The organism is Bradyrhizobium sp. A5 (genome assembly GCF_042076515.1).
Taxonomy (GTDB): domain Bacteria; phylum Pseudomonadota; class Alphaproteobacteria; order Rhizobiales; family Xanthobacteraceae; genus Bradyrhizobium; species Bradyrhizobium cosmicum.
The window spans coordinates 5,929,061-5,986,091 of the sequence record NZ_CP148990.1 but is presented as its reverse complement, the minus strand read 5'-3'; the positions used below and the strand labels follow the sequence as shown (position 1 = coordinate 5,986,091).

Annotated in this window: 50 protein-coding genes and 1 tRNA gene (1 of these 51 only partly in view); 32 read left to right on the top strand and 19 right to left on the bottom strand. The window is 62.9% G+C overall.

What is annotated here, in order from left to right; translation table 11 throughout:
• The first annotated feature begins 42 nt into the window (after window positions 1-42).
• The 6 genes from WHZ77_RS28405 to WHZ77_RS28380 all read left to right on the top strand — a co-directional run bounded on the left by WHZ77_RS28405 (window position 43) and on the right by WHZ77_RS28380 (window position 6,687).
• On the top strand, window positions 43-2,091 hold the full coding sequence (locus tag WHZ77_RS28405; protein ID WP_375310979.1) for an elongation factor G: 2,049 nt from the start codon (window positions 43-45) through the stop codon (window positions 2,089-2,091).
• Between the two features lie 244 nt (window positions 2,092-2,335).
• The gene (locus WHZ77_RS28400) at window positions 2,336-2,608 is read left to right on the top strand and encodes a helix-turn-helix domain-containing protein (protein ID WP_375310978.1); all 273 of its coding nucleotides are present in this window, start codon (window positions 2,336-2,338) and stop codon (window positions 2,606-2,608) included.
• Between the two features lie 110 nt (window positions 2,609-2,718).
• Window positions 2,719-4,476: a SulP family inorganic anion transporter gene (locus tag WHZ77_RS28395; protein ID WP_375310977.1), complete on the top strand. Its 1,758-nt coding sequence runs from the start codon at window positions 2,719-2,721 to the stop codon at window positions 4,474-4,476.
• Window positions 4,477-4,529: 53 nt separating this feature from the next.
• Window positions 4,530-5,369, top strand: coding sequence for a shikimate dehydrogenase (locus WHZ77_RS28390; protein ID WP_375310976.1), 840 nt, complete (start codon window positions 4,530-4,532; stop codon window positions 5,367-5,369).
• Between the two features lie 56 nt (window positions 5,370-5,425).
• Window positions 5,426-6,052 carry a hypothetical protein gene (locus WHZ77_RS28385; RefSeq protein WP_375310975.1) on the top strand — a complete coding sequence of 209 codons (627 nt, stop codon included), beginning with the start codon at window positions 5,426-5,428 and terminating at the stop codon, window positions 6,050-6,052.
• Window positions 6,053-6,066: 14 nt separating this feature from the next.
• Window positions 6,067-6,687, top strand: a complete 621-nt coding sequence (locus WHZ77_RS28380) for a hypothetical protein (RefSeq protein ID WP_375310974.1) — start codon at window positions 6,067-6,069, stop codon at window positions 6,685-6,687.
• Window positions 6,688-6,809: 122 nt separating this feature from the next.
• Here WHZ77_RS28380 and WHZ77_RS28375 read toward each other — a convergent pair whose 3' ends face one another.
• Complete coding sequence (locus WHZ77_RS28375; protein ID WP_375310973.1) at window positions 6,810-7,946, bottom strand: L-lactate dehydrogenase; 1,137 nt, start codon at window positions 7,944-7,946, stop codon at window positions 6,810-6,812.
• A gap of 92 nt (window positions 7,947-8,038) precedes the next feature.
• On the opposite strand from WHZ77_RS28375, the gene WHZ77_RS28370 reads away from it, so the two are divergent.
• The 11 genes from WHZ77_RS28370 (at window position 8,039) to WHZ77_RS28320 (ending at window position 19,167) form a co-directional block, all read left to right on the top strand.
• Entirely contained in the window at window positions 8,039-8,206 is a 168-nt protein-coding gene (locus WHZ77_RS28370; RefSeq protein ID WP_375310972.1) for a hypothetical protein, read from the top strand.
• Between the two features lie 221 nt (window positions 8,207-8,427).
• Entirely contained in the window at window positions 8,428-9,771 is a 1,344-nt protein-coding gene (glmM, locus tag WHZ77_RS28365) for a phosphoglucosamine mutase (RefSeq protein WP_375310971.1), read from the top strand.
• A gap of 137 nt (window positions 9,772-9,908) precedes the next feature.
• Entirely contained in the window at window positions 9,909-11,156 is a 1,248-nt protein-coding gene (locus WHZ77_RS28360; RefSeq protein ID WP_375310970.1) for an MFS transporter, read from the top strand.
• Between the two features lie 228 nt (window positions 11,157-11,384).
• On the top strand, window positions 11,385-12,215 hold the full coding sequence (locus tag WHZ77_RS28355; protein WP_375310969.1) for an outer membrane protein: 831 nt from the start codon (window positions 11,385-11,387) through the stop codon (window positions 12,213-12,215).
• Between the two features lie 204 nt (window positions 12,216-12,419).
• On the top strand, window positions 12,420-13,244 hold the full coding sequence (locus WHZ77_RS28350) for an outer membrane protein (protein WP_375310968.1): 825 nt from the start codon (window positions 12,420-12,422) through the stop codon (window positions 13,242-13,244).
• Window positions 13,245-13,313: 69 nt separating this feature from the next.
• Window positions 13,314-13,904, top strand: coding sequence for a glutathione S-transferase family protein (locus WHZ77_RS28345; protein WP_375310967.1), 591 nt, complete (start codon window positions 13,314-13,316; stop codon window positions 13,902-13,904).
• A gap of 30 nt (window positions 13,905-13,934) precedes the next feature.
• Window positions 13,935-14,399 carry a GNAT family N-acetyltransferase gene (locus WHZ77_RS28340; protein WP_375310966.1) on the top strand — a complete coding sequence of 155 codons (465 nt, stop codon included), beginning with the start codon at window positions 13,935-13,937 and terminating at the stop codon, window positions 14,397-14,399.
• A 174-nt stretch (window positions 14,400-14,573) separates the two neighbouring features.
• Window positions 14,574-14,765: a hypothetical protein gene (locus WHZ77_RS28335; protein ID WP_249128802.1), complete on the top strand. Its 192-nt coding sequence runs from the start codon at window positions 14,574-14,576 to the stop codon at window positions 14,763-14,765.
• Between the two features lie 79 nt (window positions 14,766-14,844).
• Window positions 14,845-16,017 (top strand): phosphoserine transaminase, encoded by a 1,173-nt coding sequence (locus WHZ77_RS28330; protein ID WP_375310965.1) that lies wholly within the window; start codon window positions 14,845-14,847, stop codon window positions 16,015-16,017.
• A 168-nt stretch (window positions 16,018-16,185) separates the two neighbouring features.
• Window positions 16,186-17,775, top strand: a complete 1,590-nt coding sequence (gene serA / locus WHZ77_RS28325) for a phosphoglycerate dehydrogenase (RefSeq protein ID WP_375310964.1) — start codon at window positions 16,186-16,188, stop codon at window positions 17,773-17,775.
• 219 nt (window positions 17,776-17,994) lie between these two features.
• Complete coding sequence (locus tag WHZ77_RS28320) at window positions 17,995-19,167, top strand: thiolase family protein (RefSeq protein ID WP_375310963.1); 1,173 nt, start codon at window positions 17,995-17,997, stop codon at window positions 19,165-19,167.
• Window positions 19,168-19,413: 246 nt separating this feature from the next.
• Here WHZ77_RS28320 and WHZ77_RS28315 read toward each other — a convergent pair whose 3' ends face one another.
• Window positions 19,414-22,821, bottom strand: a complete 3,408-nt coding sequence (locus WHZ77_RS28315) for a PAS domain S-box protein (RefSeq protein WP_375310962.1) — start codon at window positions 22,819-22,821, stop codon at window positions 19,414-19,416.
• 648 nt (window positions 22,822-23,469) lie between these two features.
• On the opposite strand from WHZ77_RS28315, the gene WHZ77_RS28310 reads away from it, so the two are divergent.
• The 4 genes from WHZ77_RS28310 to WHZ77_RS28295 all read left to right on the top strand — a co-directional run bounded on the left by WHZ77_RS28310 (window position 23,470) and on the right by WHZ77_RS28295 (window position 27,307).
• Entirely contained in the window at window positions 23,470-23,904 is a 435-nt protein-coding gene (locus tag WHZ77_RS28310; protein WP_375310961.1) for a phasin, read from the top strand.
• Between the two features lie 191 nt (window positions 23,905-24,095).
• Window positions 24,096-24,172: transfer RNA gene (locus WHZ77_RS28305), tRNA-His, on the top strand.
• Between the two features lie 85 nt (window positions 24,173-24,257).
• On the top strand, window positions 24,258-25,880 hold the full coding sequence (locus WHZ77_RS28300) for a tyrosine-type recombinase/integrase (RefSeq protein WP_375310960.1): 1,623 nt from the start codon (window positions 24,258-24,260) through the stop codon (window positions 25,878-25,880).
• Between the two features lie 5 nt (window positions 25,881-25,885).
• On the top strand, window positions 25,886-27,307 hold the full coding sequence (locus tag WHZ77_RS28295; RefSeq protein WP_375310959.1) for a hypothetical protein: 1,422 nt from the start codon (window positions 25,886-25,888) through the stop codon (window positions 27,305-27,307).
• Between the two features lie 742 nt (window positions 27,308-28,049).
• Here the strand turns inward: WHZ77_RS28295 and WHZ77_RS28290 are convergent.
• Entirely contained in the window at window positions 28,050-28,280 is a 231-nt protein-coding gene (locus WHZ77_RS28290) for a hypothetical protein (RefSeq protein WP_375310958.1), read from the bottom strand.
• Between the two features lie 143 nt (window positions 28,281-28,423).
• Here WHZ77_RS28290 and WHZ77_RS28285 point away from each other — a divergent pair, with 143 nt between their 5' ends.
• A complete protein-coding gene (locus WHZ77_RS28285) occupies window positions 28,424-29,137 on the top strand; it encodes a hypothetical protein (RefSeq protein WP_375310957.1) in 714 nt (237 codons plus the stop codon).
• A gap of 1,160 nt (window positions 29,138-30,297) precedes the next feature.
• On the opposite strand, the gene WHZ77_RS28280 is transcribed toward WHZ77_RS28285, so the two are convergent.
• Complete coding sequence (locus tag WHZ77_RS28280) at window positions 30,298-30,996, bottom strand: recombinase family protein (protein ID WP_375310956.1); 699 nt, start codon at window positions 30,994-30,996, stop codon at window positions 30,298-30,300.
• Between the two features lie 163 nt (window positions 30,997-31,159).
• Here WHZ77_RS28280 and WHZ77_RS28275 point away from each other — a divergent pair, with 163 nt between their 5' ends.
• Complete coding sequence (locus WHZ77_RS28275) at window positions 31,160-32,656, top strand: DUF5677 domain-containing protein (RefSeq protein WP_375310955.1); 1,497 nt, start codon at window positions 31,160-31,162, stop codon at window positions 32,654-32,656.
• Entirely contained in the window at window positions 32,653-33,732 is a 1,080-nt protein-coding gene (locus WHZ77_RS28270; protein WP_375310954.1) for an HNH endonuclease, read from the top strand. Before WHZ77_RS28275 ends, WHZ77_RS28270 begins: the two co-directional genes overlap by 4 nt.
• Before the next feature lie 303 nt (window positions 33,733-34,035).
• On the opposite strand, the gene WHZ77_RS28265 is transcribed toward WHZ77_RS28270, so the two are convergent.
• Window positions 34,036-34,566, bottom strand: coding sequence for a transposase (locus tag WHZ77_RS28265; RefSeq protein ID WP_375314831.1), 531 nt, complete (start codon window positions 34,564-34,566; stop codon window positions 34,036-34,038).
• Between the two features lie 1,149 nt (window positions 34,567-35,715).
• Here WHZ77_RS28265 and WHZ77_RS28260 point away from each other — a divergent pair.
• Together WHZ77_RS28260 and tenA are read left to right on the top strand one after the other, a co-directional pair.
• On the top strand, window positions 35,716-36,213 hold the full coding sequence (locus tag WHZ77_RS28260) for a hypothetical protein (protein ID WP_375310953.1): 498 nt from the start codon (window positions 35,716-35,718) through the stop codon (window positions 36,211-36,213).
• A 377-nt stretch (window positions 36,214-36,590) separates the two neighbouring features.
• Window positions 36,591-37,265: a thiaminase II gene (gene tenA, locus WHZ77_RS28255; RefSeq protein ID WP_375310952.1), complete on the top strand. Its 675-nt coding sequence runs from the start codon at window positions 36,591-36,593 to the stop codon at window positions 37,263-37,265.
• 214 nt (window positions 37,266-37,479) lie between these two features.
• Here tenA and WHZ77_RS28250 read toward each other — a convergent pair whose 3' ends face one another.
• From WHZ77_RS28250 to WHZ77_RS28240, 3 genes are all read right to left on the bottom strand, one after another.
• Entirely contained in the window at window positions 37,480-38,832 is a 1,353-nt protein-coding gene (locus WHZ77_RS28250; protein ID WP_375310951.1) for a ferric reductase-like transmembrane domain-containing protein, read from the bottom strand.
• Window positions 38,833-39,140: 308 nt separating this feature from the next.
• Window positions 39,141-39,437 carry a hypothetical protein gene (locus WHZ77_RS28245; protein WP_375310950.1) on the bottom strand — a complete coding sequence of 99 codons (297 nt, stop codon included), beginning with the start codon at window positions 39,435-39,437 and terminating at the stop codon, window positions 39,141-39,143.
• A 441-nt stretch (window positions 39,438-39,878) separates the two neighbouring features.
• The gene (locus tag WHZ77_RS28240) at window positions 39,879-40,838 is read right to left on the bottom strand and encodes an AEC family transporter (protein WP_375310949.1); all 960 of its coding nucleotides are present in this window, start codon (window positions 40,836-40,838) and stop codon (window positions 39,879-39,881) included.
• Between the two features lie 303 nt (window positions 40,839-41,141).
• Between WHZ77_RS28240 and WHZ77_RS28235 the strand changes: the two genes are divergently transcribed.
• The gene (locus WHZ77_RS28235; RefSeq protein WP_375310948.1) at window positions 41,142-41,492 is read left to right on the top strand and encodes a hypothetical protein; all 351 of its coding nucleotides are present in this window, start codon (window positions 41,142-41,144) and stop codon (window positions 41,490-41,492) included.
• A gap of 435 nt (window positions 41,493-41,927) precedes the next feature.
• Window positions 41,928-42,605, top strand: a complete 678-nt coding sequence (locus tag WHZ77_RS28230) for a ParA family protein (protein WP_015688444.1) — start codon at window positions 41,928-41,930, stop codon at window positions 42,603-42,605.
• Window positions 42,606-42,677: 72 nt separating this feature from the next.
• Here the strand turns inward: WHZ77_RS28230 and WHZ77_RS28225 are convergent, their stop codons facing one another.
• The 5 genes from WHZ77_RS28225 to trxB all read right to left on the bottom strand — a co-directional run bounded on the left by WHZ77_RS28225 (window position 42,678) and on the right by trxB (window position 46,542).
• Window positions 42,678-42,842 (bottom strand): hypothetical protein, encoded by a 165-nt coding sequence (locus WHZ77_RS28225; RefSeq protein WP_375310947.1) that lies wholly within the window; start codon window positions 42,840-42,842, stop codon window positions 42,678-42,680.
• A gap of 131 nt (window positions 42,843-42,973) precedes the next feature.
• A complete protein-coding gene (locus WHZ77_RS28220; RefSeq protein ID WP_375310946.1) occupies window positions 42,974-43,123 on the bottom strand; it encodes a hypothetical protein in 150 nt (49 codons plus the stop codon).
• Window positions 43,124-43,287: 164 nt separating this feature from the next.
• Window positions 43,288-44,196, bottom strand: a complete 909-nt coding sequence (locus tag WHZ77_RS28215) for a 4-hydroxy-tetrahydrodipicolinate synthase family protein (RefSeq protein ID WP_375310945.1) — start codon at window positions 44,194-44,196, stop codon at window positions 43,288-43,290.
• A 451-nt stretch (window positions 44,197-44,647) separates the two neighbouring features.
• On the bottom strand, window positions 44,648-45,571 hold the full coding sequence (locus WHZ77_RS28210) for a LysR family transcriptional regulator (protein WP_041748541.1): 924 nt from the start codon (window positions 45,569-45,571) through the stop codon (window positions 44,648-44,650).
• Between the two features lie 5 nt (window positions 45,572-45,576).
• Window positions 45,577-46,542 (bottom strand): thioredoxin-disulfide reductase, encoded by a 966-nt coding sequence (gene trxB / locus WHZ77_RS28205; protein WP_375310944.1) that lies wholly within the window; start codon window positions 46,540-46,542, stop codon window positions 45,577-45,579.
• A 266-nt stretch (window positions 46,543-46,808) separates the two neighbouring features.
• Between trxB and WHZ77_RS28200 the strand changes: the two genes are divergently transcribed.
• On the top strand, window positions 46,809-47,288 hold the full coding sequence (locus WHZ77_RS28200) for an Lrp/AsnC family transcriptional regulator (protein ID WP_008135853.1): 480 nt from the start codon (window positions 46,809-46,811) through the stop codon (window positions 47,286-47,288).
• Window positions 47,289-47,402: 114 nt separating this feature from the next.
• Here WHZ77_RS28200 and greA read toward each other — a convergent pair whose 3' ends face one another.
• The 3 genes from greA to WHZ77_RS28185 all read right to left on the bottom strand — a co-directional run bounded on the left by greA (window position 47,403) and on the right by WHZ77_RS28185 (window position 52,863).
• Entirely contained in the window at window positions 47,403-47,876 is a 474-nt protein-coding gene (gene greA, locus WHZ77_RS28195) for a transcription elongation factor GreA (RefSeq protein WP_027534300.1), read from the bottom strand.
• Window positions 47,877-48,085: 209 nt separating this feature from the next.
• Complete coding sequence (gene carB, locus WHZ77_RS28190; protein ID WP_375310943.1) at window positions 48,086-51,550, bottom strand: carbamoyl-phosphate synthase large subunit; 3,465 nt, start codon at window positions 51,548-51,550, stop codon at window positions 48,086-48,088.
• A 143-nt stretch (window positions 51,551-51,693) separates the two neighbouring features.
• A complete protein-coding gene (locus WHZ77_RS28185) occupies window positions 51,694-52,863 on the bottom strand; it encodes an MFS transporter (protein WP_375310942.1) in 1,170 nt (389 codons plus the stop codon).
• Window positions 52,864-52,973: 110 nt separating this feature from the next.
• Here WHZ77_RS28185 and WHZ77_RS28180 point away from each other — a divergent pair, with 110 nt between their 5' ends.
• On the top strand, window positions 52,974-53,351 hold the full coding sequence (locus WHZ77_RS28180) for an ArsR/SmtB family transcription factor (protein WP_375310941.1): 378 nt from the start codon (window positions 52,974-52,976) through the stop codon (window positions 53,349-53,351).
• 289 nt (window positions 53,352-53,640) lie between these two features.
• Here WHZ77_RS28180 and WHZ77_RS28175 read toward each other — a convergent pair whose 3' ends face one another.
• Window positions 53,641-54,342: a class I SAM-dependent methyltransferase gene (locus tag WHZ77_RS28175; RefSeq protein WP_375310940.1), complete on the bottom strand. Its 702-nt coding sequence runs from the start codon at window positions 54,340-54,342 to the stop codon at window positions 53,641-53,643.
• Window positions 54,343-54,455: 113 nt separating this feature from the next.
• Between WHZ77_RS28175 and WHZ77_RS28170 the strand changes: the two genes are divergently transcribed.
• Window positions 54,456-54,980 (top strand): Dps family protein, encoded by a 525-nt coding sequence (locus WHZ77_RS28170; RefSeq protein ID WP_375310939.1) that lies wholly within the window; start codon window positions 54,456-54,458, stop codon window positions 54,978-54,980.
• A 217-nt stretch (window positions 54,981-55,197) separates the two neighbouring features.
• Here WHZ77_RS28170 and WHZ77_RS28165 read toward each other — a convergent pair whose 3' ends face one another.
• A complete protein-coding gene (locus tag WHZ77_RS28165) occupies window positions 55,198-55,719 on the bottom strand; it encodes a hypothetical protein (RefSeq protein WP_375310938.1) in 522 nt (173 codons plus the stop codon).
• 145 nt (window positions 55,720-55,864) lie between these two features.
• Between WHZ77_RS28165 and WHZ77_RS28160 the strand changes: the two genes are divergently transcribed.
• Window positions 55,865-56,080, top strand: a complete 216-nt coding sequence (locus tag WHZ77_RS28160) for a hypothetical protein (protein WP_011090107.1) — start codon at window positions 55,865-55,867, stop codon at window positions 56,078-56,080.
• A 39-nt stretch (window positions 56,081-56,119) separates the two neighbouring features.
• Here WHZ77_RS28160 and carA read toward each other — a convergent pair whose 3' ends face one another.
• Window positions 56,120-57,031: the 3' portion of a glutamine-hydrolyzing carbamoyl-phosphate synthase small subunit gene (gene carA / locus WHZ77_RS28155; RefSeq protein ID WP_375310937.1), read on the bottom strand. 279 nt of this gene lie beyond the right edge of the window; only the last 912 of its 1,191 coding nucleotides appear in the window; the start codon falls outside the window, past its right edge; it ends in the stop codon at window positions 56,120-56,122.

The following is a 57,031-nucleotide window of genomic DNA, read 5'->3' as shown; positions in this document are numbered from 1 at the left end:
GACCCAATCATGGGCCGAGCTCCACACCAAGGAGGCGGCGAAATGGGACAAGACGTCAGAAGTCCCCGAGGTCCACGGTGCATCGCGCTGGTGGGCCCTTTCCAAAGCGGTAAAACCACACTTCTCGAAGCGATCCTGGCGCGAACAGGCGCAATCCCCCGCGCCGGCAGCGTCGACGCCGGAACCTCCGTCGGCGACGCAACGCCCGAGGCCCGTCATCACAAGATGACCGTCGGCCTCACGGCCGCCACCACGACTTTCATGGGCGACAGCTACACCTTCCTCGATTGTCCAGGTTCCGTCGAATTCGCCCACGACATGCGCGCCGCGCTGCCCGCGGTCGACGCCGCAATCGTGGTCTGCGAGGCGGACGAGAAGAAGCTGCCGCAGCTTCAGATCATCCTGCGCGAGTTGGAGGAGCTGAAGATCCCGCGTTTCCTGTTTCTCAACAAGATCGACCGCGCCAACAAGCGCATCCGCGAGACGCTCGCGACGCTGCAGCCCGCCTCGCGCGTGCCGCTGGTGCTGCGCCAGATCCCGATCTGGAAGGACGAGCTGATCGAGGGCTTCGTCGATCTCGCGCTGGAGCGCGCCTTCGTCTATCGCGAGCACAAGGCCTCAGAGGTGGTCGCGCTCGAAGGCGGCGATCTCGATCGCGAGAAGGAGGCCCGCTTCTCGATGCTGGAGAAGCTCGCCGATCACGACGACGCGCTGATGGAGCAACTGCTTGAGGACATTCAGCCGCCGCGCGATGCTGTGTTCGACGATCTCGCCCGCGAATTGCGCGAGGGGGTGATCTGCCCCGTGCTGCTGGGCGCTGCCGCGCGCGAAAACGGCGTGCTGCGTCTGATGAAGGCGCTGCGCCACGAGGCGCCTGATATCGAGGAGACCGCGAAGCGTCTCGGTGTGCCCGCCAGCAGGGACGCGCTCGGCTTCGTCTTCAAGACGCTGCATTCGCAGCATGGCGGAAAGCTGTCGCTGACGCGGCTGCTCGCCGGCCATCTCGAAGACGGCGCCACGCTGCAATCATCCTCAGGCGGGATCAGCCGCATCTCCGGCATCCTCGCCGTCAACGGCGCTTACGACACCAAGCGTGCCGCGGCCGAAGCCGGCGACACGGTGGCGCTCGCAAAGCTCGATCCCGTCAAGACCGGCGACACGGTCTCCACCGGCAAGACCCCGCCGGATGCGCTGGCCGCCGCGGAGCCGACGCCGCCGGTGCTGGCGATCTCGATTGCGGCCACCGACCGCAAGGACGACGTCAAGCTCGGCCAGGCGCTGGCGCGGCTGCACGAGGAGGATCCCTCGCTCGTCGTCGTGCAGAACGCCCAGACCCACGACACCGTGCTGTGGGGGCAGGGCGAGATGCACCTGCGCGTCGCGAGCGAGCGGCTCCGCGACCGCTTCGGCATCAAGCTCACCTCGCATCCGCCCGCGATCGGCTATCAGGAGACCATCCGCAAGCCGATCACCCAGCGCGGCCGCCACAAGAAGCAGTCCGGCGGCCACGGCCAGTTCGGCGACGTCGTGCTCGACATCAGGCCGATGCCGCGCGGCGACGGCTTCAAGTTCACCGAGAAGGTGGTCGGCGGCGCGGTGCCGCGCAACTATATCGGCGCGGTGGAGGAGGGCGTCGTCGACGGATTGGCGCGCGGTCCACTCGGTTTCCCCGTCACCGATTTGCAGGTGACGCTGACCGACGGCTCCTATCACAGCGTCGATTCCTCCGACCTTGCCTTCCGCACGGCGGCGCGAGTCGGGCTCAACGAGGGCCTGCCGCTATGCCAGCCGGTGCTGCTGGAGCCGATCCACGTTGTCGAGATCGTCTGCCCGACCGACGCCACCGCCAGGATCAACGCGATCCTGTCAGCGCGGCGCGGCCAGATCCTCGGCTTCGACACCCGCGATGGCTGGAGCGGCTGGGACTGCGTGCGCGCCATGATGCCGGAGGCGGAGATCGGCGAGCTGATCGTCGAGCTGCGTTCGGCCACCGCCGGTGCCGGCAGCTTCACCCGCCAGTTCGACCACATGGCCGAGGTCACGGGCCGCGCCGCCGACCAGATCATCGCCGCGCATCAGCACGCGGCGTGAGCTGGGTGGGACGCACAGCTCTCTCACTCCCTCGCCCCGCTCTCGCCGGGGGGAGGGAGGGGTGAGGGGCTGCCTCCGCGGGCACGACATTTCTTTTAGCCGAGCCTGCGCCGGAAGCTCCGTCGCTGCGCTCGCAACGACGGAGGACGCGCAAAGGGCGCTTGCGCTTGCGGTGAAATGATGTATTTTACATCATTGTACATGCATCAGATATCAATTATAAGCTTTGATACGTGAGGCCAAGGTGATCACGTCATTCCAGATGCGGGCGGCCCGCGCGCTGCTTGGCATTGACCAGAGGACCTTGGCGGAACTCGCAGGCGTGTCGCTGCCGACCATCCAGCGGATGGAGGCGAGCACCGGCAACGTTCGTGGCGTGGTCGAGACCTTGATGAGGGTGGTCGATGCGTTCGAGCGGGCGGGCGTCGAGCTGATCGGCGAACAGGCACGAAGCGACGGCGGCGGACGCGGCGTTCGGCTGAAAGAGCCGGGGCCGCCACGCCGGGTGGGGGCGTGATCCTGCGATGATCATGCTCGGGAGCAAATAGGACCAACGCACCGGGCGCGCCGAAGCACGCGGCCGCACGATGCATCGGAGCATTGTGGGCAGCGGAGCAATTTGCTGAAATGAGCATCACGGGCGAACACGCAGGCAAGCTGCACCAGCTTCGTCGGCCAACCTTTACCGAACTCTATCTGCCAAAGCTCGTGACCGTATGGCGCGAGGGCTATGGCCTTGCCGATCTCCGCGCCGATGTGTTCGCGGGCCTCACGGTCGCGATCGTCGCGCTGCCGCTGTCGATGGCGATCGCGATCGCCTCGGGCGTGACGCCGGACCGCGGCCTCTACACTGCCGTCGTCGGCGGCTTCATCGCATCGCTGCTCGGCGGCAGCCGGTTTCAGGTCGGCGGTCCCGCCGGGGCCTTCATCGTGCTGGTCGCGGCGACCGCCGACCGTCACGGCGTCGACGGCGTGATCCTCGCAACCCTGATGGCGGGACTTTTTCTGGTTGCCGCCGGCTTCCTGCGGATCGGCACCTACATCAAGTTCATTCCCTATCCGGTAACTGTTGGCTTCACCGCCGGCATCGCCGTGATCATCTTCGCCAGCCAGCTTCGCGATCTCGGAGGAATCACGCTCGCCGGGAAAGAGCCGAGCGAGTTCGTTCCGAAACTCCTCGCGCTCGCAGCGGGCCTGCCCACCATCAATCCGTCCGCCGTGGCCGTCGCGATCGTCAGCATCGCCATCATTGCCGGCCTGCGGCGCTGGCGGCCGTCCTGGCCCGGCATCCTGATCGCGGTCGTGCTCGCGGCGGTCGCTTGTACCGTGCTGTCGCTGCCGGTCGAGACCATCGGCTCGCGCTTCGGCGGCATTCCGCGCGAACTGCCGTCGCCGGCCTTGCCAGCGTTCTCGCTGGCGAAGGCGACGGCGGTGCTGCCGGATGCGATTGCGTTCGCGCTGCTGGCCGCGATTGAATCGCTGCTCTCGGCGGTGGTGGCCGACGGCATGACCGGGCGCCGTCACCGCTCCAATTGCGAATTGGTGGCGCAAGGCGCCGCCAATATCGGCTCGGCGCTGTTCGGCGGCATTTGTGTCACTGGTCTGATCGCGCGGACCGCGACCAACATCCGCGCCGGTGCGCGCAGCCCGCTCGCGGGCATGCTGCATTCGGTCTTCCTGCTGCTGTTCATGCTGATCGCGGCACCGCTGGCGAGCTACATTCCGCTGGCCGCGCTCGCCTCCGTGCTCGTTGTCGTCGCCTGGACCATGGCGGAGAAGCACGAATTCGCCACGCTGCTGCGTTCCTCGTGGGGCGACGCCGTCGTCCTGCTCGCCACCTTCCTGCTCACGATCTTCCGCGATCTGACCGAGGGCATCCTGGTTGGTTTCGCGCTCGGCGCGGTGCTGTTCATTCACCGCATGGCGGAGATGACCGGGATCGAGGAGCGCACCCCGCTGGTGGCCGCGGACCGTCCCGATGACGGCAATGGGACGCGCGTTCCTTACGATCCCGCGCTAGCGGTCGATCGCGACGTGCTGGTCTACCGCATCACCGGCGCGTTCTTCTTCGGCGCGGCCTCGGCGATCGGCAGCGTGCTCGACGGCGTCGCCGACGGGCGCAAGGCGATCGTGGTGGATTTCGCGGCGGTGCCGTTCCTGGACTCCACCGCGGCGAACGTGCTGGGGCGCGTCGCCGCCAAGGCCCGGCGCAAGGGCATCCGGCTGTTCATCACCGGGGCCTCGCCCACGGTCCGCCGCGCGCTGCTCACGCACGGTGTGAGCCCGCGACACGCGCGTTATCGTCAGACCATCGAGCGAGCGGTCGCCGATATCAAGGCGGCTCCCGGCGCGAACGGATCGTCGGTGCTGCCGCCGGCTGCTTGACAGGACCGACGGGACGCGAAATGGATCGCCCTCGACCACGCCCCGAGGGAAAGATGACCGCGCCCAAAGCTCCCGCAGCCTGCTTGATCGGATGGCCGGCCGCGCATTCGCGCTCGCCGCTGATCCATCATTACTGGCTGCGCACGCTCGGAATCGAGGGCGGCTATGTCATCGAGGCGGTGCCGCCGGAGAATCTCCGCGACTTCGTGCTGCGGCTGCCGCTGCGCGGCTTCGTCGGCGCCAACGTCACCATCCCGCACAAGGAGGGCGTGCTGGCGCTGTCGACGCCCGATGCGCGCGCCAGGGCGGTAGGCGCCGCCAACACGCTGTGGTTCGCAGGCGGCGAGCTGCACGCGACCAACACCGACGTCGAGGGCTTCATCAACAATCTCGATGCCGGCGCACCCGGCTGGGACAAGGCGGACGAGGCGCTCGTGCTCGGGGCCGGCGGCTCCTCGCGCGCCGTCATATTCGGCCTGCTCGAGCGCGGCATCAGCCGCATCCATCTCGCCAACCGCACCATCGCGCGGGCCGGGACACTGGCAAACCAGTTCGGGCCGAACGTGCATCCGGTGACGTGGGACGCGATCGACGACGTGCTGCCCCGCGCAAAACTTCTCGTGAACACGACCTCGCTCGGCATGCACGGCCAGCCTTCACTCGCTATCGACGTGGCTCGCCTGCCGCAGGCGGCCGTGGTCGCCGATCTCGTCTACGTCCCGCTGGTCACGCCGCTGCTCGCCGCAGCGCAGGCGCGGGGGCTCAGGACCGCCGACGGGCTCGGCATGCTACTGCACCAAGCGGTCCGCGGCTTCGAGCTGTGGTTCGGCCGGAGGCCGGAGGTCACGGCCGAGCTGCGCGCGCTGGTCGAGGCCGATCTCACGAAGACTTGAGAGAATAGTCCGCGCTCCGCGGCGTTCACCATTCGTGGGGACAATCGGAGACCGTCATGACCATCCACCGTGCAAGTTTCACACGTCCGCTGATCGCCGTCGCGATGGTGGCCGCTTCCACCCTCTGTGCAGTCGCGCAAAGGGCGCCGGTGCCGACGCGTGTGCGCGGCACGATCGAGAGCGTCAACGGCGATATCATGCAGGTCAAGTCGCGCAGCGGCGAGGACGTCAAGCTGCATATTGCGCCTGACGTGCGCGTGGCCGGCGTCACCAAGATTTCGCTCGCGGACATCAAGGTCGGCTCCTTCGTCGGGGCCACCACCGTGCCGGGACCTGATGGCGGCGACAACGCCGTCGAGGTTCACGTGTTTCCGGAGAGCATGCGCGGCACCGGAGAAGGCTCGCGGCCCTACGACCTCAGGCCGAATTCCAGCATGACCAATGCCACGGTGTCGGAGAGCGTGGTCGGCAATGACGGCCATACGCTGCTGGTGAAGTACAAGGACGGCGAGAAGAAGGTGTTCGTCGCCGACAACACGCCGGTGGTGACCTTCGTGCCCGGCGACAAGACCGACCTGAGGGCCGGCGCCAAGCTCATCGCCTTCATGAAGCAGCTCCCGGACGGCTCGTTCGAAACCAACCGCGTCAGCGTCGGCCGCGATGGCCAGACGCCGCCGATGTGAGGGAGGGAAAGAGCATGTCGAAAACAACCTGGATGCCACGCTTGCTCGTGGCCGCGTTATCTTCCGTTTTGATCGTCTCTGCCTCGGCGCAACAGGCGCCGACTGTTCGCATCCGGGGTACCATCGAGAGCGTCGACGGCAACACGCTCGCCATCAAGACCCGCGAGGGCACCGACGTGAAGGTGAGGATGACCGACAACGTCGCCGTCTTCGCCGTGGTGAAGACCTCGCTGTCGGAGATCAAGGATGGCTCCTACATCGGCGTCACCGGCATACCCGAGCCCGACGGCACCCAGAAGGCGATCGCGGTGCACATCTTCCCGGAGAATCAGCGAGGCGCCGCCGAGGGCTTCCGTCCGTGGGATGCGCGTGCCAACTCGACCATGACCAACGCCACCGTGGCGCAGACCGTGAAGGGCACCGACGGCCAGAACATCACGGTGAAATACAAGGACGGTGAGAAGAAAGTCGTGGTGCCGCCGGATACACCCATCGTCACCTTCATCGCCAGCGACAAGTCCGAGATCAAGCCGGGCGCCAAGCTGATCATCTTCGGCGCCGCGAAGAAGGACGACGGCTCGCTGGAAGCAAACCGGGTGAATGTCGGGCGGGATGGGATCACGCCGCCGATGTGAAGGACGAGCGCTGAACTCGTAGGGTGGGCAAAGGCGCATTTGCGCCGTGCCCACCACTTTCCTGCGTTTCGCAATTGGTGGGCACGCTTCGCTTTGCCCACCCTACGGCACTGCTGCTGCGATCACACCGCAATGATGTGATCGTCGATCTCGTCGATCCGGTTGACGCCGCACAGGCCCATGGTCGTGAGCAATTCCTTCTGGATGATCTCGATCGCCTTGGCGACGCCGGCCTGGCCGCCGGCACCGAGGCCATAAGCGTAGGCGCGGCCGATCATGCAGGATTTTGCGCCGAGCGCGAGCGCGCGCGTCACGTCCTGGCCGGAGCGGATGCCGCCGTCGAACATGATCTCCACCTTGTCACCGACGGCGTCGACGATCTCGGGTAGCACCTCGATCGATGACGGCGCGCCGTCGAGTTGCCGGCCACCATGGTTGGAGACCACGATCGCCTGGGCACCGGTCTTCGCGGCGAGCTCGGCGTCCTCGACGTCGAGAATGCCCTTCAGGATCAGCTTGCCCGGCCAGATGCTGCGGATCCAGTCGATGTCGCTCCAGTTCAGCGAGGTGTCGAACTGCGAGTTGATCCAGGTCGACAGCGAGGTGATGTCGTCGCTGACCTTCAAATGACCGGCGAGATTGCCGAAGGTGCGGCGCTTGCCCTGCAGCACGCCCGACACCCAGGCCGGCTTGGTGGCGAAATCGATCAGCTTCGACAGCGACCATTCCGGCGGCACCGTCATGCCGTTCTTGATGTCCTGATGGCGCTGTCCGATCACCTGGAGGTCGACGGTCAGCACCAGCGCCGAGCATTTCGCCGCGATCGCGCGTTCGATCAGCGCCTTGATGAAGCCGCGGTCCTTCATCACGTAGAGCTGGAACCAGAACGGCTTCTCGACATTGGCGGCGATGTCCTCGATCGAGCAGATCGACATCGTCGACTGCGTGAACGGGATGCCGGCGGCCTGCGCGGCGCGGCAGGCGTGGATCTCGCCGTCGCCATGCTGCATGCCGAGCAGGCCCACGGGCGCCAGCATCAGCGGCATGGTCGAGGGCTCGCCGAGGATCGTGGTCGAGGTGTCGCGCTTGGAGACGTCGACCAGGATGCGCTGGCGGAACTTGATGTGCTGCATGTCATCGCGATTGGCGCGCAGCGTTTCCTCGGCGTAGGAGCCGCGGTCGCAATAGTCGAAAAACGCCTTCGGCACGCGACGCTGATGCAGGGTGCGAAGGTCGTCGATACAGGTGATGTGCTTCATGGATGTTTTCCCCGGCCCGTCTTGCATCGGAAGATCGAGGGGTCATCTAGCATGGTTGGATGCACAGCCAAATCGTTTGAGAAGAGGGCGCTATGAGCAAACCGCACACCCAGCCCACGCCGGAAGAGATCAAGGAGAAGCAGGATCTCGAGGACGCGCTGGAAGAAGGCCTCGAAGAGACCTTCCCGGGCTCCGATCCCGTCAACGTCACCCAGCCCGCGCCGAGCCGTCAGGACGGCCATGTGAAGCGCTCCAGCTAGGGGCAGGGTTCCGCGCTGCCTGGGCGCATGGGTCGGAAATATAACGTTAACAGTAAGTTACCGGGGCGCCTTTTCCCCCGGTTCCGTAATGATTCATCATATTTTTTGAAGCCAATTTAGCCGCGCAGGCATTATAAGACCCCAGCAAATCAGGGATGCGGGGCCCATTGTGGCACCCGTAGGTTGTCGTGGGGATTCCTGGTTGTTGCGTGGGGGACGATATGAGCCGCAAATATTTCGGGACGGACGGGATTCGGGGCCGCGCCAACGGACTGATCACGCCGGAGCTCGCGCTCAAGGTCGGCCAGGCCGCAGGCCTTGCGTTTCAGCGCGGTGACCACCGCCACCGGGTCGTGATCGGCAAGGACACCCGCCTGTCCGGCTACATGATCGAATACGCAATGGTCGCGGGCTTCACCTCGGTCGGCATGGACGTGCTGCTGGTCGGCCCGATGCCGACGCCGGCGGTCGCGATGCTGACCAAGTCGATGCGCGCCGATCTCGGCGTGATGATCTCGGCCTCGCACAACCTGTTCGAGGACAACGGCATCAAGCTGTTCGGCCCGCAGGGCTTCAAGCTGTCTGACGACGTCGAGAAGCAGATCGAGCTGCTGCTGGACGAGCCGATCGAGAAGAGGCTCGCACAGAGTGCGAGCCTCGGCCGCGCCCGCCGTATCGACGGCGTGCACGACCGCTACATCGAATTCGCCAAGCGCACGCTGCCGCGCGATCTGTCGCTCGACGGCCTGCGCGTCGTGATCGATTGCGCCAATGGCGCCGCCTACAAGGTGGTGCCGGAAGCGCTGTGGGAATTGGGCGCGGACGTGGTGCCGATCGGCGTCGAGCCCGACGGTTTCAACATCAACAAGGATTGCGGTTCGACCTCGCCGGAAGCGCTGTCGCGGAAGGTGCGCGAGATGCGCGCCGACATCGGCATTGCGCTGGACGGCGACGCCGATCGGGTCATCCTTGTCGACGAGCGCGGCCATGTCGTCGACGGCGACCAGCTGCTCGCGGTGATCGCGCAGAGCTGGAAGGAAGACGGACGCCTCTCGCGTCCCGGCATCGTCGCCACCGTGATGTCCAATCTCGGGCTCGAACGTTTCCTCAGGGGCCACGGGCTCGATCTCGTGCGGACGCCGGTCGGCGACCGCTACGTGCTCGAGCAGATGCTGAACGGCGGCTACAATCTCGGCGGCGAGCAGTCCGGCCACATCATCCTGTCCGACTACGCCACCACCGGCGACGGTTTCGTTGCCGCCTTGCAGGTGTTGGCCGTGGTGCAGAAGCTGCGCCGCCCGGTGTCGGAAGTCTGCCACCGTTTCGATCCGCTGCCGCAGATCCTCAAGAACGTCCGCCACAAGGGCGGCAAGCCGCTCGATGATTCCGACGTCAAGTCGGCGATCTCGGACGGCGAGAAGCGCCTCAACGGCCACGGTCGCCTGCTGATCCGCTCCTCGGGCACCGAGCCCGTGATCCGCGTCATGGGCGAGGGCGAGGATCGTATCCTCGTCGAGGACGTCGTCGACACCATCGTCTCGGCACTGGGGCAGGCCGCAGCCTGAGGTCTTTCTTACCTTCCAGGGGCGGGTAAGCGACGAGAGCACCCGCGCATTCCAGCCATCGACGATTGTCGGTGGTTCGGTCGCCGCTATCATCGTACCTAGCGGTTCGCGGCAATCTGCCGCGCCGGGATGCTGCATTGAACAAGCCCGTCGTCGCACCTGCGGAAACGCTGACCGAGCCCGTCGTCCTTGCCGACGTCACGCCCGTCGCCAAGGCCGCGGGGCCGGCCTATGTCGTCCTCGCCGGTATCAGCTTCTCGCACTTTCTCAACGACACCATGCAGTCGCTGATCGCTTCGGTGTATCCGATCCTGAAAGACACCTACGCGCTCGACTTCGCGCAGATCGGCATGATCACGCTGGCGTTCCAGTTCACGGCTTCGCTGCTCCAGCCCGTGGTCGGGCACTACACCGACAAGAAGGCGCAGCCCTACTCGCTGGCGATCGGCATGGCCTCGACCTTCTTCGGCCTGCTGCTGCTCAGCGCCGCGCATCTATATCTCGTCATCCTCGTGGCTGCCGCGCTGGTCGGTCTCGGCTCGGCGGTGTTTCATCCGGAGTCCGCGCGCATCGCGCGGCTTGCGTCCGGCGGCCGCTACGGCTTTGCGCAATCGGTGTTTCAGCTCGGCGGCAGTTTCGGCACCTCGATGGGACCGGTGCTGGCCGCGCTGATCGTGGTGCCGTTCGGGCAGGGCAGTATCGCATGGTTCTCCTCGATCGCGTTCCTGGCGATTCTCATCCTCTGGCGCATCGGCCGCTGGTATGAGCCGCAGATCAAGGCGAAGAAGACGGTCGCGGTTCAGGCCCATCCCGACGCGCCGAGTTCGCGCCGCGTCGGGGTCGCGCTGCTCGTCCTGGTGGCGCTGCTGTTCTCGAAGCAGCTCTACGTCTCCAGCCTGTCGAGCTACTACATCTTCTATTTGATCGACCGTTTCGGCGTGTCGACACAGACCGCCCAGATCTATCTCTTCATCTTCCTCGCGGCGAACGCGGTCGGAGCGTTCTTCGGCGGTCCCTTGGGCGATCGCTTCGGCCGCAAGATCGTGATCTGGATCTCGATCCTGGGCGCGCTGCCGTTCACGCTGGCGCTGCCCTATGCCGGGCTTTATGCGAGCGCGGTGCTGAGCGTGATCATCGGCATCATCATTTCCTCGACGACGTCGTCGATCATCGTGTTCGCGCAGGAGCTGGTGCCGCACCGCTTCGGCATGATCTCCGGCGTGTTCTTCGGCGTCGCCTTCGGCATCGGTGGCCTCGGTGCCGCCGTGCTCGGCAAGCTCGCCGACCACACCTCGATCGAGTTCGTCTATCAGGTCTGCGCCTACCTGCCGGCGATCGGCCTGCTTGCGGTGTTCCTGCCCAGACTGCCGCGGCACACACATTAACAAATCTTCTTTAGCCGCATTGCGGCTTCATCAATCGTTAGCAATTGCGGCGCCTCGCCGCCGCATTTTTGCAACGCTTGCGCCGCATGCGCGCGAGTGGTGAGAAAAAATCAACCTTAAAAATTAGGGTTAAGTGGCGCTTAAACATTTGATGCGATCGTCCCTCCTGTGAGTTTCCAGAACGTGAGGCGCCCGTATTTTGCCTCACCGGCCATAAGGACGAAGCCAATGCGTAGCGTTAAGTCTCTCCTTGCCGCGGGTGCGGCAACCCTGATCTCGTCGATGGCGTTCGCCGCTGATATGCCGATCGCGGCGCCCCCTCCGATGTACGCGCCGGCGGCGCCGCCCGCCGATTTCGGCGGCTGGTATCTCCGCGGCGACGTCGGCATGACCAACCAGCGCGCCAAGAGCATCGACAGCGCTTTGCCGGTTGGTTATTCGAAGTCGACGGAAGGCCTCGGCTTCGACTCAGCGTCGCTGTTCGATCTCGGCGTCGGCTATCGCTTCAACAACTGGTTCCGTGCCGACGTGATCGGCCAGTACCGGGGCAAGGCCAATCTGCACGGCAGCGACAACGTCTTTGGACCCGGCTTCGTCGGCGTCAATAATTACACCGGCAGCAAGTCCGAGTGGGTCGTGATGGCCAACGCCTACGTTGACCTCGGTACCTGGTGGTGCATCACCCCGTTCATCGGCGCCGGTGTCGGCGGCTCCTACAACAAGATCAGCGGCTTCCGCGACGACGGCGTGTCGTACAGCCCGGGACTCAACAACAGCGTCGCCTACTTCGCCGACAACGGAAAGTGGAACTTCGCCTGGGCCGCTCATGCTGGTCTCGCCTACAAGGTCAATCCCGGGTTCACCGTCGAACTGGCCTACAGCTACATGAACCTCGGCGACGGGGCGCCCGGCAACTACCGCCTGTTCGACAACAGCGCGTCGGGTCCGACCTCGATCAAGGTCAAGGACATCACCTCGCACGACGTCAAGCTCGGCGTGCGCTGGGAGCTCAACAGCCCGCAGCCGGCCTACATGCCGCCGCTCGTCACCAAGGGCTGATCGTCAACTGATCGCTTAAGACATCTTAACGGCGCGGGATCATCCCGCGCCGTTTTGCTTTGCGTATTTTTCATGGTGCGACGGCGACGAAAGCGTCCGGCGCAACCATTGGTTAAGGTTAACGAGCCATGATCACGAGTGAAAGTTCGAGTTCGATGGAGCGTTGCGATGCGTAGGCTTTTATTGGCAGCGGTGATGTTTGGGATGGTGTCTGCCGCAAACGCGGCCGACCTTTCCGATCTGCCCATCTTGCGCGGCAGCTTCACCGACGGCCTGTCGAAGTCATCCCATAATTGGGACGGCTTCTATGTCGGCGGTCAGTTCGGCTTTGCCACGACCGACATCGATTTCAGTCACGCCCCGAAATCGATGACCGATTTCATGCTTCGCGACAGCATCCTTCAGGCGCCGGTCGGCGGCTGGTCGCTGCTGCCGAAAAACCACGTCCAGGCGACCGGGTTCGGCGCCTATGTGGGCCGCAACTGGCAGCTCTATGATGCCGTGATGGGCGTTGAGGCCAACTACAGCTACATGAACAATCTCACGAGCAGTGCAAGCGATTCCATGGCGAGATTGATCCCCGGCGAAACAGCCCCCACGAATCACGCCTATATTTACGATACGACGCTCGGCGGCGGCGCTACGTTGCAGCTCAAGGACTATGCGACTTTCCGAGGTCGGGTCGGATGGGCCGGTGGGGACTTCATGCCTTACGCGTTTGGCGGCCTTGCGGTCGGACGCGCCGACGTGTCGAGGTTCGCGACCGTGTCATACGTGAAATACGACGACTTTACGGACCCCGTCACCAGCGTCACGACTCGCTCGATCGCCGGCACCGGCACGATGACCCAGTCCGAGCGGCGCGCGAACAGCTTCATCTACGGATGGACTGCCGGCATCGGAATCGAATACGCGTTGCTCGACTGTGTGATCCTGCGCGGTGAATGGGAGCATGTCGGCTTCTCGAACGTGAAAGACATTACCGTCGGCCTGAACAATTTCCGCTTGGGCGCCGGCTACAAGTTCTGAGCCGCCCGCTTCCTGTTGACAGGTTCCCTGCGGCCTGATGCTCTGTCGCCCGTAAATGGGGCGGCAGAGATGCAGGTCTACGGCGATAGCAATTCCGGAAATTGTCTCAAGGTGAAGTGGGTCTGCGACAAGCTCGCGCTGCCCTACCAGTGGATCGAGATCGACACCCGCAAGGGCGAGACCCGCACGCCGCAATTCCTCAAGATGAACGGCGCTGGCCAGGTGCCGACCGTCGCATTCGACGACGGCCGCACGCTGGCGCAGTCCAATGCCATCATCCGCTATCTCGCCCGCGACAGCGCACTGATTCCGCGCGACGCTTTTGCGGCTGCCAAGATGGACGAATGGCTGTTCTGGGAGCAGTACAGCCACGAGCCCTATATCGCGGTATGCCGCTTCCAGCTGGTCTATCTCGGCAAGGATGCATCCGGGCTCGACCCCGAGAAGGTCAAGCGCGGCTATGCGGCCTTCGATTGCATGGAGCAGCATCTCGCCACGAGCCGTTTCTTTGCAGGCGATGAGGTTTCGCTCGCCGATGTCTCGCTGCTCGCCTATACCCGCCTCGCGCATGAGGGCGGCTTCGATCTCGGCCGTTATGCCGCGATCCGCCGCTGGATCGGCGAGGCCGAGGCCTCTCTCGGTCTGCCGCCAGCGCGCTGAGCTTCTCGCGCCGAGCCTGGAGTTTCCCAGATGAACGATAAGTCCGTCTCCATCCGTCCCGCACGTCGCGAGGACGTCCCTGCGATGATCGCAATGCTTGCCGACGATCATCTCGGGCGCGCCCGCGAGCGCGTGGAGGAGCCGCTGCCGCCCGTGTATTACGAGGCATTCGCGCGGGTCGAGCGCGATCCGAACCTCACGCTCGTGGTTGCGGAGAGCGAGGGCAGGGTGGTCGGCTGTCTGCAGCTGGCGGTGCTGCCGGGCATCAGCTCGCAAGGCGGCATCCGCGGCCTGCTCGAAGATGTTCGCGTCGCTTCCGACTGCCGTAGCCGCGGCATCGGCGAGCAATTGGTGCAATGGGCGGTGACTGAAGCAAAAGCGCGCGGCTGCATCCTGGTCGAACTGCTGACGCATGCGAGCCGCGTCGACGCGCAGCGCTTCTACAAGCGGCTCGGATTCACATCGAGTCATGTCGGCATGACTGTCCGCTTTTGAGGCAGCATCCAGCGGCCGTTGCGCGATCAGCGAAATCGGATCGCGCGTTCGTTCATATTAAGAGTGGGTAAACTACCCAGCCGTCGTTCACGTGGAACCAGGAACGAACGGTGCTACGTCAGCGTCTGAAAGCCGAGCTCGGTCGGTTCGGGGATTTCGATGACAAGGTATTCCATGATCAAGGTCGGCAACGACTACGTTGTCCAGGCCAACGACAAATGCATTTTGAAAGTCGGCAGCCGCCGCCGGGCCGCGCAATTGATCAGCGATGCCACGGACTTGCTGAATGCGCTTGCCGTGGTCGAATCCCCTGATATCGCACCGGAGGCGCCATCACTCGCGCGTGAGGCCCCGGAACTTCCTTGACGACTCTTCCTGTTTCCCGTATCAGCCGCGGCGGGACACCTCCCCCCAACGGGAGGCTTACTATCTGGAAGGGTAGAATATGACTGTAGCGAAGCCCGCTTCGCGGCCCAACGTGCCGCATTTCTCCTCCGGCCCCTGCGCCAAGCGCCCCGGATGGAACGCCCAAAATCTCAAAGACGCAGCGCTAGGCCGTTCGCATCGCGCGAAGGTCGGCAAGACCAAGCTCAAGCTCGCGATCGATCTGACGCGCGAAGTGCTTGAAGTGCCCGCCGATTATCGCATCGGCATCGTTCCGGCGTCGGATACCGGCGCGGTCGAGATGGCGCTGTGGTCACTGCTCGGTGCGCGCCCCGTCACCACGCTCGCGTGGGAATCTTTCGGCGAGGGCTGGGTCAGCGACATCGTCAAGGAATTGAAGCTCAAGGACGTCACCAAGCTCAACGCTGCTTACGGTGAGCTTCCCGATCTGTCGAAGGTCGATCCGAAGTCCGACGTGGTCTTCACCTGGAACGGCACCACCTCCGGCGTCCGCGTGCCGAACGCGGACTGGATCAGCGCGACCCGCGAAGGCCTGACCATTTGCGACGCTACGTCCGCCGCGTTCGCGCAGCCGCTCGACTGGCCCAAGCTCGATGTCGTCACCTTCTCCTGGCAGAAGGCGCTCGGCGGCGAAGCCGCGCACGGCATGCTGATCCTCTCGCCGCGCGCGGTGGAGCGGCTCGAGACCTACAAGCCGGCCTGGCCGCTGCCGAAGATCTTCCGCATGACCAAGGGCGGCAAGATCAACGAAGGCATCTTCGTCGGCGAGACCATCAACACGCCGTCGATGCTCTGCGTCGAGGATTACCTCGATGCGCTGAACTGGGCCAAGTCGATCGGCGGCCTCAAGGCGCTGATCGCGCGTGCTGATGCCAACACCAAGGTGCTGGCCGACTGGAAGGCGAAGACGCCCTGGATCGACTTCCTGGCCAAGGACGCCGCGATCCGCTCCAACACCTCGGTGTGCCTGAAGTTCACCGACCCCGCACTCACCTCGCTCTCGGACGACGCGCAGGCCGACTTTTCCAAGAAGCTGGTCGCGCTGGTCGAGAAGGAAGGCGCCGGCTACGACTTCGCGTACTACCGCGACGCGCCGGCCGGCCTGCGCATCTGGTGTGGCGCGACCGTCGAGGCGAAGGACGTCGAACTGCTGACACAGTGGATCGACTGGGCTTTTGCCGAGACCAAGGCCGCGCTGGCCAAGGCGGCTTGATTTCTGACCCTCCCCTGGAGGGGGAGGGTCGACGCACCGCGAGGTGCGGCGGGGTGGGGTGATCTCTCCACACGGCGCACCGGCGATTTGCTTTTTTTGCAGCTTCACCCCACCCCGGCGCTGCGCGCCGACCCTCCCCTCCAGGGGAGGTGTGAAGGACACATTCCCATGACCAAACCCAAAGTTCTCATTTCCGACGCGCTCTCTCCCGCCGCCGTGCAGATTTTCAAGGATCGCGGCATCGAAGTCGACTTCCAGCCCAACCTCGGCAAGGACAAGGACAAGCTTGCCGAGATCATCGGCAATTACGACGGCCTTGCGATCCGCTCCGCGACCAAGGCGACCGCCAAGATCCTGGAGAAAGCGGCGAAACTGAAGGTGATCGGCCGCGCCGGCATCGGCGTCGACAACGTCGAGATCCCGGCGGCGACGGCCAAGGGCATCATCGTGATGAACACGCCGTTCGGCAATTCGATCACGACCGCCGAGCACGCCATCACCCTGATGCTGGCGCTGGCCCGCGAGATCCCGCAGGCCGACGCCTCGACCCAGGCCGGCAAGTGGGAGAAGAACCGCTTCATGGGCGTCGAGATCACCGGCAAGGTGTTAGGGGTGGTCGGCTGCGGCAACATCGGCTCGATCGTGGCCGATCGCGGGCTCGGCCTGCGCATGAAGGTGATCGCGTTCGATCCGTTCCTGTCGCCGGAGCGCGCCAAGGATATCGGCGTCGAGAAGGTCGAGCTCGATGACCTGCTCAAGCGCGCCGATTTCATTACGCTGCACACCCCGCTCACCGACAAGACCAGGAACATCATCGACGCAGCCGCCATTGCCAAGATGAAGAAGGGCGTGCGCCTGATCAACTGCGCCCGCGGCGGCCTCGTCGACGAGCAGGCGGTGGTCGATGCGCTCAACTCCAAGCACATTGCGGGTGCCGCCTTCGACGTCTTCGTCGAGGAGCCTGCCACGTCGAACGTGCTGTTCGGCCATCCCAACGTGATCTGCACGCCGCATCTCGGCGCCTCCACCACCGAAGCGCAGGAGAACGTCGCGCTCCAGGTCGCCGAGCAGATGTCGGATTATCTGCTTACCGGCGCGATCTCGAACGCTGTCAATTTCCCCTCGATCACGGCGGAAGAGGCGCCGAAGCTGAAGCCGTTCATCGCGCTCGCCGAGAAGCTCGGCTCGTTCGCCGGCCAGCTCACCGAGAGCGGCATTCTCAAGGTGCAGATCACCTATGAGGGCCACGTCGCCGAGATGAAGATCAAGGCGATCACCTCCGCTGTGCTGTCCGGCCTGCTGCGGCCGATGCTGGGCGAGATCAACGTGGTCTCGGCGCCGGTCATCGCCAAGGAGCGCGGCATGGAGATCGACGAGATTGTGCGCGCCGCCCAGAGCGACTATGAGAGCCTGATCACCGTCACTGTCACCACCGAGCGGCAGGAACGGTCGGTCTCGGGCACCGTCTATGCCGACGGCAAGCCGCGCCTCGTCGACATCAAGGGCATCCGCGTCGATGCCGAGTTCGGCAAGTCGATGATCTACGTGACCAACGAGGACAAGCCGGGCTTCATCGGGAAGTTCGCCAGCCTGCTCGGCGACGCCAGGATCAACATCGCGACCTTCCATCTCGGCCGCGTCGCGCCGGGCTCCGATGCCATCGCGCTGATCGAGGTCGACGGCGCGGTGCCGGCGGACCTGCTTGCCAAGGTGCAGGCCCTGCCGCAGGTCAAGCAGGTCAAGGCGCTGACGTTCTGAGGACCGTCAATCCGGCGCTTACGCGCTTCGGAATGACGGGCATCATATCATAAATTCCGACATGCGGAACAAGAGCGCCGCCCTCCCGAGAGGGCGGCGTTTTTGTTGACGCAGCGCCGCGCTTTATTCTTCCCGTGGCCGCCCAACTTTGTGTACCAATGGCGCCGAGAACACCTTCGTTCCAACGCCTCCGTACCACTGTTCGAAAGGGAGAAAACAATGCGTGAAGCCGTCATCGTTTCCTACGCGCGCACGGGCCTCGCCAAGTCCGGCCGCGGCGGGTTCAACATCACCCCGCCGATGTCGCTGGCGGCCCACGCCATCCACCACGCGGTGGACCGCGCCGGCGTCGAGAAGGACTATGTCGAGGATTGCTACCTCGGCAATTGCGCCCATGGCGCGCCGAACATCGGCCGCCAGGCCGCGCTGCTCGCGGGTCTTCCCAAGTCGACCGGCGGCGTCTCGGTGAACCGCTTCTGCTCGTCGGGCCTGCAGACCATCGCGATGGCCGCCAATTCGATCCGTTCGGACGGCGCCGAGTGCATCGTCGCCGGCGGCGTCGAGAGCATTTCGATGCCGGGCGGCGCGACGGCGAAGGAGACGGTCGATCCCGAACTGCTCAAGGTCGCGCCCGACATCTTCATGGCGATGATCGACACCGCCGACATCGTCGCCGAGCGCTACAAGCTCAGCCGCGAATACCAGGACGAATATTCGCTGGAGTCGCAGCGCCGCATGGCGGCCGCACAGCAGGCCGGCAAGTTCAAGGACGAGATCGTCCCGATGAAGACGAAGATGAAAGTCGTCGACAAGGCGACCAAGGCGGAGAGCATCGTCGACTACGTCGTCGACCGCGACGAGTGCAACCGTCCCGAGACCACGCTGGAGGGGCTCGCCAAGCTCGAGCCGGTGAGGGGCCCCGGCAAGTTCGTCACCGCCGGCAATGCCAGCCAGCTCTCCGACGGCGCTGCCGCCGTGGTGCTGATGGAAGCCAAGGACGCCGAGAAGCGCGGCCTCAAGCCGCTCGGCCGCTTCGTCGCCTGGGCGGCGGCGGGCTGCGAGCCCGACGAGATGGGCATCGGCCCGATCTTCGCCGTGCCGAAGCTGCTCAAGCGTCACGGCCTCAAGATCGACGACATCGATCTGTGGGAGCTCAACGAGGCCTTCGCCAGCCAGTGCCTCTACTCGCGCGACAAGCTCGGCATCGATCCCGCCAAGTACAACGTCAACGGCGGCTCGATCGCGATCGGCCATCCCTTCGGCATGACCGGCGCGCGTCTCACCGGCCACATCCTCCAGGAAGGTGCGCGCCGCAAGGCGAAGTGGGGCGTGGTGACCATGTGCATCGGCGGCGGCCAGGGCGGCGCCGGCCTGTTCGAGATCTACAGCTGAGGCGATTGTCCGACTGAATGCGACGGGGCACGGCGAAAGCCGTGCCCTTTTTGATTGGGCCGCACGTGCTTGCGAGCAACGAGGTGCGCTCCCTCCCCCGCTTGCGGGGGAGGGCTGGGGAGAGGGTGTCTCCACAGTCGAGAACCCCCAAGAGGAGAGAGCCTTCACCCGCGCCTTCGGCGCGACCTCTCCCGCGAACGGCAGAGGTCAGGCGAGCCCGCGGCCGGATCGAGTCAACCGATACGCCTACGCCCCTGCCACCACCGGCGAAAACACCACTTCGATCAGCGTGCCGGTGTTGGCCGTGCTCTTGATGTTGAACCGGGCGCGGTTGGCTTCGACCAGCGCTTTGGTCAGCGACAGGCTCAGCGCCGAGCTGTCCGAGGCGTCGCCGGGCGGCGGCGTGCGGAACGGCTCCATCGCGGCGGCGACCTCGCGCTCGGTGAGGCCATGGCCGGTGTCGCGGATGCGCAGTGCGATCTCGCCGCGGTCGGACAGCGCGGTCGAGACGATGACCTGGCCGCCGGCGCTGGCGAGCCGGATCGAGTTCGAGATCAGATTCATGGTGATCTGCCGCATCGCGCGCGCGTCCACCGTGACCTGCGGCAGCGCATGCGCGAGCGAGGTGCGGATGATGATGCGCTCGCGATTGGCCTGCGGCTGCATCACCACGACGCAGGCTTCGACCAGGTCGTTGAGGTTGAGGTTGGCGAAGTTGAGGTCGAGCTGGCCGGTCTCGATCCGCGACAGCTCCAGCAGATCGTCGATGATGGTGATGACGCGCTCGCCGGAGGCGCGGATGTCCTTCATATATTCGCCGTAGCGCTCGTTGCCGAGCGTGCCGAAGCGTTCGGAGATCATCACCTCGGCAAAGCCGATGATGGCGTTGAGCGGCGTGCGGATCTCGTGGCTGATCCGCGCCAGCATGTCGGCCTTGGCGTTGGCGGCGCCGTCGGCGAGGCGCCGCGCGCTCCTCAGCTCGCTCTCGCCCTTCTTGCTCTGCGACAGATCGCGGAACACGGCGAAGAAGTTCGGGCCGTCGGGCCGCGTGCGGCCCATGATCATGGCGAGCGGAATCACGCCGCCCTTCTTCTCGCGGCCGAGCACCTCGCGGCCGTGGTCGAGCAGGCTCGCGATGTCCTGGCTCTTGAGGTTTTCCAGATAGTCGATGACGACATGCTGGCTCTCCGGCGCGAACAGCGTCACCAGATTGTGCTGCATCAGCGTTTCGCCGTCATAGCCGAACAGCGCTTCCGCGCTGCGGTTGCAGGCGTGGATGTTGCCTTCGGCATCGAACATCACGATGCCCTCGGCCGTGGTGTCGAGGATCGCGGCGAGATCCTCCGCATCCGCGTCGCCGGCCTCGGTCTCCGGCTCGAGCTCGGGCGCGTAAGGGAAGGACTCCGCGACGATCAGCTCGGCGGTAACCGGCGGCGCGAGAACAGGCGCGGCTTGCGGCAGCGCGCAGATCAGCGCATGCGCGCTCTCGCCGTCCCAGTCGATCGTGTGCAGGTGCGCTTCGGTGGTCGCCAGCGGCTCTTCGCCGTTGGGAAGCGTCGCGCTGATCGTCACCGGCGTGCCGGCCTGCGACGTGCTGCTGATTGGGGACACGCCCGGCTCGACATAGAGCGCGTCGAGCCCGCCGGCATCCTCCAGCGCGCTGATGTTGGCGTAGCCCATGCGCGCGAGGAAGGCGGGGTTGGCGTAGAGCAGGCGGTCGAGCCGGTAGATCAGCATGCCCGTCGGCACCAGGTCGAGCAGCGCGCGGTCGCGCGTGCTGTGGCCGTGCGCGGGCGGCGCGGGCTCGGTCAGCCACTCGGCCGGCGCGTGCGGCAGCTCGGGCTCGGGCATCGGCGGTTCGGGTGTGGTCTCCGCAGCCGGTGGCTCGACGGTGACTGCCGCGATCGTCTCGTGTTCGCGCTCGAGCCGCTCGGACAATTGCCGGGCGAGCTCGTTGAACGCGCTGTTCTCGACCGGCGTCAGCGTCGGCGACCGCTGATCACTGGGTGATCTCGCATCGCCGGCTGGGCGGAATTGCACGACGTTGGGAGGCGTTTCCACGGGCGTTTCCGGTTCGGGTTTGTGTGAATTCGCTTCTGGGACGGGCTCGGGCAGTTCAGGCTCGGATGTCGGCTCAGGCTCGGGTGCGGGCGGCTCGGCCGGCGGAGGCGGGGCCTCCGCCACGGGCTCAGGCTCGGGTTTGTCGTCAGGTTTCTCTTCAGGCTTGGGCTCGACGACATCGGCCGACAGGCTCTGCGGCGCGTGCGGTTCGACCAACAGCTCATAGCGGCGGAGCGCTTCGAGCCGGTTGAGGCCGTCGAGATCGCGGCAGACGCCAAAGCCCCTGAAGCCCGCAAAATTGCGATTCCGGTCGTAGACCGGCAGGCCCGCCAGCTCGACCGGCAGATGCTCGCCGCCGTCGGCCGGCCAGTTCACGGTGATCCCGGCCCAGGTGTCGTGGCTTTCGAGCGCCTGCGCGACGCGGCCTTCGGGATCGAGCGAAAATTCATTGGCGATCTCGCGCCAGGGACGGCCGAAACCGGCCGCCGTGTGCGCGCCCATCAGGCGGATGAACTCGTCCGAGCCGAGCACGAAGCGGCCCTCCGCATCCATCTGCCACAGGAAGCGCAGCGGATGCTGGCGCGGTGCAGGCGGCTCCGCTGACGGCGGTTCGACCATGCCGGATGTGATCGGCGCGGCCTGCGGCGGGACAATGGCTTCGGCCAAGTTTTCAACCGGAGAATCTTGCGCGGCCTCGCTCGCCTCGACAGCCTCTGCGGTATCAGGCGCCGTCTCCCGCACCGGCGGCTCAGGCGCGGGTGCGATCGCCTCAGTGGGGGCGGGCGTTTCGACCGGCTCGGCGAACGGGTCGAACAGTGTGATCCCGCCGTCAGCCTCGTCCGAGGACGGCGCCTCGACGCTGTCAGGCGCGTGATGAACCTGCGCCTCAGGCGCGGCCTCCGCTGGGCTCTCGGAAGCCTCCGCGGCAGGCGCGGCGTGCGCGGCCGCAGGCTCGATCAGCGCGACCAGTCCGATATCGGCGCCCGTGCCGACCCGTTGCAGCACCATCTGGCCGATGCCGATCGGCGTCTCGACGCGGCCTTCGCGCAGCGCATCGCTGCGCGCCTGTTCGAGCCCGGCCTCGCCGAGATCGCGGAAGCCGAGCAGGGCGCGCGCGGCTTCGCTGGCGCCGGCAAACATGCCGTCGGGCCCGAACGCCGCCATCGGCACCGTGGCGCCGTCGACGAGGCGATGCAGCCGCTCGATCAGCGGCATGGTGCGCAAGGCAGGGTCCATCGCGGTGACCAGCACGGCACGGCTGCCATCGGCAAACTCGAGCCGCGCGCAGCCGCAGGTCATCAGCGTGCCGAGCCGCGCGCCGAAGCCGCGCAGCCGTTCCAGTCTCATCGCACCGTTGGCGGGCAGCTGCAGGGCGAGCCGGACGATCTGGCGGCGATGGCTGTCGGCGGGGCCGAAGGTCTTGTTCGCCAGCACCGAAGCATTGGCTGCGCCGAACAGTTTTGCGCCGACCGGATTGGCCCAGAGCACGCGCGTGCCGTCGATCGACCAGAGCCAGGCGGGCAGGGATGAGGTCGCGTGCACGGCCAGCCGCGGATCGCCGACGCCTCGCAACTGGAAATCCGAACTTGTCATCCGACCGGCTTGTATCTCGCTGCCATGTTTCAGCAGATCAGGCTGCCGGGAATGACAGCCTTAAGAAAGGGTTAGTATCGCCCGCCCCCGCGGGCAGGTCCACGGCCCCGGTCTACAGGGGAGCTCCTAAAGCCGCGATAACCTTAATCCCTCCGCCCCCGCAAGCCGCAGCCGGGCGGCATCCGCAGGATTCGGCTGGGTCGATGTCAGTCACAGGTGCCCATCCTCCCCTGGAGGGGGAGGATCGGTTCGCACGGAGCGAAGCGACATGCGAACCGAGGTGGGGTGACAGTCTCCCCAGGGAAGCGGTGCCCGAGTGGAGAGATCACCCCACCCCGCTCGCGCTGCGCGTGATCGACCCCCGAGCGAGCCACGCTCGTCTCGCCCCCTCCAGGGAGGGTAAGCACCTCAACCCCCGGTTCCCCCAACCCGGAACCTCACCCTCCCCGAGATTAAATTTCGCGCCGCACCCCCGCATCGCGTTGCGCTGCACAATGTTGACATGTTAGGCAGCGATACTACCGGGCGTTGGGCGAGCCGTTTTGTTTCGCGTATCCGGTCACCGCACCGCTGAATGCAGGCCCAGATTGGGGCCCGGCGGGCGCGCCAGAAGGCTCACCCCATTTTCAATTAGAGTGAGGGACAACCATGTCAGGTGCGACTGATCCATTCTCCGCCTCCGTCATTCCGTTCGAGGTTCCGGAGCAGGTGCGTGCGTTCGCCGAAAAGGGCGTTTCGCAGGCCCGTGAAAACTACGCCAAGTTCAAGGACGCCGCCGAGAGCCATAACGGCACCGTCGAGGCCGTCTTCTCCTCCGCCCACAAGGGCGCGAGCGAATACGCCGCCAAGGTGATGGAGTTCATGAAGGCGAACACCACCGCCCAGCTGGAGTTCACCCAGCAGCTGTTCAGCGTGAAGTCGCCCCAGGACGCGTTCGCGCTGTGGACCGGCCATTCCAAGACGCAGCTCGAGACCTTCCAGGCCCAGGCCAAGGAGCTCGCCGAGATCGCCCAGCGCACGGCCACCGCCGCCGCCGAGCCGATCAAGGCCAGCGCCGCAAAACTCTACCCGCCCGCCGCCTGAGCGGATCGGGTCTGAAATGATCAAGAAACCCGGGCACAGTGCCCGGGTTTTGCTTTGGAAATAACGTTGTTCGAGGCGCGATTTCAGGGTTTTGCGGCCTTGCCAAAAACGGCCGTTGCACCTAGTTTCCGCCCCGTCCAGCCCCCTTAGGTCGACGGCCCGTTCAGGCGCCCAAGGCGGCTCGCAAGGATGCAGTTGTAGCTCAGTTGGTTAGAGCGCCTGTCTGTGGAACAGGAGGTCGGTGGTTCGAGCCCACCCAACTGTACCACTTCAGTTGAATTGCCCCACATTCTCAGCATCTTACTGATAAGCCAGACGTATTTGCGCCTTCAAAAATACAAAAGGCGCTACAAATGGCTCTGCGGATGGTCGCGTTAAATCGGCTGAAGAACGGTAGATGGTTTGCTCGGAAAGGCATCCCGGTAGATGTGCAAGACGAGTACGAGCGGCTCTACGAAGCGCGCTGGGAAGCGCAACTGAGACTGCCGGGAGACACGCCTCGCCACGAAGCAAAGGTGCGGCTTGGTGAGTGGGAAGCCGAGATTGAAACTCGCATCGCCACGCTGCGCGCCCAGCGGAATGGTGCGGGCCAGCCTCTCACTAGGCTCAACGCCATTGCTCTCGCAGGCCGATGGTACAAATGGTTCGTCAGTCAACACGAGGACGATCCCGGTCCAGCCAAGCGCTGGAAGGAAATGATCGACCATCTCGTGTGGAATGTGATCTATCCCGAGGCACCCGAAAGCTACCACGAGAACCCCAAGGCTGATCCTCACTGGGAATGGCAAAAGGAGCCCGAAGTTCGGGAAGCAGTGAGGCCGCAGGTTGCCGAGTTGGCGCGTGTGGCGACATTTCTTGCCAGCGAGGGTAAGGCGCTGAACGCCACTGCCTATGCGCTCTTTGTGGATGCTGTTAGCGACAATCTCTTGCCCGCCATGACGTTGCTCGAACGGCGCGCCAACGGCGACTACTCCCGAGACGATACTCCGGATAGCTTCCCAGCGTTAACCGATGGGCCGACGCGAGGCACAGGCATCAGTTCTTGGGATTTGTTCGAAGCATTCGTAAAGGCCCTTAAGCCCGCAGACAACACCGTGCAGCGTTGGCGAGCCGTGTTCCTTGAGATGCAGCGGCATTTTGCGGATGTCGGTGCCGATGGGATCAGCGAGGATGCTGCGCGTGCATGGGTGAGAGGCTTGGTCACCGAAGAGCGTTCAGCGACAACCGTGCGTGAAGTGTGGCTTTCGTCGTCGCGTCGGGTGTTCGGTTGGGGCGCGGAGCACAAGCACGTGAGAAAGAACCCGTTCGCCGACATCAAGGTGGATGTCCCAAGGAAATCGCGAAGCCGCGAAACAAAGGCTTTCACCGAGGAAGAAGCGCGCACGATCCTGAAGGCCGCTTTGGTCATCAAGGACCCCAAGACGCCTTTGGACCGAGCGAAACGCTGGGTGCCTTGGCTCTGTGCTTACTCAGGGGCACGTGCAGGTGAGGTCACTCAGCTTCGTGGAGAGGACGTAGAGAAGCGGGGCAGCTTCCATTTCATGAAGCTCATGCCAGATGCGGGCACGATCAAGACGCGGAAGACGCGTGTTGTGCCACTCCATGAGCATCTGATCGCCCAAGGCTTCCTCGAAATGGTCGGCTCGGTTGGGAAGGGCGCGCTATTTTACGACGATAAGACACCGCACCGGGCCAGCAGCGATCCAATGAACCCCAGTCGGAGCAGAGCGGGCAACGTGCGCGGAGATTTGGCGGAATGGGTACGAGAGCAAGGCGTGACCGACCCTGAACTGAGCCCGACGCACGCGTGGAGGCATACATTTAAGCAGATTGCCGAGCGCGTAGGGATCACGGAGAAAGTGCACGACGCCATCACGGGCCACGCCCCGGCCAGCGAAGGAAGGAAGTACGGACAGCCAACCGCTGAAGACATGGCCAACGCGCTGAAGAAGTTTGCACGCTACAAGTTGGATTGAGCACGATGACAGAGAACTCGGATAACTGGGAGCCGCAGGAACGCCCCGCATGGCAACCGAAGACGCCACGGGAGGAACGCGAAGCGCTCGACAACGCGCCCTTAGCTACTCTGCGTGCAACACCAGCAACACCAAACGCCTTCATGCTCATGGGCCATTTGGCCGAGCGCTATCCGAGGCCGCAATCGGCGAAGGGAAAGGCGTACGCGCGCCGCAAGACGCTGGTCGACTATGCGAACGCGGTAGGCGCATTTGTCGCCGATCTGCTGGCTGCAGTCGCGCGTGATCGGAGCGAGGGGTGGGTCATGTGCTCACATGACAAGGGCGACTACACCGGCCAATACGTCACATGGCGCATGTTCGACGGTGTTCGGACGGCGTGGCTTGAGGCGGGCCTGATAGAGCATAAGCCGGGTTATCCAGGCAGGCTGGCGTTCGGCAACCCAGGGCCAACCTCGGGCAAGCTGACGCGGTATCGTGCCAAGACGAGGCTCTTGGAGATTGCTGCGGAGCACGGCATCACTCCGGCCAACGTGCTCGAACACTTCAGGTTCGAGTTCGTGATGCCTTCCGAACTGATCAGGCTCACTGCGCCTCCCAAGCCGACACCGGACACACCGAGCGTCGCTAAGCTGCGCAGTGATGTCGCCGAACTGAACGCGTTCTTCGCCAAGCAGACGCTTACACATCCGACGATTAAGCACCTCGGGTGGATACGAATGTTCCATGGGTACACCGAGGGTTACAGATGGAATAAGGGCGGTCGCCTCTATTCTCAGCCTCAAGGGCCGGCCTGCTACCAGAACCTGCCAGAGACTTCCTCGGAGGCGGGTCTGCCTACACGGCTGCAGATGCGTATCAATGGCGAACGCGTTGTAGAGGTCGACATAGCATCCTCGTACCTCACCATCTTCTACGCGCTTTGTGATCAGCAACTGGATAGCAATGAAGATGCCTACGCAAGCATCCTTGGGCCAACAGCACTCGACAGGCACGTAGCGAAATTCTGGATTAACGCGTCGTTCGGCAACAGCAAGCTGCTTAGCAAGTGGAGCAAGGACGTGAAGCGAACACTAGAATTGCAACTTGCCAAAAAGGGGCTGTCAGGTTTCGATCCCAAGCTCTATCCGATGAATAGGATCAAGGAGAAGGTGCTAGAGCGCCACCCCCTACTCGCTCGCTGGGGCGGTGAAATCAGAGGTCGTGTGCGAGACTACGGTGACCTAATGTACATCGAGAGCGAAGCAATTATCGGCGCAATGCTGACGCTGATGCGCGATCACAAAGTACCGAGCTTGCCTGTACACGACAGCCTCATCGTTCCGGTGTCGAAGTTCAAACTGGCTAAGGAAGCTCTCATCCATCACTTCCGCAAGCAGACCGGAGTAGTGCCGAGACTGGACCCTGAGGAAGACCCAGAGGTCTAGTAAAGGACCTGTGCCCTTGAGCACCCGTGAGACTACAGGACGGGTGTATCTCGGTGATGGTTGATAATGATGGTCTATCCCCGGCGAGGCACTAGGCCATAACGTAGAACAAATGTTGAGAGTGCCGGGTCTGGTATTGATGTGGCATCAATGTGGCTGGGCGGCCGTGACAAAGCGGATGGGGCGCATTCAGCCGCGTGCGTCTCTCTTGCCTCATGGAGGCCCGTAGGATCCCGAGGGACTTGTTTGGGCCAGCCCGAGCCGCGGGCCCACGCCTTAGCAAGTCGCACCAGTAAGTTCCGTAGAGGCTCCTGAGGGCACCTAGGGCCCGCATCTCAACTCGGTCTCGTTAGGCACCATCGGTCTTTGGGGGCATGGTTAGGCTCGTGATTGCGAACCGAGTGGATCGCAGGCGGTCACGTCACCTGCAACGTCCAATGCCTCAACGGCGGCTGCAAACGCACCGTGGACTTTAGGCTCGACAGGTTTCCCTTGGATCCGATGGTCGCGTGTGGGCTGGTGTCCCGTCCGCATGGCGTGTGGCGCAGCGGGATCGGTGAGCATCGGTCCAAACTGGCATGACATGATCAAGCACGTGGTGCCCTTCAGCCAGAGTTGGCACACACTCGCACTGCTGCTGTTACCTCGGCAGGGGCGGAGGCTTTGGAAGTCGGGCTGGCCATCTGGTCCATTTGGAACCGCCGGTGATCGAAAGGATCCTTAGTTTCCCGCGCCCGAAAGGCTAATCCTGTGTAGCCGTCCGAATGTCGTGAAGTACAGCAAGCGTCATGTCGCTCACATCACCCTTTCGGCTCTTCACCATTTCCATGTACACGCCAAGCGCCTCAGGAAACTGTCCCGGGAGGAGCGCGTCGCTCTCTTCAAGGCAGTTGATAAGCACCTGGAATGCGGCGACCATAGCGGCGCCATATGCTGCGATAACTTCACCTTCACGCGAAGGTTTCCCTGTCATCATGTCCTCCATTCGATGTGGACTAAGGCTAACGTGGTAACGGCCGATGACCAAGGTGGCGACTGTCCGCTATTGCGGGCTTTTTTGGATACCGCAGAAATCGATCAGCCTGAAGGATTTCAGGAGCAATAGAGGTGAGCTGAATGAGTAACCGGTGGGGCATAGAGCTGAACGGCCCTGAAGCGGATCAGAAAGCTTGGCTCATGCTGCTGAAGCCGCCTTTCGATCCGTTCGTCGAAGAAGTTAAAGACGAGCGCGGCGACTATCTGGCCCTGCGATCATCAGCCTTCGATGGGATGACGACTTCGGAAGAGGTCCATCGGGCAGCTAAGCAGTTGTTCAATACGCTAAACGTGGTGATGTCGAAGAACGCGGACACCGATCCCGTCACCAACGGGGCGGTGATCGAGTTTGTCCCGGACGCCCAGCCCCGCAGACATAATTACCTAGAAGCGGAGGGCATCACGGTGCGCTTGCGGGTCGGCATTGCCGAGATAACTGTGAAAGACGCGCAGGGCAATGTGGTTGAGCCCACACCTGCACCATCCAGAGCGCAGCTTTGGATGCGCGCGGCCGCTTTGGAGCCTGAAATTGGCAGCGCCCTGCGCTACCTGCAGGATAAGCCAAGCTGGTTCGAGTTGTACAAGGCGTATGAGGCTATCAAGAATATGCCGAACGGCGGCATATCGGACAGTGAGATCAAGCGCTTTACACAGACAGCAAATGCCGGGGAGCGGCATCACCCCAATGAAAAGATCAAGCCGCACAAGCGCCCAATGGAGTTATGGGAAGCGCGCGCACTCCTAACTCAATGGGTCTCGGCTGCGATAGAACACATCTTAGGGAAGAACCCCTGAATGACCACGTGCGGATTAGATGGGTCAGCTCCTGGGCGCTTAGCGGACTTGGTGCGAAATAAGATTTTCGGCCGCAAGGGCTCCAAAGCGGACATCATGAGCTAGCGAGAACCTTGGACCACATAGGACACCGCTGGAGAACGGACCCTCCTGCCGTAACCTCGGCGGCGGCTGCGCCCTTTAAGCCTCGCTATTTGAAGCCGAGGGTGGGTGGAAGCCCAAATTAGGATCCAGTGTCAGAAGGGGGCCCACAAAATTCTCAGCGAGGTTTGCGCGCTGGCGTACCCCATCGCCCTCCCATGGTGCCTGTATTCCGATATTCCGATCGCCTCCTTTTGTTAACTCCCTAATGATTGCCTGTGCCTAAGCAGCGGTGTACTCAGGCGGAAACTCGCGCTGTTGGGTGCTGCAAGGAAAATCTGCAATGGGCTTTCGTTTTTACGTTTTCACGAACGAAGGGCTGAGGCGGATCGCAAGAGAGGTTTTCGAAAGCCGCGTTTCGCTTCCCCAGTTCGCAAATACTCGGCAAAGGACAGTTGAAGCAGTCACCCAACGCCGTGACGGGCGGCTGTTCGCTCGGACTTACGGGACCTATTCCGAGTTTGATGCCGATGGTTTCATCTGTGTTCCACTTGGGACGATGCTGAGTGCGTACCAGCTTGTCGAGGTCTCTGAAGCAATCGAGCGAGAGCGTCTTGAGCAACCAAAAGTCGCGGAGATTGGCCTACGCCGCCGTCACAACCAGTTGCAAAGTTCTATGCAATGGGCACTCTCTGCGGCGGAAAAGGAGGCCATTGCTGCAGACTTATTGGGCTCAGACAGGCCGAGAGGAACAAAACCTATCCCTCTCTTACGAAGCCATCGCGTCTAATGCCTTCCTTGGGAAACCTACACTGCTGCTGTGAGGCGGGCGGCGGCGATAGACTTTAGCCAGAGGAACTTGAAACCGCGTTGCGATGAGCGGCAAATTTAGGATCCATTCGGGAAAGGGAGGCTCATTTTCACATGAGGGCCCCTGATTTCGATGGCTACTTCCAGCCGTCCTGATCAAGTGCAGCGCACGAGCGGCCAAACTCCGACGCGGCCGAACAGCGCTGCGGTCCGATACGTTCGAAGGACGATACGGTGGCAAGCGGTGTGCACGTGGGTAGCAATATTGGTCAGCCGCCTTCCACCACTCGTCCGAGCATGATCTTTACGGCTGTAGGAGCATACGGCTTGCCTGACTTGGTGGTGTGCCCAACATCGGCGAGCGCCGCTGAGATTTCACGCAGGGACCGCTTGCCGCCCTTAGGTCGAGCCCGAGCCAGCTTTCGGGCCAACTCGATGGTGCGGGGCCTCTCCTCTGCAATGGACTTGCGGCCCTCAACTTTCATGCCCTTGCGGCGCTTACGGTCTCGCGCGCCTCTCAGTTTCGCAACCAGCATCGCCTTCTCGAACTCAGAGACGGCTCCAAGCACCTGTCTGATAAGGCGGGCGGTAGGTGTATCGTCGAGAAACGATGTCGGGCTATCTGCGGCTATAAGGTCGATGCCGCGCGCCCTCAACATTGCAAAGCCCACCTCCTGGACCATCAAGTCGCGAGCAAATCGGTTGGCTGTCTCAACAATGATGGTTTTGGTCCCGTTAGCCTCGAGCGCTTCCAGCATCGCCGCAAAGCCCGGCCTTGTGTCGATAGGATCGGAGCCTTTCACCGCTTCATCGTTGTAGGTACCCACCAACTCTACACCCGCGCGCTTGGCATAGGTCTCTATAGCTTGGAGCTGCCTGCGCCCGCTGTCCTTGTCCTCACCGATGTTGGAGGCCGAGGAGGTCCGCAAATAGGCAAATGCCCGGACCGATTGCGTTGATTTTCCCACTGCTTAGGCCTCATCGGTGTATCTTATTCCTGAGAAATAGATACGAAGACGGTCGCGGTCAATATGATTTTCTGGGTAGAAGGCACTCTTCGTACGGTTGCAGGAAGGGCAGGGCACGCGCGTTAATGCTATAAGCCGCCGGGCTCGGAACAACGGGGGGAAAATGTCAAAAGCAAAAGAGCGGGTTGTTCACACTCGCACAACTCCACTGAGTAGCCTGAAGCGCAAAGGGAAGGTTCTCGCGAGCCCGGCGAGCGGCCTGAACATGCAGTTTTCCTCTTGGATCAACGATGCGATCCCCGAGGTGCTATGGTCCTTGCTGGCTATCACTGGCCTCCCACGGGAAGACGCCCTCGGTAGCTTTCGCAGGATTTTGGCAAAGGTTCGAGAAAACAAGGATGCCTTGGACACTCGGCGACTGGAGCATTCCCGCCTCGCCGAGTTAGAGCAATCCGTCTTCAATTCCCTGTTCGCTGACGAGTGCGCCAAGCAGGACTTTTCAATCGCTCTGTCGCCGTTGCTGTTGCTTGAGGCATTGCCCGATAGAAAATACTGGGAAGCCTTGTTGCCAAAACCGGACGTCGAGCGTTCCTGGAGCCGTCTGGCCGAAACGGTGGCGCGGACATTCGATCACCAGTCGCAAGAAGCAACGGACGCTAGGTGGTTAAAGATCACCACAGTCGCCGCCCTCGGAAAGCTCCATTTGCCAACGTCGATGGCTGAGAGAGCAAGAGAGTTCGACGAGTATCCGAACCGAGGAGACATGAGGTCGGTTAGGCCCTCCATACGTGCGTTGGAAATGAGTTTCCGGCCGGGGGTCGCCAACGAAAAGCGAACGCCATGGATGGACGAGTTTTGGCAGGAGGGCTGGCAGAGCACAGAATGTGTACTAGTGAACCCAGATGATGAGGCGACGAGGGCGAACCATGCTGCGCTGTTCGATCAGCTGGCTACGCTGTATGAGGCGCTAATTGAACACTTTCTGGAGACCATCGATCAAACTGGCATAGACGCGAAGCACGATGCGTGTTTCGGACTGACCTTCTACGTTCTACAGTTGCTCTTCTTTTGTTTGAAGTCGACAGTTGGGCAGGCCTTGCCCGGTCGGATTGCCCTTAGGTCAGCAGTCGAGTGCTACATAGTTTTGGCTTACCTTGCGCACAACGATAATCCGACCGTTTGGCTTCAGTTTCGAAACTACGGCGCAGGTCAGTCGAAGCTGGCTTTCTTGAAGCGCCTCGATCAGGATGAAGTGCCGTCATTCATTAGTTCTGAGCTATTGGAGCAACTCGCAAATCAAGATGCTTGGATGGAGTTTCAAGACATCAAGTTGGGCGCTTGGGCTGACAAAAACCTTCGCAACATGGCGCAGGAGGCAGGCGAGAAGGCCTTCTACGATAGATACTATGATGCGCTGTCCGGCTATGTTCACGGAAATTGGTCGGCAGTTAGTCATGCCGTGTTTGGCCTTTGCTTAAACCCATTGCACCGATTTCATCGCGTTCCATTGCCACCCCGGCTGCTAATTGACGATGCCGTGCCTGACCTCATGAAAATCGGCAATCTTGCCTTGGACAAGCTCGCTCACATGTATCCGGCATTCAAGCCGCGGCTTCGAGAAGCGCATTCCAAAACCTCTGCAGAAAAGGCCGCCAAATGAATGCGGCCGCGAAGCGGGGTAAAAAAACGATCAAGCGTCCGCCAATTCCAGCAGCAATCCAATCGAAGCTACTAATCGAAAACAGGCACGCGTGTTGTGTCTGCCAGAAAGTCCGGGTGCAAATACATCACATAGATGGAGACCCAAAGAACAATGAACTTGCCAATCTGGCGGCGCTATGTGTTGACCACCACGACATGGCGTCCATGCAGTTGGGTTTGACAAAGAAGCTGAAGCCCAACGAGGTGAGGACTTACAAGAAGGAGTGGGAGGCGAGGTGTGCGGCTGACATGAAGGCGCTGTCGCGCGACCGTGAAAACTTCTTTGTCACGCTCTACAAGAACCCGCCTCGAATTCGCGAGCAGTTCTCCAGACTGCCTGATAGCGTTCGACGCGCAGCCGTCGTTGATGTGGCTCGTGCTATCGCGGGTGAGGAGAAGGACAAGCTAAAAGAAGGTGGTTTTAACTTCCAAATGCTTCCTCGCCGCAACGACATGACCTTGGCTTGCCTTGCATCAGCCGAGAAAGGCCAATTTTGGCCAGAGTGGCTCCCGAGGGTTCAGGGTCATCCTAAGGACCCTGACTATCCCACCGATTTGTCGCCGCCAAACGGAATGACAGCGTTTCACGGCTTCGATCTATATTGCCAGATATTGATCCGCGTTCTCACGGCTGCTTCGGTGCCTGTGCCGCTCGAGCAAATCCTGTCTCTAGGAAACGCACAGCTGATGAACACCTGGGCGGGCAGTCTCGTGAGTTTCCGTGAGCGGGCGATAGGAAAGGGGGTGACAGTGCCTAGCTTGGATCATAGTCGTCCCACGGCCTCGCTGCAGTTCAGGCATCGACAAGGAAAAAAGCTGCTACGTACGAGGATGGAGCTTCGCACTATGTACGTCTTCTCCGACACCGCCGCCATGAACCTAAGGTCGTCGCGGACTTGCGGCATAGGCGTGTTTGGCGGGGCGGACGTTGGCAGCGCTGATGCGGATATTACGCTATCGATAGTCCCTCTGCTGATTGGAATGGGTGGATTTGGACAATCAGATGCTTCGGGATGGAGTTGGAGCTTGCGATGAAATCGAGGCGACGATGCTGACGCCGCCCTCACAAAAATACAAAATCGTGCTACAAAAGAAGCTCTAGCGAGCGCAAATTCATCAGTCTTTTCAGTGATTATCGTGCTGGTTTGGGGTTCCCACCCAACTGTACCAATCCGGATAGATTTGCTGAGACATCGCCCCAGGACGTAGGGCGGATTAGCGCCAGCGTAATCCGCCGTTTCACTCTGAGACGATCAACCGGCGCGACCGCGGGTCACGGCTTTCGTTTCTTCTATCGGTTCATGCGGACAAAATCGCCTGACCCGCCATACGACATCTCTACCGCTCGCCAAACTCGCCGTCGGATCCGGAATCGCCGGCCCAATCAAGCGGAAAAATCCCGGCGCGGACGTCGCGATGAAATGACGAGTGCGCCCAATCGCAAACGCGATTGACCAGGGCATGCTTCACCGGATTGATATAGCAATATTCGATGTGACGAGCGTAGTCGTCGTCGTCGCGGATCAGGTGTTCCCAGAACCGCCGCTGCCAGATGCCGCGTTCGTGGCGTTCGATCCTGACCGAGCTGAGGCGCTCGTGTTTCGGCAGTGCACGGGCGAAGCGGCTCTTGATGAGCCGCCAGCGCGTCGAGAAGTCCGCATCATCAGGCGGCAGGGTCCAGACCGCGTGCAGGTGATCGGGCAGCACGACGAACGCATCGATCGTAAAGGGGTAGCCCTGCCGCGTGCGGGCGACCGCATCACGCAGATCATCGATATGGTCGACGAGCAGTGTTTGACGGCGCTCCAGCAGGTTGACCGTAAAGAACCACGAGCCGCCGGGAACGAACGCGCGACGATAGTTGGGCATGGTGACTACGATAGCGCAGGCGCCAGCGATGGTGTAGCCGATCATGGCGGATTACGCTGACGCTAATCCGCCCTACGGGCTACAATCGGACAGAGTGTAGCGTCTTCCGGATGGACATTGCTTGCTTTGCGATGAAATTCTTGTGCTTCCTGAGCTTTTCTTGCCTTGCGCAAAAAGCCACGTGAGCCTGGGTGCCAATAGATGCGCGCGCTATCGTCGCCGATCCAATCGAAGAGCTTTGGGCCAGAGTAGGTAATCGTCGTATACAGAACGAACTTTGACCTAGGCCGTCGCGATAACCTTTCAAATTCTTGATTGCAACGATTTAGGAATGCATCGGGGTCAGTCAGGCTCAACGATGGGTCGGATACAGAACCCGCTATACATTTCGCTTTAACGGGCTCTGCAATTCGAGTCGCTCGGATGGCAGAGCTAAGGACCGGAAACCAGAATGCGTATCCGGCCGCGTCAAACGAACGTCCGTCGCTTTTTCGAACCCCCTGAAGTTGGCGAAGCACCTGGTTGCGGTCGAACCCTCGCTCCCAATCGAATTCGCTCGGCATCTTGCTTGTTCAACCCTCTCCGCGTCTTACTCTATTCTGAGTTGCGAGACCCTGTCAGCGGATTTCTTACGGTGGCTCAGCTAAGCCAATCTGGCCAGCAGCCATCTTCCTCATGCCGGCCGGTGCGATTGGGACAAGTCTGGTCGAGCAGCCGTTGCCCGACATTCTTCCAGACCGCGTCGGGCCCAAAGCTTCGGCCTTCTGCATCTCGACGATGCGATAGCAGCGCGCGCATTCGACGCGAAGCATATGTCTCTGAATGTCAGCAAACCGGCATTGATGGACCGGCTGCCTAGGTTTGCCGGCCGCGCGGGGGTCGTCCAGCAGCGATTGCTACATGGCATCGGAAATTGGGTCGCAAGGAGCGGGATCGGGCGCGGAGGCTTGCTCCTCCTGAGCGATGCCTGCCAGCTTGTCGACCTGCTTCCTTGAGTACATCCGCCAGCTCGCCATCCGCTCTTTGCCCATAACGAAAATAGAACATATCAAGAACAAAGAGTCGTGCCGCTAGGGCTTGCGCCTTCAGAGGTTGACCACACCAGAAATTTAGTTCATTTTATTCTTGAACAAGATGCAGGATATGTAGATGTTGAAGATGATTTCCTCGCCCAACGAAGCCATCGCCAATATTTTCAAATTCGAAGCGGAAGTGGAGCGCAGCGTAGATTTGCAAGGACGCCTCGCCTATGCGCGCTCTTGGTATGCCGTCAAATTCGAAGATGGATGGCGGTTCGGTCCGTCGAAATTCGTCGGCTATCAAGACATGGATGCCGAGACCTATTTGGAAGCAGGGGAGAACAATGAGAGCGACGGTCGAAGGACCGAAGCTCAGCTCCAAACCTATTTTATGGATTGGGGGACGAGTGACGAACTCAATGCGGCCCTCGTGTCATTCTTGGCCAAGTTCGGCAAGAAGCCAAGCACCAAAGCTCGGATTAACATTTTGCGAGATCGAAGGCTTCTTTCAAGGCAGCCCGTAATCGAGGACGAAGTCGTTATGGCGATGGCGGTAATCGCAAAAGCAAAGCTGTCTCGCGAGCAGATCAGCGCCTTGGTTGATCAGCTCGAGGATCACTTGGCTTAGTGACGGCGAGCGAGCCGCCGCCGGGACGCCGGACAAGCTAGCGACGGCTCGCTTTGCCTACCGCGCTTGGTGAAGGGCAAGCCGCAGACTTTGCGCTGTTGTTACCGTCACCTGCGCAATGGACGGTCCCGGCCGTGAAGTTCATGAAGCGGCTGAGAGTCCCCCCAAGACCAGCGCGATCGGGAGGGTAACCGCCCCTGAGTGTGAGTTTCCAATTCAGGATTGCGGTGAAAGTGCACAAAACTCTCCACGCGCCCTATCTGCAACGCTGCTCAAAGCCGGTTTTGTCCGCCGTCACGGTAGCTCACGGGTCCGCAACGCGCTATCGGTAGCGAGCCAAAGCCGTTCATCGACAAGCAAACCAGGCGAAAAGGATCGTGACCTTCTTCCAGCGTCTCAAAACCGCAGCATCCGTTGAGTGGCGGGCCTACACCGAGCATCCCTTCACGAACGGATTGGCGGACGGATCGCTCCCCGAAGCGGCGTTTCGTCACTATCTCGTTCAGGACTATTTGTTCCTCATCGAGTTTGCGCGCGCCTACGCGCTCGCGGTCTACAAGTCGCCCCGGCTTGCCGACATGCGTGAAGCAGCTAGCGGCCTTTCGGCCATCCTCGATGTCGAGATGAACCTGCATGTAAAACTCTGTGGCGAATGGGGGCTGTCCCCGGCCGACCTTGAGCAGGCCGCTCCGGCGGCCGAGATGCTGGCCTATACGCGCTACGTGCTCGACGCGGGAATGCGCGGCGATCTGCTGGCCCTCAAGGTGGCGCTTGCCCCCTGCGTGATCGGCTATGCGGAGATCGCAACAAGGCTCGCCTCGCTCCCCCTCGCGGACGCCTCAGCGAACGCCTACCGGGTCTGGATCGCCGAGTATGCCGGCGCGCCGTACCAGGAGGTCGCTGCCAAAGCGCGGGCGCACATGGAGCATCTCGCCGATCGCTACGTCACGCCGGCCCGCGAGGCGGAACTGATTGCGATCTTCAGGGAAGCCACCCGACTCGAGGCAGACTTCTGGGAGATGGCCTGGCGCGCGGGCCAGCGTGTTCAATAAACCTTTCGGCAGTCGTCGGGCTCATGACCCGAAGGTTGTCAAATTGCGATGAGGGTGCTCCTCGATCTGTCGGGCGGAGCTTCCGTCACGATGCCGCTGTCAATCATCAGACGCTGGAACTGTTCGCTGACGTTTTGGCTGCCGCGATTGGTCTGATCCACGAGGTCCAATCGAGATGCTCGGCTGGATCATTTTAAGTTGGACGGCACCACTCTTACCGCATCGCGAAGAGCTCCTGATGGAATCGGTGTTTCGTGGGAAAGCCATGCGCGGCAAAGTCTCGTTTCAGCGCTTCGCCGAATCCCGTCGGGCCACAAAACCAGATGCTCGCCTCGCGCCATCGTGGCACGGATTGGCGAATTCGCTCGCCGGTTAGGCGCCCGTCGCGAGCATCGATCTGAAGATGCAGGCGGACATCGGCTGATTTGGCGTCGGCTGCCAATTTGCCTAGCGCTTCCTCATCGACATCGGCGGTGGTGTGGAAAAGATCGACCGCCTGCGCCTCAGGCCAATCGCGGGCGTCCTTTTGCATGGCCATGTGCTTCATGCGCGCGACAAAGGGCGTGACGCCGATGCCGCCGCCGATCCAGATCTGGTGCGGACACTCGTCATCGAAGGTAAAGCAGCCATAGGGTCCTTCCACCTTCACTTCCTGCCCAACGCGGAGCTTCTGGCGCAAGCGCCTGGTGTGGTCGCCCAGTTCCTTGGTGATGAAGGTGATCCTGGGGTCCTCAGCGTGCCAGCCGGAGGCGATGGTGTATGGATGTGCGCCCTCCGAGGCGTCCGACGTGGCGAAGGCGAACTGGCCCGGCTTGTGGCCCGGCCAGCCGTGCGGCACCTCGATTTCGGTCTCGAGCGAGGTGACACCGGGATAATATTGCAGCGATGTGATCCTGCCTTCGACCTGCCGCCCAGCACCCACCCGCCGCAAGAGGACAAGAACCGCCGCCCATGTGCCGCCGGCAAGCAGCCCCGCCGTCACCCATCCGACTGGAGACGTCCAGTAGCTGAACTTGATCAGCACGATGCTGTGAAAGACCAGCACCAGATAGGCAAGGGCGAGAAGCCGATGCGTTTTGTAGAAGAGACGGTAGGGAAAATATTGAATGAGAGCCAGCGCGACCAGTGCCACGGTGGCATAGAAAGCCCATTCGCCCAGGCCCTCCGCCGTCCCGTGGAGATTCGCAAGAAACGCTTCGACGGGATTCTCGAGGGCGCGCCTTGCCCCGCGTGCCGGTCGCTCCAGCAAACCCCAGCCGACTGCCCATTTCGGGCCGTTGGCCCAGAGCCAATGGACGATGGCAACAACAAGGGCTGCGATGCCGAACCATTTGTGCAGGCGGTACATCTTGTCGAGGCCGCCCAACCACGACTCCGGCCAGCGCGGCCGCAGCGCCAGGATCATCGCGACGCTCATGCATCCGATTGCGAGAATGCCGCTCAACTGCACCATCGCTCCGCGAAGAGCAAAGAACGCGGCGGACTGAAATACGGAGGGTTCCGCAATCAGCCACAGCAGCACCAGAAGCACGAGCGTGCCCCAAAACGTGCGTTTGAGGTTCTGCATGCGACCCTTCCTTCACGCAATATTCGGCGCAATTCATCGGTTCAAGAATTTAGCTGAAGGCAATCAACCAGCTTCGCATTGAGTTAAGTCAACATCACGTGCCGGGTTAAGTGCTCGGGACCGGCGATCTGTGCGCTCGTTTCCGAGTGCACGACCTGATCATCAGCGCGCGCACTGCGAAAATGCCTGCGCTACCTTTCGCCGGTCGGCATCGCCGCTAACAGCACGATCACGCCGGTTGCGACCTGAGGCAAACCGAGCAGCTTGTCGTGTGCGGATGTTTCGATGCGGTCGTAGATCTCCCGCCATTACTCATGCGGGTCGCCACGCGCGATGTCGTTGAGAGGCGTTGCCTCGGGCCCGCCGGATGCGCGCTGCTGCTCCTCCCGGCAAGCCTTCAGTCGAGACAATCCTGCATCGATGATCTCGATTTCTTCCTTGAGGGAGGCAATCATCCGGCTGGTGTCCATTTCGGCGATCGACCTCGCCGATTCCAGCATCTCGACACGGTGGGCGCGCAGCGTCTCGAGAGCCTCGCGATCCCCCAGTCGCACATAGCCGTCCACGATCAGCGATATGGCAAGCGGCATGCCGGTCCGGCTCAATGACCGCGGGGCACGCGATATGCCGCGTTTCGCAGCTTCATGACGTGCGAGGTGGAGAGTTCTGCGGCGGACAGGCGGGACGCCACGTACATCTGTGAGGCGATGAACAGGCAAATCGAAAATGCAATCGTCGTCGTCGCACTCGCGATCTGATGCCAGGCACTCATCGATCCCTCTTCCTCAAGACAGTCCCGGATTCAGAAGCAGCAGAGGGGCCATTCGTTCCTTCATTCGGGAAAAATCGGCAATCGGGGCGGCGGACCTTTTCGGCGGCCGGGGTGTTTGTAGTTGCGGCAGGGACAGACAACGCTGAGGAGCTGAACAATGAACGGAATTATCTATATCGTCGGTCTCGTTGTCGTGGTTGGCGTAATTCTGTCATTCCTGGGATTGCGTTGATCCGGCAGATGGCGACGTGCCGAGCGGAACGCGCATGGCGGCCTAGTTGAGACGTGCCACCACCACCATCACCACCATCACCACCACCACCGGCAACGTCACCGCCGCCAGCAGCGTGCCCAGCGCCACCGCGCCCGACACCGGGTTCACCAGCCGCTTGTACTGAACCGCGAAGATATACGCGTTCGCGCCGGTCGGCATCGCCGCGAACAGCACGATCACGCCGGCTGCGACCGGCGGCAGGCCGAGCAGTTTTGCCAGCACGAACGCGGCCGCGGGCATCGCCAGCAGTTTGAGCGCGCACATCACGACGACGCTGAACATCTCGCCCTTTACCTCGAACCGGAACAAATTGATGCCGAGCGCGATCAGCGCCGCTGGCGATCCCGCCTGTGCGAGCAGTTCGATCGTCTTGTCGACGACGGGGTTGAGGCCGAGGCCGGTAAAACGCCAGACGACTCCGAAGCCGATGCCCAGCATCAGCGGATTGCGCGCGAGATCCGCTAGCACGGGGCGGATCACCGCCAGGGGCGAGCCGCCCTGCTTGCGGCTGACAAGCTCCATCTGCAGGATGCCGCAGAGCCAGAGCAGCGGCGTGTTCACCGACAGGATCAGCGCCATCGGTCCCGCCGCCTCGTTGCCCAGCGCCGAGAGCACGAGCGGAATGCCGAGCATCACGATGTTGCCGTAGACCGAGCCGATCGCGAACACGACGCCGTCCTCGTGGTCCTCGCGCCGCTCGCGCAGCAGCGCCGAGATCGCCAGCGCCGCGATCCAGATGATCGCGAGCGCGCCGTAATAGGCGCCCCACATTCGCCAGGGGCTGACGTCGGGGAATTCCGATACGACGATGGTGCGGAACAGCAGCGCCGGGATCGCGATGCTGAAGGCGAATTCGGAGATGCCCTTGTGCGCGGTCTCCGAGACGAAGCGAAACAGCACCGCCGCATAGCCGGCCGCGATCAGGGCAAACACCGGCGCGACGATCAGAACGGTGGCCATGCGCCCCTCGCTTCACGGGGACTTGGACTGGCCACCCCTCACAACTCTCGATGATAGCATTATGCCGCTGTTTTGCCCGACGTGTCAAAGCCAAATTCGTAAAATCCGCAGGCGCGTCTGGAATTCGCAGCATTCGCCTGGGCTTGGCTACTGTGCATGGGGTTGTTTTCGCGCTTTGTCTTGGAGGGCACTCCCCCGCCTGTTGCCGAGAGCGCACACGTTGCGCCTTTCGCATTCCCGCGCGTTGCCAACGAACCGCCGTTCACCCACACTCCGCCCCGACTCGACATGCAGGGGGTATCGATGCCGGCGTTCCGTTTTCAGAAATCCGTTCTTGCTGCCGTCTCGGGGCTTGCCTTGGCCGTTCTGGTCCAGCCCGGCGCCGGCTTCGCCTACACGCCGGAGGAGCAGCAGGCCTGCTCGCCCGATGCGATGCGGCTCTGCAGCGAGTTCGTGCCGAACGTCGATGCCATCACCGCCTGCATGATCAGGAAGAAGACGCAGCTCTCGCCGCAGTGCAAGGTGTTCTTCCGCCAGGGCCCGGAGCCGGCCGAAGCCCGCGCCGGCAAGCCGACCAACATCGCTCCCAAGACCACGAAGACGAGCACCAAGCCGGCGCCGAAGGCGACCAAGAAGAAAAAGACCGAGAGCTGAGCCCGCAGCACGCGCGTTCCTTCGCTGAAACTCCGTCATGCCCGGGCTCTCGTCCGGGCATTTGCGTGTCGGCCGCCGCGTGTCAAAATGTCCCGGCATCAGCCTTGCGACAGCCACTGGACTCCTTTTGTTCGCCTGCGCGCGCGGACGCCTGCGACAATTTCAAACGTATGCGATGGAAGAGAGCCGCGAGCAGATTTGCGCGGGGAGGTTGCATCCCGGTTTTTCCTGCAAGACGGCTCGGAAAACGCATGAATGCCTGGATGAAAGGCGTTTCGTTGCGGTTTGTATCTGCGTCGCGGGCAGCAGTGTGACTCAAAAGCCAACACGTCTTGTTATTTCATGGCCGTAACGCAACTTACGATAAATTTTTCTTTCACGAATCAGAGAGGTGATTCATTTTCAGGCCACGGGGTCAATCTGGAGGCCAAGGGTATGAACGTTATTGTTTTCGCATCGCGTAAAGGCGGCTCGGGCAAGAGTACCCTCGCCGCACATCTCGCCGCGCAGATCAAGGCGAGCAAGCAGGTGATGCTCGTGGACGCGGATCCGCAGGGCTCGCTCACGCTGTGGCACAAGCTGCGTGGCACCAACGAGCCGCCGATCAAGGCTGCCGTGAACTCGGTCAGCGGCATCGTCTCCGCTGCCAAGCGCGACGGTTATGAATGGGTGTTGATCGACACGCCGCCGAACCTGTCGGCCGTGGTCGACGATGCCATCCGCAATGCGACGATGGTGGTGATTCCCGCCCGCCCCGGCGTGTTCGACGTCAACGCGGTGCAGGAAACGATTCAGATGTGCCGCGCGGCGCGCAAGCCCTACGCGGTCGTGCTCAACGGTGCGCCGGCGCGCCGCGACGAATCCGAAAGCCCGATCGTCACCATCGCCCGCGAGGCGCTTGCCAAATTCCGTGCACCGGTGTGGGGCGGCCAGATCACCAACCGTACCGACCTGCTGATGGCGCTGAGCCATGGCGAAGGCGCGCGGGAGTATCAGGCCGAGAGCCGTGCGGCTCAGGAAATCGCAAGGCTGTGGGCAGCGATCGAGCGTTCGGTGAAGGCCATTCGCGGCACGGCGTCGACATCCGGCGCGATGCACAAGCAGGCCGCTTAATTTCAACCAACAATCCCCGGACGAGAACGCGCGGCTCTCCGCGCGTTTTGCGTTTCAGGGGGTGTTATGAAGTCAAGCCACCATCAGCATGTAGAACACGATCACCGGCGACAGCGTCAGGATCACCGACCAGATGCCGACGGCCCAGAGGATGTCCTCGGTGGTGAAGCTCTCTTCGGTGGTATAGGCCTGCTGTCCGGCGTCGTAATGCGACGCCACTTCGTTCCGACTATTCACTAAACGCCCCCGCGATTTCTTCGCTTATGAGCGTGGACGATACGCACGATGTTTTAAAATTCCGGGTCGCAATCCCCTGCGCATTTTGAGCGCATTTGTGACCTCCGTTTAACCATCCGCGCGGGCTGCCGTCAGCCGACGAGCCAGACCCGAACCAGCAGCACCGGGAGCAGGCCGAGCATCACCGCCCAGAACCCGAACGACGACACGACCAGAATTCCCTGCAAGAGATCGGCGGGCGCGAACTGGCTCGCGGCCGTAGGCCGGGTGCGATGCCCCATGGTCATTCCCCCTTTGAAAGACTTTGAACGGGAACGATAGGCGCGGTCGCGTAAACGAGACGTGGACGCGCCATGCGGCGGCTGCGAAGGCTGTTGGGGCGGGGTTAACCAAGGGCGGCTCTGACCCTCCCCTGGAGGGTCCGTCCAGGGGAGGGTAAGCGCGCCTACGCCGCAACTTTCATCCGCCGCTCGATCTCGCGATCGATCGTGGCGGCAAGCTCGCTGCTGACTTCCACCATCGGCAGGCGCACTTCGGGACTGTCGATCAGGCCGCTGCGCCACAGCCAATACTTTGCCGGCGCCGGGCTCGGCTCGGTGAACAGCAGGCGCGTCAGCTCGGATACCTCGTGCCAGCGCGCCAGCGCCGCATCATGGTTGCCGCGCGTCAGCTCGGCCTGCACGGCCGCAAACGTCGCGGTCTCGACATGGGCCGACAGCACGATGCCGCCGTCGGCGCCGTCGACGAGCGCCTCGAAGTAATTCGCATCCTCGCCGGTCAGCACGCGAAAGCCCTTCGGGCGGTCGCGCAGCAGCGCGATGGACTGCTCGCGGCTGGCGCCGCAATCCTTCAGCCCGACGATGTTCGGGTGCTCGGCGAGCCGCAGCAAGGTCTGGTTGGTGATGTTGACCGAGGTCCGGTAGGGGATGTTGTAGAGCGCCAGCGGCCAGGCGGCGTGATCGGCCAGCGCCTCGAAATGCGCCAGCAGGCCGCGCTGCGACGGCCGCACGTAATAGGGGCTCGCGATCAGATATCCATCGATCGGCCAGTCCGTGGTTTCATCAAGCCGCTCCTTCAGCCGCGCGGTGTCGGCGCCCGACAGTCCCAGGCAGACCGGAACGGAGCGCCGTCCGGCCGCCATCTCGTCGCGCACCACTGCAACCAGGCGTTCGAGCTCGGCATCGCGTAGCGTCATGCCTTCTCCGGAGGTTGCCCCGAGGACAAAACCGTCGACGGCGTGTGCGCTGTAGTGCCTCGTCAGCCGCCGCAGCGACGTCTCGTCGAGACGTCCGTCGCGAAACGGCGTCACCAGTGGCAGCCACAGTCCGTGCAAATGATCTTCCAGGCCGGTCATGTTTCTTCTCCTTCTCGTAAAAACCTGAGACGGAGGGCACATGAAAAAACCCCGTCCAGGTGGCGGGGTTTTCGGGATTTGGCTCGCGATGACGAAGGCTGTATTAGCGCGCGCAAAAATCCGAGGCCCCGGGATGGGGGCCTTTTTTCGAAACGATTGCGCACGACTTCGTGATCATTTGTAAATGATGCGGGCTATGCCCAAAACTGTCAATACGCGCGGAAAGCGAAAGCCGAATCCGGCAGAAAAAAAGCCGGGCTCTCGAACGAGCCCGGCTTAAGGTATTGGCCACGTGAGGCCGACACAATCACCTTCCAAGAGGGATTACTGAACTCCCGCGCCACTGGAGGAGGGGGACAAATGCGCAACGCGAAGGCTCAGCGTGCAAGCAGTATGGGCTTGACGAGCGCCATGCAGCAAGCGTCCAAGCCGCATGTCAGACATGCGGAAATCAGGAAGGCCAGCGCTGCGCCTTGCTCACCACGAAGTCGCGGAACACCTGCACGCGCGCAACCGTCTTCAGCTCCTCGGGATAGACGAAGTACGTGTCGAGCTGGATCGAATCCGATTCGCCGAACAGTTGTACGAGCCGGCTCTGTTCTTCGATCAAATAGTCCGGCAGTGCCGCGATGCCGAGGCCCTGCTGGCAGGCGCGTACGAGACCGAGGATGTTGTTGACCTTGAAATAGGCTTCGCGCGGACCCGAGCCGTTGCGGCCGGCCTCGACCAGCCAGTTGCGGTTTTGAAGATGCGGCGCGAAGCTGCCGTCCGAGAGCGTGATGATGCGGTGAGCGTCGAGCTCTTCCAGCGTGCGCGGCGTACCGAAGCGCTTGATGTAGTCCGGCGAGCAATAGGCGTGGAAGCCCATCGCGAACAGCTTGCGCTGGATGAGATCCGGCTGGGTCGGCTTGCGGGTGCGGATCGCGACATCGGCCTCGCGCATCGACAGGTCCAGCTCCTCGTCGGTGACGATCAGCGAGATCCGGATCTCGGGATAGAGCGCGGTGAACTCGCCGAGCCGCGGGATCAGCCAGTTGATGCCGACGCCGGGCGTGGTGGTGATCTTGAGGTCGCCGCTCGGCCGCTCGCGGCTGTCGGTCAGCTTGGCGCGCGCCGCCTGCAGCTGCATGAACACATCATGCGCGGTGCGGAACAGCAGGTCGCCCTGCTCGGTGAGGATCAGGCCGCGGGCGTGGCGGTGGAACAGCGAGACCGAAAGCTCCTGCTCCAGCGCCGAGACCTGGCGTGACACCGCCGATTGCGACAGGCCGAGCTGCTCGCCCGCATGCGTGAAGCTGCCCGCTTCCGCCGCCGCGTGAAACACCTTCAGCTTGTCCCAATCCATATCCGTAAATCCGTCGCGTGTTCGAGGCATGATCTTTATTCCGCTGCCGCGCGCTCGCTGGCGCGCAGGGCCAAGAATCGTTCGGCCTCGAGGGCTGCCATGCAGCCGAGGCCGGCGGCCGTGACGGCCTGGCGATAGGTTTCGTCGGCGACGTCGCCGGCGGCGAACAGGCCGGGCACGGAGGTCGCGGTCGAATTCGGGGCGACCTCGACATAGCCGGAGGGTTTCAGCTTGATCTGGTCCTTCACGAGCTCGGTCGCCGGCGCATGGCCGATGGCGATGAAGACGCCGTCGGTCTTCAGGTCCGTGAGCGCGCCGGTCTTGACGTTCTTCAGGCGCACATGGGTGACCTTGTTCGGGTTCTCGGTGCCGCAGATCTCGTCGACGGCGCAGTCCCAGATCACCTTGATCTTCGGGTGCTTGAACAGGCGCTCCTGCAGGATGCGTTCGGCGCGGAAGTGATCGCGACGATGCACGATCGTGACCTGCGAGGCATGATTGGTGAGGTACAGGGCTTCCTCGACCGCGGTATTGCCGCCGCCGACCACCACGACCTCCTTGTTGCGATAGAAGAAGCCGTCGCAGGTGGCGCAGGCCGAGACGCCGCCGCCCTGGAATTTCGCTTCGGACGGCAGCCCGAGCCAGCGCGCTTGCGCGCCGGTGGCGAGGATGACGGTGTCGGCGAGATAGACGTCGCCGCTGTCGCAGGTGAGGCGGAATGGCCGCTGCGTCGTGTCCAGCTTGATGACCAGGTCGGAGACGATTTTGGTCCCGACATGGACCGCCTGCTTCTCCATCTGCTCCATCAGCCAGGGGCCCTGGATCACGTCGGCGAAGCCCGGATAGTTCTCGACGTCGGTGGTGATGGTGAGCTGGCCGCCGGCCTGCATGCCCTGGATCAGGATCGGTTCGAGCATTGCGCGCGCAGCGTAGATCGCGGCCGTATAGCCAGCGGGCCCGGAGCCAATAATGACGACCTTTGCATGAACAGGAGCGGACATTTCGACGGACGCCTTTGTCACGGGGAACTGCAGCGCGGTTGCGGAAAGAGCCGGAGGCCTCGCGGTGGCGCTGAAATATCAGAGCTAATCTAAGCCTTCTGGTGAGCTATGCAAGAATTGCATTCCCATTCGTCGGATTTTTCCAACGGGGAACAAAAGTCGGCTGGAGTGAACGCGCAATAAAATTGCGCTGGCGGGCGTGACTGGGTATGAGGATTGCACCAAATCCATCCGATACCGCCATAAAGGCCAGGAGTTCCAGTCACGTGTCGCGGAACCTAGACGAGATCGACCTGAAGATTCTCACCGAAATCCAGGCCGACGGTCGAATCACCAATGTCGAGCTAGCCAAGCGGGTCGGTATTTCGCCTCCGCCGTGCCTGCGCCGCGTCCGGGCACTGGAGGAGGAGGGCTACATCCACGGCTATCGTGGGCTGCTGGACGCGCGAAAACTGGGCTTTGACGTCACCGTGTTCGCCGCTGTGCACCTGTCCAGCCAGGCCGAGGCGGATTTGCGCGCCTTCGAGGAGTTCGTCCGCGCCGAGCCCCTGGTGCGGGAATGCTGGATGCTGTCGGGAGAGGTCGATTTCATCCTGAAATGCGTCGCGCCCGACATGGCGACGTTCCAGGATTTCGTGACGCACCTGACCGCCGCGCCCCATGTGCGCAACGTCCGGACCTCGCTGGTGCTGCATAATTCGAAGTACGAGGCCGCCGTGCCGCTGGAAGTGAAGGGACGGAGGTAGGGGCTCGCAATGACGCGTGGTGAGGGAGCGCCCACCTCGCAGCAGCACGCCGAAACAAAAAGGCCGCGCATCGCGCGGCCTTTTCACAACCTCATCACCCGCAGCGGCAAATCCTTACCGCCACTCCACCTTGGTGATCTCATACGCCTTGGCGCCGCCGGGTGCGTTGACCTCGACGGTCGAGCCCTTCTTCTTGCCGATCAGCGCGCGCGCGAGTGGCGAGGTGATGGAAATGCGGCCCTTCTTGGCGTCGGCTTCGACCTCGCCGACGATCTGCCACACCGCCTTCTTCTCGGTGTCCTCGTCGACCAGCGTCACGGTGGCGCCGAACTTGATGGTGTCGCCGGAGAGCTTCGAGATATCGATGATGTCGGCGCGCGCGAGCTTGTCCTCGAGCTCGGCGATGCGGCCCTCATTGTGGGACTGCTCTTCCTTCGCGGCATGATATTCCGCGTTCTCCGAGAGGTCGCCGTGCGAGCGGGCCTCCGCAATGTGCTCGATGATGCGCGGACGGTCCTCGGACTGGCGCTTCTTCAATTCTTCCCCGAGCGCGGCAAAGCCGCCCGCAGTCATCGGAACCTTTTCCATCTCTTCTCTCGTCCTTCGGCCGCGCGCCCGACCAGACAGTGGGCGCGGCAACCTTGATTCGTCAGTGCTTCCGGGGGCTGAATACATGCCCGCCGGAACCGTTATGTGGGGCTGGCGCCGGAACAGAACAACCACATGGCCGGACAGTTCCTCCGGCCATTGTGGCTTCATTGCCAGTCACTTAGCGGAAGCTTCGCCGCCGCCAGCGATCAGGTTTCCGAAAAGTAGCTCTGCAGGGTCCGAACCTCAAGGTCCCCGCCCAGATAGGCGCGGATGCCCTGCGCGGCCGCCACGGCCCCGGAAAGAGTGGTGTAATACGGCACTTTATGCAAGAGGGCCGCGCGCCGCAGCGAACGGCTGTCGGCGAGCGCCTGCGGGCCGTCGGTGGTGTTGAAGACGAGCTGGACGTCGCCGTTGGTGATGGCATCGACGATGTGCGGCCGGCCTTCCAGCACCTTGTTCACCTTCTCGGTCGGGATGCCCTGGTCGGTCAGGAAACGCGCCGTGCCTGATGTCGCCAGCACCTTGAAGCCGAGCGAATGCAATTCGCGAACGGCCTCGGTGATGCGCGTCTTGTCGCTCTCGCGCACCGAGACGAACACCGTGCCCTTGCGCGGCACCCTCGTGCCGCCGCCGAGCTGGCTCTTGGCAAAGGCGACCTCGAAATTGCGGTCGATGCCCATGACCTCGCCGGTCGAGCGCATCTCGGGGCCGAGCACCGTGTCGACGCCGGGGAAGCGCGCGAACGGAAAGACCGATTCCTTGACGCCGACATGCTTGAGCTGCGCCTTCTTCAGCTTGAAGTCGGCGAGTTTCTCGCCGGCCATGATGCGCGCGGCGATCTTCGCGACCGGCGTGCCGACCACCTTGGCGACGAAGGGCACCGTGCGCGACGCGCGCGGATTGACCTCGAGCACGTAGATATCGCCGTCCTTGATGGCGTATTGCACGTTCATCAGGCCGACGACGTCGAGGCCGAGCGCGAGCTCGCGGGTCTGGCGCTCCAGCTCCTCGATCATCTTGGCGTCGAGCGAATAGGGCGGCAGCGAGCAGGCACTGTCGCCGGAGTGAATGCCGGCTTCCTCGATGTGCTCCATGATGCCGACGATGAAGGTGTCCTTGCCGTCGGAGAGGCAGTCAACGTCGACTTCGGTGGCGTCCGAGAGATAACGGTCGAACAGCAGCGGGTTCTTGCCGAGCACCGTGTTGATCTGGCCGGTCTTGTCGTTCGGATAGCGCGCCTTGACGTCGGCGGGCACCAGCTCCGGCAGCGTGCCGAGCAGATAGTCGCTGAGCTGGTTCTCCTCGCGGATGATCTGCATCGCACGGCCGCCGAGCACGTAGGATGGGCGCACCACCAGCGGCAGGCCGAGATCGGTCGCGACCAGGCGGGCCTGCTCGACCGAATAGGCAATGCCGTTTTTGGGCTGCTTGAGGCGGAGCTTGTCGAGCACGCGCTTGAAGCGGTCGCGGTCTTCGGCAAGGTCGATGGCGTCGGGTGAAGTGCCGAGGATCGGCACGTCGGCGGCTTCCAGCGCCCGCGCCAGCTTGAGCGGCGTCTGGCCGCCGAACTGCACGATCACGCCATGCAGCGTGCCGTTGGTGCGCTCCTTGGCGATGATCTCCAGCACGTCCTCGGCCGTAAGCGGCTCGAAATAGAGCCGGTCGGCGGTGTCGTAGTCGGTCGACACCGTTTCCGGATTGCAGTTGACCATGATGGTCTCGTAGCCGGCATCGGCAAGCGCGAAGCAGGCGTGACAGCAGCAATAGTCGAACTCGATGCCCTGGCCGATGCGGTTTGGGCCGCCGCCGAGGATGATGACCTTCTTCCGGTCCGACGGCTGGCTCTCGTCCGCGACGGTGCCGGCGAAGGGCGACTCATAGGTCGAGTACATGTAGGCCGTGGGCGACGCGAATTCGGCCGCGCAAGTGTCGATACGCTTGAATACCGGGCGGACGCCCAGGGCGTGGCGCTTGGCCGCGACGTCGGCATCCGCGACCTGCGTGAGCACCGCAAGCCGCGCGTCCGAAAAGCCCATGGCCTTCAGCGTGCGCATGCCGAAGGCATTGGAGGGGAGGCCGCTCTTCTTGATCTTTTCTTCCATGTCGACGATGCCGCGCATCTCGCCAAGGAACCACGGGTCGATCTTGCAGGAATTGAAGATCTCCTCGTTGGACCAGCCGAGCCGCATCGCCTGCGCGACCTGGAGCAGCCGGTTCGGCGTCGGCGTGCCGAGCGCCGCGCGGATCGCGTTCTTGTCGTCGCCCTGGCCGAGTCCGTCGATCTCGATTTCGTCGAGGCCGGTCAAGCCCGTCTCAAGCCCGCGCAGCGCTTTCTGCAGGCTTTCCTGGAAGGTGCGGCCGATCGCCATGACCTCGCCAACCGACTTCATCGATGTCGTCAGCGTGGTGGAGGCGCCGGGGAATTTCTCGAAGGCGAAACGCGGGATCTTGGTCACCACGTAGTCGATCGTCGGCTCGAACGAGGCCGGCGTCGCGCCGCCGGTGATGTCGTTGGCGATTTCGTCGAGCGTGTAGCCGATCGCGAGTTTTGCAGCGACCTTGGCGATCGGGAAGCCCGTCGCCTTCGACGCCAGGGCGGATGAGCGCGACACGCGCGGGTTCATCTCGATCACGACCATGCGGCCGTCTTCGGGATTGACGCCGAACTGCACGTTGGAGCCGCCGGTCTCGACGCCGATCTCGCGCAGCACCGCCAGCGAGGCGTCGCGCATGATCTGGTATTCCTTGTCCGTCAGCGTCAGCGCCGGAGCCACCGTGATGGAGTCGCCGGTGTGCACGCCCATCGGATCGAAATTCTCGATCGAGCAGACGATGATGCAATTGTCCTTCTTGTCGCGCACCACCTCCATCTCGAACTCTTTCCAGCCGAGGACGGATTCCTCGATCAGGACTTCGTTGGTCGGGGACGCGTCGAGGCCGCGCTCGATGATGTCGAGGAATTCTTCCTTGTTGTAGGCGATGCCGCCGCCGGTGCCGCCCATGGTGAAGGAGGGTCGGATGATCGCGGGCAGGCCGATCTCGGACAGCGCCATCATCGCCTGTCCCAGCGCATATTCCTGGTAGCGCTTGCGGCGGTCGCCTTCGCCGAGGGCCCATTGCCGGTCGTGCTCTTCCAGAGCCGCGCCCGACAGCTTCTCGCGCTCGGCCTGGTGTTTGTCGCGGAAGGATTTCTTCAGCGCGGAGGCGTTGGCGAGCCGCGACTTTGGCGTCTCGAGCCCGATCTTGGTCATGGCCTCGCGGAACAGCTGGCGGTCTTCGGCTTTGTCGATCGCGTCAGCCGTGGCGCCGATCATCTCGACGTCGAACTTTTCCAGCGTGCCCTGCCGGCGCAGCGACAGCGCGCAGTTCAGCGCGGTCTGGCCGCCCATGGTCGGCAGCAGCGCGAAGCCGCCGGGAATGACGTGACGTTCCTTCTCGATGATCTTGGCGACGATCTCGGGCGTGATCGGCTCGATATAGGTCGCATCCGCCAATTCCGGGTCGGTCATGATGGTGGCCGGATTGGAATTGACGAGGACGATGCGGTAGCCCTCTTCCTTCAGCGTCTTCACCGCCTGCGTGCCCGAATAGTCGAACTCGCAGGCCTGGCCGATCACGATGGGGCCGGCGCCGATGATCAGGATGGTGGTGATGTCTGTACGTTTGGGCATCAACTCTCGCCGAAGTGGAATTTGGGCACAAAAAAAGGGCGCGCTTGCTGCGCGTCCCCTGTGGCCGAGAGCGCGTGGTCTCCCTCGCGCGCGGACGGGTCTTAGACCAGTTTTCGGGGCGGCGAAACCCCGAAAAGCGCCCATCAACCAGCAATTTTGACGGGTTTTGGCCGCGCCTGCCAGCCACGGGCGAGATGCACCAGAAGCGCTGCGGAAACGCTCAATCCGCCGACCCAGCCGAGATCGGTCGGGCTCCACCCCGCAAGCACGGCGCCGCCCAGGACGCCCCCGATCGCAAAGCCGAGATACATGGCCGAAGCGTTGAGCGAGAGCGCGACCATCGAGGCCTGCGGGTCGATCCGGATGATGCTGGCGATCTGGGCCGGATAGAACGCCCAGCCCGAAACACCCTGCAGGAAGATCGGGCCCAGGATCGCATAATGCGCCTGGCCGGGAAGGAATTTCAGCACCAGTGAATGCAGGAAAAGCGCGCTGGCCATGCCGGTCAGGCCGAGCGCCGCCGTGGCGATGGCGCCGAGCCGGTCGGCCAACAGGCCGCCGAGCATGTTCCCGATCGCGGCGGCCGCGCCGAACACCAGCAGCGCGAGGCTGATATGTGAGGCGTCGAAGCCGAGCGCGCGCAGCGGAACGGCGAAATAGGTGAACACGGTGAAGCCGCCGAGCGCCCATAGGATCGTGATGAGCAGCGCGATCAGGACGTTGCCGTGGCGCGCCACGGCCAGCCGTTCGGCGAGCGATGCGGTATTTCGCGGCAGGCCGCGGGGCAGGCCAAAAAGCAGGCCCGCCATCGCGATTGCGCCGAGCAGGGCGACCATGGCGAAGGTCGCGCGCCAGCCGAACAGGCTGCCGATCCAATTGCCGAGGGGGACACCGATCACGGTTGCGATCGTGAGGCCGGAGGTGACCAGCGCCACGGCGCGGCCGCGCCGTTCGGGGGGGGAGACCGCCACGGAGACACCGAGCGCCGTCGGCATGCACAGGCCGGCGCCGAGTGCCATCAGCATCCGCGATGCCATCAGCAGTGCAAACCCGGAGGCGGCCACCGCCAGGAAATTGCCGGCGATGAAGGCCGACAAAGCCAGCGTCAGCACGGTGCGGCGGTCGATATTGTTGAGGGTCACCGCGAGGACCGGCGACCCCACGGCATAGGTGAGCGCGTAGACGCTGACCAGCTGTCCGGCCGCCGGCACCGAAATCTGCAGGTCGGCCGCGATCGTCGGCAACAAGCCTGCGATGACGAAGGCCTCCGTCCCGATCGCAAACGCCGCGACCGCCAGCCAGAACACGCTCATGATCCGTCATTCCTATGTTCAATAATCGTTGAACTATTGGGCGGTAGCCCGCTAATGTCAATTAGTTCAAGAACTATTGAACATACCAGCCGTATTGTTATGATTGCACCATGAGTCGTACGCCTCCTCACCCCACCCGCGAGCAGATCCAACTGCCGATGGTGCTGGATTGCCTGAGTGATCCGATCCGGCTTGCGATCGTCTACCAACTCGCCCAGCAGGAACGCGTCAGCAGCGAATTGCGCTGCGGCGACTTTTACGCGCTCAGCGGCAAGTCGAACCTCGCCTATCACTTCGCCAAGCTGCGCGAATGCGGCGTCATGCAGACCCGCGTGGCCGGCACCAACCGCTTCATGCGGCTGCGCCGCGAGGACCTCGATGCGCGCTTCCCGGGGCTGCTCGATGCCGTGCTCAACTCCGCAGCCAGGGATGCCGACCGGCTTCAGCTGCTGCCGGAGTGCGAAATGGTTGCTGCGGACCAAACCTGAGACGATGGCGCGCCGGGCCCTGATTTGCCCGCCGCATCAAGGCCTTCAGAAGATCCAGCGGACATCATGCCAGCCATCGTCGGCTACTGTGCATGGGGTTGTTCTGGACATTTTTTGTTTGGGCGGCGTGGCCGCGCGTAGCCCCGCAGGAGCGAAGCGTGGAGACCCGGCCTGGATTTGAACCAGGATGAAGAGCGATGCACTGCTCTCGCGTAGACGCTTCCGCCACCGGGCCGCGGAGATCATGCCCGATCGAGGTGCGACAAGCCACCTCAGGTGGTCGTTATGCTTAACGCACCAGAGGCGGCCGCGCGATGATGGTCATGCGCCAGCGATTATGGCCGATATTGGTGTGTGCGCGCTGGGCTGCGAAGCCCGCCGCTTTGAGCTTGCCGGTAATCTCGTCCTCGCTGTAGCGCTGCAGCCCGATGCGCGTTCGCAGATGCCGGTAGTCCGATAGCGCGGTGCTGATCAGCCCGATCAGCGCGTCCTTCAGGAAGCCGTGGCGCAGGCCGAAGCTGAGCAGCGCCATCACGTCCCTGACCATGCCGACATTGGGCTGGAGAATATCGCCGAGCACCAGCTTGCCCGACGGGGTCAGCAATCGCCGGACGTTGAGGAGCGCGGCATCGAGCTCCTCCGGCGTCATGTATTGCGCGACCGAGTTCATCACGACGAGGTCGATCGACTGGTCCTGCATCTTGCGGACGTCGTCGAGCGAGCGGACGCGGATTTTGTTGTTCGGGGCAAACCGTGCGATCAGCCGGCCGCGCACGCCTGGCGCGGGTTCGGCGAGGATCAGCTTGCCGCAGGCGGCCGCCACCTGGCTCGCCGACAGCGCCTCGCCGCAGGCGTAGTCCAGCACGGTCGCCTCGGGCGAAGTGATGTAGCCGATGATGTCCCGCGCGATGATCTGGAAGTGCAAATCGCGATGCAGCTTGCTGACATAGATCGTGTGCGTGGAGTCGTAGTAATCGATCCAATCGTCCATGGTATCCGAGGGCCCCGGCCAAACGGTTCCTGCACTGGAACCGACGCTACCCGTCTGCGTTAGGGGTGCGACGGCGCGCCGTCAATGTCTGCGTCCTAACAGGAAGGTTTCCCGTGAGCAAAGCCCCCAGCAAGGTCTCGCCCGACCTCGACACCCCCACCGATCTGTCGCCCCAGGCGGTCAAGAAGGTTTCCGAGGCGCTCAACGTGCTTCTGGCCGACGCCTTCGCGCTCTATCTGAAGACCAAGAATTTCCATTGGCACGTCAGCGGCCGGCATTTCCGCGACTATCATCTGCTGCTCGACGAGCAGTCCGACCAGATCTTCGCGACCACCGACCAGCTCGCCGAGCGCGTCCGCAAGATCGGCGGCGCGACGCTGAAGTCGATCGGCCAGGTGGCAAAGCTCCAGACCATCAAGGACAACGACGAGGACTACGTCCCGCCGCGCGAGATGCTGCGCGAGCTGATGCAGGACAATAAGCACGTCGCCGCGGCGATGCGGAAGGCTCATGAGGTCTGCGACGACGCCGGCGATGTCGCCAGCGCAAGCCTGCTCGAAAACTTCATCGACGAGACCGAGCGCCGCACCTGGTTCCTGTTCGAAGCCACGCGCCAGGAAGGCGGCAACGAGGCGTAGCGACGTTGCCGTAGAGCATGAGAGACAATTCGATTTATGCCGTTTTCGAGCAAGCTAAGTCGTTGATTTGACTCACATCGAAATCGCAGAAAGTCGAAAGATTCACATCCTCGTAGGGTGGATTAGCCGCAGGCGTAATCCACCACGTCTGTCTCCGCGGAAATGGAAGAGGTGGATTACGCTTCGCTAATCCACCCCACAGCGCCTGCGCTTTCAGCTACCGCCACAACCGCATCAACGCCCCATCCTTCCCCGTCACCGGATCGGCCGGCGGCATCGCGACCTTCGGAATCGTCGTCATCGCCCTGGCGTGGTTCTCCGCCGTCGCCCGCGTGATCTCCATCTTGCTGCCTGGCGGATAGGCGCCGATCACGCAGAAATCGCGGCTCGCCCTGAAGCACTGATGTCCCGTGCCCGCCGGCAGGATAGCGACATCGCCGGGCTTGATCTCCAGCTCCCGGCCATTGTCGCCGCCGAAGCGGACCCGCGCACTCCCGCGCGCGACGCCGAGCGCTTCATGCACCGTCGCGTGGTAGTGCAGATAGTCGTAGACGCCGTTGCGCCACGTGCCGCCCCAGCCGTTCGCTTCGAACAGGTTTTCGATGGTCTCTTCGGGACGCTTCGGATCGAGCGTCACCGCGCCCTGGTAGACCAGGAAGGGGAGAGCGTTGTTCGGCACGAGCCCGTCATCCTCAAACACGATGGCGAGCGGCTCGGCCTTGTCGCAGACGACGGACATGACAGGGCTCCGGTAGCAATTGACCAGGACTCAAGACGGCACAGGCACGCTTGTTCCGGACACCAGTCCACACGCCGGCTTGACGGAGATCAAGGCGCAGGCGGCTGTTCAGGGGCACGCAAGCCGGATCGAAGAGGGGACCGCCATGTACGCATCCGACGTTGCGCAGCGTCATTTTTCGGCCGCCGTCGACGAGGCCGAGACGGCCGGCCTCGGACACGAAGCGGTCTGCCGCGCCCTGCTCAGCCTCGTGATTTCGAAATATCTCGAGACGAGATCGGTTGCCGACATCCAGGCGGAGTTGCGCTTCATCGCCGAGAATTGCGATCCCGACACGGACTTCATGTTCATGCGTCCGTGACGCATAGCCGGCGGTCTCGTCCGCCGGCGTCTTTTGGACTTACGCGCTCTTCTTCTGCCGCATCAGATCGGCGAAGCGCTGGAACAGATAGTGCGAGTCGCGCGGGCCGGGCGAAGCCTCGGGGTGGTACTGCACCGAGAACACCGGCTTGCCGTCGAGCTGGATGCCGCAATTGGACCCGTCGAACAGCGAGATGTGGGTCTGCGTCGCGCCCTTCGGCAGCGTGTGCTCGTCCACGGCAAAGCCGTGGTTCATCGAGGTGATCTCGACCTTGCCGGTGGTCTCGTCCTTCACGGGATGATTGGCGCCGTGATGGCCCTGATGCATCTTCTTCGTCTTCGCGCCGACGGCGAGGCCGAGCATCTGGTGGCCGAGGCAGATACCGAATGTCGGCGTGCCCGAGTTGATCACGTCCTGGATGACAGGCACGGCATATTTGCCGGTCGCGGCCGGATCGCCCGGGCCGTTCGACAGGAACACGCCGTCCGGCTTCATCGCCAAAATCTCCTCCGACGAGGTCGTCGCCGGCACCACCGTCACCTTGCAGCCGACGCCGGCGAGCAGGCGCAGAATGTTGCGCTTGATGCCGTAGTCGATGGCGACGACGTTGAACTCCGGCTTGTCCTGCCGGCCGAAACCCTTGCCCCATAGCCAGGGCGTCTCGTCCCAGGTAAAGCGCTGGCCGGAGGTGACCATCGGCACGAGGTCCATGCCCTCGAGGCCCGGCCATTCGCGCGCTTCTTCCTTCAGGCCATGCAGGTCGAACTCGCCGGTCTTGGAATGCGCGATCACGGCGTTGGGCATGCCCTTCGAACGGATCAGCGCGGTCAGCGCCCGGGTGTCGATGCCGGACAGGCCGATGATGCCGCGCGCCTTGAGCCAGGCGTCGAGATGCTTGGTGGCGCGGTAGTTCGAGGGATCGGTGATCGCGGTGCGCAGGATCACGCCGCG

Bases quoted from the DNA above. Each gene is read 5' to 3' on its own strand.
- WHZ77_RS28405 (WP_375310979.1), top strand. From the start codon at position 43: ATGGGACAAGACGTCAGAAGTCCCCGAGGTCCACGGTGCATCGCGCTG.
- WHZ77_RS28395 (WP_375310977.1), top strand. From the start codon at position 2,719: ATGAGCATCACGGGCGAACACGCAGGCAAGCTGCACCAGCTTCGTCGG.
- WHZ77_RS28390 (WP_375310976.1), top strand. From the start codon at position 4,530: ATGACCGCGCCCAAAGCTCCCGCAGCCTGCTTGATCGGATGGCCGGCC.
- WHZ77_RS28385 (WP_375310975.1), top strand. From the start codon at position 5,426: ATGACCATCCACCGTGCAAGTTTCACACGTCCGCTGATCGCCGTCGCG.
- WHZ77_RS28380 (WP_375310974.1), top strand. From the start codon at position 6,067: ATGTCGAAAACAACCTGGATGCCACGCTTGCTCGTGGCCGCGTTATCT.
- WHZ77_RS28375 (WP_375310973.1), bottom strand. From the start codon at position 7,946: ATGAAGCACATCACCTGTATCGACGACCTTCGCACCCTGCATCAGCGT.
- WHZ77_RS28370 (WP_375310972.1), top strand. From the start codon at position 8,039: ATGAGCAAACCGCACACCCAGCCCACGCCGGAAGAGATCAAGGAGAAG.
- glmM (WP_375310971.1), top strand. From the start codon at position 8,428: ATGAGCCGCAAATATTTCGGGACGGACGGGATTCGGGGCCGCGCCAAC.
- WHZ77_RS28355 (WP_375310969.1), top strand. From the start codon at position 11,385: ATGCGTAGCGTTAAGTCTCTCCTTGCCGCGGGTGCGGCAACCCTGATC.
- WHZ77_RS28350 (WP_375310968.1), top strand. From the start codon at position 12,420: ATGGTGTCTGCCGCAAACGCGGCCGACCTTTCCGATCTGCCCATCTTG.
- WHZ77_RS28345 (WP_375310967.1), top strand. From the start codon at position 13,314: ATGCAGGTCTACGGCGATAGCAATTCCGGAAATTGTCTCAAGGTGAAG.
- WHZ77_RS28340 (WP_375310966.1), top strand. From the start codon at position 13,935: ATGAACGATAAGTCCGTCTCCATCCGTCCCGCACGTCGCGAGGACGTC.
- WHZ77_RS28335 (WP_249128802.1), top strand. From the start codon at position 14,574: ATGATCAAGGTCGGCAACGACTACGTTGTCCAGGCCAACGACAAATGC.
- WHZ77_RS28330 (WP_375310965.1), top strand. From the start codon at position 14,845: ATGACTGTAGCGAAGCCCGCTTCGCGGCCCAACGTGCCGCATTTCTCC.
- serA (WP_375310964.1), top strand. From the start codon at position 16,186: ATGACCAAACCCAAAGTTCTCATTTCCGACGCGCTCTCTCCCGCCGCC.
- WHZ77_RS28320 (WP_375310963.1), top strand. From the start codon at position 17,995: ATGCGTGAAGCCGTCATCGTTTCCTACGCGCGCACGGGCCTCGCCAAG.
- WHZ77_RS28315 (WP_375310962.1), bottom strand. From the start codon at position 22,821: ATGACAAGTTCGGATTTCCAGTTGCGAGGCGTCGGCGATCCGCGGCTG.
- WHZ77_RS28310 (WP_375310961.1), top strand. From the start codon at position 23,470: ATGTCAGGTGCGACTGATCCATTCTCCGCCTCCGTCATTCCGTTCGAG.
- WHZ77_RS28300 (WP_375310960.1), top strand. From the start codon at position 24,258: ATGGCTCTGCGGATGGTCGCGTTAAATCGGCTGAAGAACGGTAGATGG.
- WHZ77_RS28295 (WP_375310959.1), top strand. From the start codon at position 25,886: ATGACAGAGAACTCGGATAACTGGGAGCCGCAGGAACGCCCCGCATGG.
- WHZ77_RS28290 (WP_375310958.1), bottom strand. From the start codon at position 28,280: ATGACAGGGAAACCTTCGCGTGAAGGTGAAGTTATCGCAGCATATGGC.
- WHZ77_RS28285 (WP_375310957.1), top strand. From the start codon at position 28,424: ATGAGTAACCGGTGGGGCATAGAGCTGAACGGCCCTGAAGCGGATCAG.
- WHZ77_RS28275 (WP_375310955.1), top strand. From the start codon at position 31,160: ATGTCAAAAGCAAAAGAGCGGGTTGTTCACACTCGCACAACTCCACTG.
- WHZ77_RS28270 (WP_375310954.1), top strand. From the start codon at position 32,653: ATGAATGCGGCCGCGAAGCGGGGTAAAAAAACGATCAAGCGTCCGCCA.
- WHZ77_RS28265 (WP_375314831.1), bottom strand. From the start codon at position 34,566: ATGCCCAACTATCGTCGCGCGTTCGTTCCCGGCGGCTCGTGGTTCTTT.
- WHZ77_RS28260 (WP_375310953.1), top strand. From the start codon at position 35,716: ATGTTGAAGATGATTTCCTCGCCCAACGAAGCCATCGCCAATATTTTC.
- WHZ77_RS28250 (WP_375310951.1), bottom strand. From the start codon at position 38,832: ATGCAGAACCTCAAACGCACGTTTTGGGGCACGCTCGTGCTTCTGGTG.
- WHZ77_RS28240 (WP_375310949.1), bottom strand. From the start codon at position 40,838: ATGGCCACCGTTCTGATCGTCGCGCCGGTGTTTGCCCTGATCGCGGCC.
- WHZ77_RS28235 (WP_375310948.1), top strand. From the start codon at position 41,142: ATGCCGGCGTTCCGTTTTCAGAAATCCGTTCTTGCTGCCGTCTCGGGG.
- WHZ77_RS28230 (WP_015688444.1), top strand. From the start codon at position 41,928: ATGAACGTTATTGTTTTCGCATCGCGTAAAGGCGGCTCGGGCAAGAGT.
- WHZ77_RS28220 (WP_375310946.1), bottom strand. From the start codon at position 43,123: ATGGGGCATCGCACCCGGCCTACGGCCGCGAGCCAGTTCGCGCCCGCC.
- WHZ77_RS28215 (WP_375310945.1), bottom strand. From the start codon at position 44,196: ATGACCGGCCTGGAAGATCATTTGCACGGACTGTGGCTGCCACTGGTG.
- WHZ77_RS28210 (WP_041748541.1), bottom strand. From the start codon at position 45,571: ATGCCTCGAACACGCGACGGATTTACGGATATGGATTGGGACAAGCTG.
- trxB (WP_375310944.1), bottom strand. From the start codon at position 46,542: ATGTCCGCTCCTGTTCATGCAAAGGTCGTCATTATTGGCTCCGGGCCC.
- greA (WP_027534300.1), bottom strand. From the start codon at position 47,876: ATGGAAAAGGTTCCGATGACTGCGGGCGGCTTTGCCGCGCTCGGGGAA.
- carB (WP_375310943.1), bottom strand. From the start codon at position 51,550: ATGCCCAAACGTACAGACATCACCACCATCCTGATCATCGGCGCCGGC.
- WHZ77_RS28185 (WP_375310942.1), bottom strand. From the start codon at position 52,863: ATGAGCGTGTTCTGGCTGGCGGTCGCGGCGTTTGCGATCGGGACGGAG.
- WHZ77_RS28180 (WP_375310941.1), top strand. From the start codon at position 52,974: ATGAGTCGTACGCCTCCTCACCCCACCCGCGAGCAGATCCAACTGCCG.
- WHZ77_RS28175 (WP_375310940.1), bottom strand. From the start codon at position 54,342: ATGGACGATTGGATCGATTACTACGACTCCACGCACACGATCTATGTC.
- WHZ77_RS28165 (WP_375310938.1), bottom strand. From the start codon at position 55,719: ATGTCCGTCGTCTGCGACAAGGCCGAGCCGCTCGCCATCGTGTTTGAG.
- WHZ77_RS28160 (WP_011090107.1), top strand. From the start codon at position 55,865: ATGTACGCATCCGACGTTGCGCAGCGTCATTTTTCGGCCGCCGTCGAC.